The sequence below is a fragment of the Pseudomonas poae genome (genome assembly GCF_001439785.1).
GTDB classification, from domain to species: Bacteria; Pseudomonadota; Gammaproteobacteria; order Pseudomonadales; family Pseudomonadaceae; genus Aquipseudomonas; species Aquipseudomonas poae.
The window spans coordinates 1-56,473 of the sequence record NZ_JYLI01000024.1 but is presented as its reverse complement, the minus strand read 5'-3'; the positions used below and the strand labels follow the sequence as shown (position 1 = coordinate 56,473).

General features: G+C 58.9%; 53 protein-coding genes, 4 pseudogenes and 1 riboswitch. Of the genes and pseudogenes, 37 read left to right on the top strand and 20 right to left on the bottom strand.

Translation table 11 applies throughout. The features are described from left to right. The first annotated feature begins 42 nt into the window (after positions 1-42). The 4 genes from TU75_RS23075 (at position 43) to TU75_RS23060 (ending at position 9,001) form a co-directional block, all read left to right on the top strand. Positions 43-2,031, top strand: a complete 1,989-nt coding sequence (locus TU75_RS23075; protein ID WP_060550244.1) for an alpha-1,4-glucan--maltose-1-phosphate maltosyltransferase — start codon at positions 43-45, stop codon at positions 2,029-2,031. A gap of 154 nt (positions 2,032-2,185) precedes the next feature. Continuing rightward, positions 2,186-5,548 (top strand): maltose alpha-D-glucosyltransferase, encoded by a 3,363-nt coding sequence (gene treS, locus TU75_RS23070; protein ID WP_060550243.1) that lies wholly within the window; start codon positions 2,186-2,188, stop codon positions 5,546-5,548. Further along, positions 5,545-7,782 carry a 1,4-alpha-glucan branching protein GlgB gene (gene glgB / locus TU75_RS23065; protein WP_060550242.1) on the top strand — a complete coding sequence of 746 codons (2,238 nt, stop codon included), beginning with the start codon at positions 5,545-5,547 and terminating at the stop codon, positions 7,780-7,782. The genes treS and glgB overlap by 4 nt, the downstream gene beginning before the upstream one ends. Before the next feature lie 52 nt (positions 7,783-7,834). Beyond that, positions 7,835-9,001 carry a GGDEF domain-containing protein gene (locus TU75_RS23060; protein ID WP_060550241.1) on the top strand — a complete coding sequence of 389 codons (1,167 nt, stop codon included), beginning with the start codon at positions 7,835-7,837 and terminating at the stop codon, positions 8,999-9,001. 1 nt (position 9,002) lies between these two features. On the opposite strand, the gene TU75_RS23055 is transcribed toward TU75_RS23060, so the two are convergent. Both TU75_RS23055 and TU75_RS23050 read right to left on the bottom strand, forming a co-directional pair. Continuing rightward, positions 9,003-11,189, bottom strand: a complete 2,187-nt coding sequence (locus tag TU75_RS23055; protein WP_060550240.1) for an ATP-binding protein — start codon at positions 11,187-11,189, stop codon at positions 9,003-9,005. Between the two features lie 168 nt (positions 11,190-11,357). After that, complete coding sequence (locus TU75_RS23050; protein WP_060550239.1) at positions 11,358-12,209, bottom strand: CAP domain-containing protein; 852 nt, start codon at positions 12,207-12,209, stop codon at positions 11,358-11,360. Between the two features lie 172 nt (positions 12,210-12,381). On the opposite strand from TU75_RS23050, the gene TU75_RS23045 reads away from it, so the two are divergent. Next, positions 12,382-13,059, top strand: coding sequence for a GNAT family N-acetyltransferase (locus tag TU75_RS23045; RefSeq protein WP_060550238.1), 678 nt, complete (start codon positions 12,382-12,384; stop codon positions 13,057-13,059). A gap of 129 nt (positions 13,060-13,188) precedes the next feature. Here TU75_RS23045 and TU75_RS23040 read toward each other — a convergent pair whose 3' ends face one another. Then, positions 13,189-14,292 (bottom strand): DSD1 family PLP-dependent enzyme, encoded by a 1,104-nt coding sequence (locus tag TU75_RS23040; RefSeq protein WP_060550237.1) that lies wholly within the window; start codon positions 14,290-14,292, stop codon positions 13,189-13,191. A gap of 70 nt (positions 14,293-14,362) precedes the next feature. On the opposite strand from TU75_RS23040, the gene TU75_RS23035 reads away from it, so the two are divergent. Continuing rightward, entirely contained in the window at positions 14,363-14,989 is a 627-nt protein-coding gene (locus tag TU75_RS23035; RefSeq protein WP_003236618.1) for a helix-turn-helix transcriptional regulator, read from the top strand. On the opposite strand, the gene TU75_RS23030 is transcribed toward TU75_RS23035, so the two are convergent. After that, positions 14,977-15,357 carry a RidA family protein gene (locus TU75_RS23030; RefSeq protein WP_060550236.1) on the bottom strand — a complete coding sequence of 127 codons (381 nt, stop codon included), beginning with the start codon at positions 15,355-15,357 and terminating at the stop codon, positions 14,977-14,979. The genes TU75_RS23035 and TU75_RS23030 overlap by 13 nt on opposite strands. A 186-nt stretch (positions 15,358-15,543) precedes the next feature. Between TU75_RS23030 and TU75_RS23025 the strand changes: the two genes are divergently transcribed. From TU75_RS23025 to TU75_RS23015, 3 genes and pseudogenes are all read left to right on the top strand, one after another. Next, positions 15,544-16,062, top strand: a complete 519-nt coding sequence (locus TU75_RS23025; protein WP_060550235.1) for a sigma-70 family RNA polymerase sigma factor — start codon at positions 15,544-15,546, stop codon at positions 16,060-16,062. Continuing rightward, positions 16,059-16,967 carry a FecR domain-containing protein gene (locus TU75_RS23020; RefSeq protein ID WP_060550234.1) on the top strand — a complete coding sequence of 303 codons (909 nt, stop codon included), beginning with the start codon at positions 16,059-16,061 and terminating at the stop codon, positions 16,965-16,967. The genes TU75_RS23025 and TU75_RS23020 overlap by 4 nt, the downstream gene beginning before the upstream one ends. Before the next feature lie 167 nt (positions 16,968-17,134). Next, positions 17,135-17,349 (top strand): annotated as a pseudogene (locus TU75_RS23015) (TOBE domain-containing protein). Between the two features lie 247 nt (positions 17,350-17,596). Here TU75_RS23015 and TU75_RS23010 read toward each other — a convergent pair. After that, positions 17,597-18,736, bottom strand: coding sequence for a MalY/PatB family protein (locus tag TU75_RS23010; RefSeq protein ID WP_060550233.1), 1,140 nt, complete (start codon positions 18,734-18,736; stop codon positions 17,597-17,599). A 168-nt stretch (positions 18,737-18,904) separates the two neighbouring features. On the opposite strand from TU75_RS23010, the gene ggt reads away from it, so the two are divergent. Beyond that, a complete protein-coding gene (ggt, locus tag TU75_RS23005; RefSeq protein ID WP_060550232.1) occupies positions 18,905-20,629 on the top strand; it encodes a gamma-glutamyltransferase in 1,725 nt (574 codons plus the stop codon). Between the two features lie 171 nt (positions 20,630-20,800). Here the strand turns inward: ggt and TU75_RS23000 are convergent, their stop codons facing one another. The 3 genes from TU75_RS23000 to pnuC all read right to left on the bottom strand — a co-directional run bounded on the left by TU75_RS23000 (position 20,801) and on the right by pnuC (position 23,506). Continuing rightward, a complete protein-coding gene (locus TU75_RS23000) occupies positions 20,801-22,324 on the bottom strand; it encodes an FAD-dependent oxidoreductase (RefSeq protein WP_060550231.1) in 1,524 nt (507 codons plus the stop codon). Between the two features lie 85 nt (positions 22,325-22,409). Further along, positions 22,410-22,946, bottom strand: coding sequence for an AAA family ATPase (locus tag TU75_RS22995; RefSeq protein WP_015371920.1), 537 nt, complete (start codon positions 22,944-22,946; stop codon positions 22,410-22,412). Beyond that, entirely contained in the window at positions 22,943-23,506 is a 564-nt protein-coding gene (gene pnuC / locus TU75_RS22990) for a nicotinamide riboside transporter PnuC (protein WP_060550230.1), read from the bottom strand. The genes TU75_RS22995 and pnuC overlap by 4 nt, the downstream gene beginning before the upstream one ends. A 306-nt stretch (positions 23,507-23,812) precedes the next feature. On the opposite strand from pnuC, the gene TU75_RS22985 reads away from it, so the two are divergent. Together TU75_RS22985 and TU75_RS22980 are read left to right on the top strand one after the other, a co-directional pair. Then, the gene (locus TU75_RS22985) at positions 23,813-24,643 is read left to right on the top strand and encodes an undecaprenyl-diphosphate phosphatase (protein ID WP_003236636.1); all 831 of its coding nucleotides are present in this window, start codon (positions 23,813-23,815) and stop codon (positions 24,641-24,643) included. After that, positions 24,640-25,023: a DUF1294 domain-containing protein gene (locus tag TU75_RS22980; protein WP_060550229.1), complete on the top strand. Its 384-nt coding sequence runs from the start codon at positions 24,640-24,642 to the stop codon at positions 25,021-25,023. Before TU75_RS22985 ends, TU75_RS22980 begins: the two co-directional genes overlap by 4 nt. Here the strand turns inward: TU75_RS22980 and TU75_RS22975 are convergent. After that, positions 25,012-25,362, bottom strand: coding sequence for an MmcQ/YjbR family DNA-binding protein (locus TU75_RS22975; RefSeq protein ID WP_060550269.1), 351 nt, complete (start codon positions 25,360-25,362; stop codon positions 25,012-25,014). The genes TU75_RS22980 and TU75_RS22975 overlap by 12 nt on opposite strands. Positions 25,363-25,364: 2 nt before the next feature. After that, positions 25,365-26,273, bottom strand: a complete 909-nt coding sequence (locus TU75_RS22970; protein ID WP_003236643.1) for a LysR substrate-binding domain-containing protein — start codon at positions 26,271-26,273, stop codon at positions 25,365-25,367. Between the two features lie 126 nt (positions 26,274-26,399). Between TU75_RS22970 and TU75_RS22965 the strand changes: the two genes are divergently transcribed. Next, the gene (locus TU75_RS22965; protein WP_003236646.1) at positions 26,400-27,011 is read left to right on the top strand and encodes an FMN-dependent NADH-azoreductase; all 612 of its coding nucleotides are present in this window, start codon (positions 26,400-26,402) and stop codon (positions 27,009-27,011) included. Positions 27,012-27,219: 208 nt separating this feature from the next. Further along, the gene (locus tag TU75_RS22960) at positions 27,220-28,257 is read left to right on the top strand and encodes an alpha/beta hydrolase family protein (RefSeq protein ID WP_041931460.1); all 1,038 of its coding nucleotides are present in this window, start codon (positions 27,220-27,222) and stop codon (positions 28,255-28,257) included. Here TU75_RS22960 and TU75_RS22955 read toward each other — a convergent pair. The 4 genes and pseudogenes from TU75_RS22955 to TU75_RS27095 all read right to left on the bottom strand — a co-directional run bounded on the left by TU75_RS22955 (position 28,251) and on the right by TU75_RS27095 (position 32,047). Continuing rightward, positions 28,251-29,423: an MFS transporter gene (locus TU75_RS22955; protein WP_060550228.1), complete on the bottom strand. Its 1,173-nt coding sequence runs from the start codon at positions 29,421-29,423 to the stop codon at positions 28,251-28,253. The genes TU75_RS22960 and TU75_RS22955 overlap by 7 nt on opposite strands. 268 nt (positions 29,424-29,691) lie before the next feature. Beyond that, positions 29,692-31,278, bottom strand: a complete 1,587-nt coding sequence (locus tag TU75_RS22950) for an ABC-F family ATPase (protein WP_003236651.1) — start codon at positions 31,276-31,278, stop codon at positions 29,692-29,694. Positions 31,279-31,283: 5 nt separating this feature from the next. Then, a pseudogene (locus tag TU75_RS28210) lies at positions 31,284-31,642 on the bottom strand (site-specific integrase); the annotation flags it as partial. A gap of 195 nt (positions 31,643-31,837) precedes the next feature. Further along, a complete protein-coding gene (locus TU75_RS27095; protein WP_414860470.1) occupies positions 31,838-32,047 on the bottom strand; it encodes a DUF1654 domain-containing protein in 210 nt (69 codons plus the stop codon). An 869-nt stretch (positions 32,048-32,916) separates the two neighbouring features. On the opposite strand from TU75_RS27095, the gene TU75_RS22940 reads away from it, so the two are divergent. The 3 genes from TU75_RS22940 to TU75_RS22930 all read left to right on the top strand — a co-directional run bounded on the left by TU75_RS22940 (position 32,917) and on the right by TU75_RS22930 (position 34,666). Further along, on the top strand, positions 32,917-33,159 hold the full coding sequence (locus TU75_RS22940; RefSeq protein WP_015371924.1) for a hypothetical protein: 243 nt from the start codon (positions 32,917-32,919) through the stop codon (positions 33,157-33,159). Positions 33,160-33,478: 319 nt separating this feature from the next. Then, on the top strand, positions 33,479-33,676 hold the full coding sequence (locus tag TU75_RS22935; RefSeq protein ID WP_060550226.1) for a hypothetical protein: 198 nt from the start codon (positions 33,479-33,481) through the stop codon (positions 33,674-33,676). A 786-nt stretch (positions 33,677-34,462) separates the two neighbouring features. Then, complete coding sequence (locus TU75_RS22930; RefSeq protein ID WP_003236665.1) at positions 34,463-34,666, top strand: hypothetical protein; 204 nt, start codon at positions 34,463-34,465, stop codon at positions 34,664-34,666. A gap of 46 nt (positions 34,667-34,712) precedes the next feature. Here TU75_RS22930 and TU75_RS22925 read toward each other — a convergent pair whose 3' ends face one another. After that, positions 34,713-35,954: an MFS transporter gene (locus tag TU75_RS22925; protein ID WP_003236666.1), complete on the bottom strand. Its 1,242-nt coding sequence runs from the start codon at positions 35,952-35,954 to the stop codon at positions 34,713-34,715. Positions 35,955-36,176: 222 nt separating this feature from the next. Between TU75_RS22925 and TU75_RS22920 the strand changes: the two are divergent. The 9 genes and pseudogenes from TU75_RS22920 to ppa all read left to right on the top strand — a co-directional run. Beyond that, positions 36,177-36,830: pseudogene (locus TU75_RS22920) on the top strand (helix-turn-helix domain-containing protein); the annotation flags it as partial. Between the two features lie 108 nt (positions 36,831-36,938). After that, positions 36,939-37,262, top strand: a complete 324-nt coding sequence (locus TU75_RS22915) for a DUF190 domain-containing protein (protein ID WP_012723172.1) — start codon at positions 36,939-36,941, stop codon at positions 37,260-37,262. Positions 37,263-37,357: 95 nt separating this feature from the next. After that, positions 37,358-37,430: riboswitch (Fluoride riboswitch) on the top strand. A gap of 80 nt (positions 37,431-37,510) precedes the next feature. Beyond that, a complete protein-coding gene (locus TU75_RS22910) occupies positions 37,511-38,857 on the top strand; it encodes a voltage-gated chloride channel family protein (protein WP_012723171.1) in 1,347 nt (448 codons plus the stop codon). Beyond that, positions 38,854-39,219, top strand: a complete 366-nt coding sequence (locus tag TU75_RS22905) for a hypothetical protein (RefSeq protein ID WP_012723170.1) — start codon at positions 38,854-38,856, stop codon at positions 39,217-39,219. Before TU75_RS22910 ends, TU75_RS22905 begins: the two co-directional genes overlap by 4 nt. Before the next feature lie 83 nt (positions 39,220-39,302). Continuing rightward, on the top strand, positions 39,303-39,626 hold the full coding sequence (locus TU75_RS22900; RefSeq protein WP_012723169.1) for a DUF190 domain-containing protein: 324 nt from the start codon (positions 39,303-39,305) through the stop codon (positions 39,624-39,626). Between the two features lie 42 nt (positions 39,627-39,668). Further along, positions 39,669-39,935: a hypothetical protein gene (locus TU75_RS22895; protein WP_012723168.1), complete on the top strand. Its 267-nt coding sequence runs from the start codon at positions 39,669-39,671 to the stop codon at positions 39,933-39,935. Between the two features lie 103 nt (positions 39,936-40,038). Then, on the top strand, positions 40,039-40,380 hold the full coding sequence (locus TU75_RS27820; RefSeq protein ID WP_032657050.1) for a hypothetical protein: 342 nt from the start codon (positions 40,039-40,041) through the stop codon (positions 40,378-40,380). A 73-nt stretch (positions 40,381-40,453) separates the two neighbouring features. Continuing rightward, a complete protein-coding gene (gene eno / locus TU75_RS22885; protein WP_012723166.1) occupies positions 40,454-41,737 on the top strand; it encodes a phosphopyruvate hydratase in 1,284 nt (427 codons plus the stop codon). Positions 41,738-41,851: 114 nt separating this feature from the next. Continuing rightward, positions 41,852-42,403: an inorganic diphosphatase gene (ppa, locus tag TU75_RS22880; protein ID WP_012723165.1), complete on the top strand. Its 552-nt coding sequence runs from the start codon at positions 41,852-41,854 to the stop codon at positions 42,401-42,403. Positions 42,404-42,534: 131 nt separating this feature from the next. Here the strand turns inward: ppa and cydB are convergent, their stop codons facing one another. Together cydB and TU75_RS22870 are read right to left on the bottom strand one after the other, a co-directional pair. Further along, positions 42,535-43,542: a cytochrome d ubiquinol oxidase subunit II gene (gene cydB, locus TU75_RS22875; RefSeq protein ID WP_012723164.1), complete on the bottom strand. Its 1,008-nt coding sequence runs from the start codon at positions 43,540-43,542 to the stop codon at positions 42,535-42,537. A gap of 3 nt (positions 43,543-43,545) precedes the next feature. Continuing rightward, a complete protein-coding gene (locus TU75_RS22870; protein WP_012723163.1) occupies positions 43,546-44,973 on the bottom strand; it encodes a cytochrome ubiquinol oxidase subunit I in 1,428 nt (475 codons plus the stop codon). Positions 44,974-45,018: 45 nt separating this feature from the next. Here TU75_RS22870 and TU75_RS22865 point away from each other — a divergent pair, with 45 nt between their 5' ends. Continuing rightward, positions 45,019-45,627 (top strand): uracil-DNA glycosylase, encoded by a 609-nt coding sequence (locus TU75_RS22865; RefSeq protein ID WP_012723162.1) that lies wholly within the window; start codon positions 45,019-45,021, stop codon positions 45,625-45,627. 8 nt (positions 45,628-45,635) lie between these two features. Here TU75_RS22865 and TU75_RS22860 read toward each other — a convergent pair whose 3' ends face one another. Further along, on the bottom strand, positions 45,636-46,805 hold the full coding sequence (locus TU75_RS22860) for a TDT family transporter (RefSeq protein WP_012723161.1): 1,170 nt from the start codon (positions 46,803-46,805) through the stop codon (positions 45,636-45,638). A 115-nt stretch (positions 46,806-46,920) separates the two neighbouring features. Here TU75_RS22860 and TU75_RS22855 point away from each other — a divergent pair, with 115 nt between their 5' ends. The 10 genes from TU75_RS22855 (at position 46,921) to TU75_RS28700 (ending at position 54,832) form a co-directional block, all read left to right on the top strand. Then, positions 46,921-47,817, top strand: coding sequence for a LysR family transcriptional regulator (locus TU75_RS22855; RefSeq protein WP_012723160.1), 897 nt, complete (start codon positions 46,921-46,923; stop codon positions 47,815-47,817). Between the two features lie 158 nt (positions 47,818-47,975). Beyond that, entirely contained in the window at positions 47,976-48,968 is a 993-nt protein-coding gene (locus TU75_RS22850) for a YVTN family beta-propeller repeat protein (RefSeq protein WP_012723159.1), read from the top strand. Positions 48,969-49,027: 59 nt separating this feature from the next. After that, on the top strand, positions 49,028-50,263 hold the full coding sequence (locus tag TU75_RS22845) for a molybdopterin-dependent oxidoreductase (RefSeq protein WP_103388956.1): 1,236 nt from the start codon (positions 49,028-49,030) through the stop codon (positions 50,261-50,263). 1 nt (position 50,264) lies between these two features. Further along, on the top strand, positions 50,265-50,627 hold the full coding sequence (locus TU75_RS22840) for a hypothetical protein (RefSeq protein ID WP_224265906.1): 363 nt from the start codon (positions 50,265-50,267) through the stop codon (positions 50,625-50,627). Beyond that, entirely contained in the window at positions 50,624-51,130 is a 507-nt protein-coding gene (locus TU75_RS27515) for a c-type cytochrome (protein WP_012723156.1), read from the top strand. Before TU75_RS22840 ends, TU75_RS27515 begins: the two co-directional genes overlap by 4 nt. Then, positions 51,123-52,580: a cbb3-type cytochrome c oxidase subunit I gene (locus TU75_RS22835; protein WP_046722265.1), complete on the top strand. Its 1,458-nt coding sequence runs from the start codon at positions 51,123-51,125 to the stop codon at positions 52,578-52,580. Before TU75_RS27515 ends, TU75_RS22835 begins: the two co-directional genes overlap by 8 nt. 3 nt (positions 52,581-52,583) lie before the next feature. Next, positions 52,584-53,873 carry a cbb3-type cytochrome c oxidase subunit II gene (locus tag TU75_RS22830; protein ID WP_012723154.1) on the top strand — a complete coding sequence of 430 codons (1,290 nt, stop codon included), beginning with the start codon at positions 52,584-52,586 and terminating at the stop codon, positions 53,871-53,873. Between the two features lie 3 nt (positions 53,874-53,876). Then, a complete protein-coding gene (locus TU75_RS22825; RefSeq protein ID WP_032657047.1) occupies positions 53,877-54,071 on the top strand; it encodes a hypothetical protein in 195 nt (64 codons plus the stop codon). Positions 54,072-54,192: 121 nt separating this feature from the next. Then, positions 54,193-54,573 carry a COG4315 family predicted lipoprotein gene (locus TU75_RS22820; protein WP_012723153.1) on the top strand — a complete coding sequence of 127 codons (381 nt, stop codon included), beginning with the start codon at positions 54,193-54,195 and terminating at the stop codon, positions 54,571-54,573. 169 nt (positions 54,574-54,742) lie between these two features. Then, positions 54,743-54,832 (top strand): DUF4113 domain-containing protein, encoded by a 90-nt coding sequence (locus TU75_RS28700; RefSeq protein WP_311138688.1) that lies wholly within the window; start codon positions 54,743-54,745, stop codon positions 54,830-54,832. A 204-nt stretch (positions 54,833-55,036) separates the two neighbouring features. Here TU75_RS28700 and istB read toward each other — a convergent pair whose 3' ends face one another. After that, positions 55,037-55,786: an IS21-like element helper ATPase IstB gene (istB, locus tag TU75_RS22815; RefSeq protein ID WP_012723152.1), complete on the bottom strand. Its 750-nt coding sequence runs from the start codon at positions 55,784-55,786 to the stop codon at positions 55,037-55,039. Further along, positions 55,783-56,334: pseudogene (locus tag TU75_RS28695) on the bottom strand (Mu transposase domain-containing protein); the annotation flags it as partial. The gene istB and the pseudogene TU75_RS28695, both read right to left, overlap by 4 nt. Positions 56,335-56,473: the final 139 nt, after the last annotated feature.

The window sequence follows — 56,473 nt, the reverse complement described above, 5'->3', positions numbered from 1 at the left end:
CAAGCAAAAGAGCGTCCACAGGGCGTAAGGGGAAGATGCTCGATGACTGCTGAAACACTGGCTTCAGATAACTGCGCATTACCATTGTCCCAGGCACTGCTGCTGCCCAGGATCGCCATTGAAGACACCACGCCCGTGATAGACGGCGGCGAATTTGCCGTGAAAGCCGTGGTGAATCAGCGCGTGAACGTCACCAGCAAGGTATTTGCCGACGGCCACGACAAGCTGGCCGTGCTGATCCGCTGGCGTCCATTGCGCGACGAAAGCTGGCACAGCGTGGTGATGGCCGACGTTGGCAACAACGGCTGGGAAGGCGCGTTTACCGTCACCGAGCAGGGCCCTCATGAGTTCTGCATCGAGGCCTGGATCGATACCTTCGCCAGCTTCTGCTACGAACTGCGCAAAAAGCACGAAGCCGGCGTACCGGTCAGCCTCGAACTGCAGGAAGGCCGCAGCCTGGTGCTGCAGGCCGCCGAGCGCAGTGATAACGAGCTGCGCGACCGCCTGATGCTGCTGCACCACGAACTCTCCAGCCTGCTGGAAACCGAGCAGGTTGCGCAGTTTTTGCACGAAGACAGTGCACACTTGATGACCCAGGCCGATCACCGCGCCTATCTGAGCATCAGCACCGTCTACCCGCTCGATGTGGAGCGTGAACGCGCGCAGTTCGCCAGCTGGTACGAGCTGTTTCCGCGCTCGATCACCGACGACCCGGCGCGCCATGGCACCTTCAACGATGTGCACTCTCGGCTGTCGATGATCCATGACATGGGCTTCGACGTGCTGTACTTCCCGCCCATCCACCCCATTGGCCGCAGTCATCGCAAGGGGCCCAACAACTCGCTGCATGCCGGCCCCGATGATCCCGGCAGCCCGTATGCCATCGGCAGTGAGGATGGCGGTCACGAAGCCATTCACCCGCAACTGGGCAGCCGCGATGATTTCCGCCGCCTGGTGAAGGCCGCCGCCGACCATGGCCTGGAAATCGCCCTGGACTTCGCTATCCAGTGCTCCCAGGACCACCCATGGCTCAAGCAGCACCCGGGCTGGTTCAACTGGCGCCCGGACGGCACGATCAAATACGCGGAAAACCCGCCGAAAAAGTATCAGGACATCGTCAACGTCGATTTCTACGCCGCCGATGCCATTCCCGGCCTGTGGACAGAGCTGCGCGACATTGTGGTGGGCTGGGTGGAAGAGGGCGTGAAGACCTTCCGCGTCGACAACCCGCACACCAAACCGCTGCCTTTCTGGCAATGGCTGATCAGCGATGTGCGCGCCAAATACCCCGAGGTGATCTTCCTCGCCGAAGCCTTTACCACGCCGGCGATGATGGCGCGCCTGGGCAAGGTCGGGTATTCCCAGAGCTACACCTACTTCACTTGGCGCAACACCAAGGCCGAATTGAGCGAGTATTTCACCCAGCTCAACCAGTCGCCTTGGCGTGAGTGCTACCGGCCAAACTTCTTCGTCAATACGCCGGACATCAACCCCGGTTTCCTGCATGAGTCCGGCCGTCCGGGTTTCCTGATCCGCGCCGCGCTGGCCACCATGGGCTCGGGCCTGTGGGGCATGTATTCGGGCTTTGAGCTGTGCGAGGCAGCACCCGTGCCCGGCAAGGAAGAGTACCTGGACTCGGAGAAATACGAGATTCGCCCGCGCGACTTCACCGCGCCGGGGAACATCATCGCCGAGATCGCCCAGCTCAACCGCATCCGCCGGCAGAACCCGGCCCTGCAGACGCACTTGGGGCTCAAGCTGTACAACGCCTGGAACGACAACATCCTGTATTTCGGCAAGCGCAGCGAGGATGGCAGCAACTTCATCCTGATCGCGGTCAATCTCGATCCGTTCAATGCTCAGGAAGCTCACTTCGAATTGCCGCTGTGGGAAATGGGCCTGCCTGACGATGCGCAGACCCAGGGTGAAGACTTGATGAACGGCCATCGCTGGACCTGGTACGGCAAGAGCCAGTGGACCCGCCTTGATCCGCAGATGCCGTTTGGGATCTGGCGCATTACTCATTCCTGAGACGAGCGCAAATCAACGGTGGGAGCTGGCTTGCCTGCGATAGCGGTGGGTCAGCACCAGGGCTGTCGGCTGACACACTGCTATCGCAGGCAAGCCAGCTCCCACATTGATCCTGTTTCTCCAGGCCAATGTTCAAGTGTTTCAGGAGTTTCCAATGGCGAAGAAACCCAAGGCAGCCACGTTCATCAAGGATCCGCTCTGGTACAAGGACGCGGTGATCTACCAGGTTCACGTCAAATCCTATTTCGACTCCAACAATGATGGTATCGGCGACTTTCCCGGGCTGATCGCCAAGCTCGATTACATTGCCGACCTGGGCGTCAACACCATCTGGCTGTTGCCGTTCTACCCCTCACCACGCCGTGATGACGGTTATGACATTGCCGAATACCGTGGCGTGCACAGCGACTACGGGACCATGGCCGATGCCCGGCGCTTCATTGCCGAGGCACACAAGCGTGGGTTGCGGGTCATCACCGAGCTGGTGATCAACCACACCTCCGACCAGCACCCCTGGTTCCAGCGTGCGCGCAAGGCCAAGCCGGGTTCGGCCGCCCGGGAGTTCTATGTCTGGTCCGATGACGACCAGAAGTACGACGGCACACGCATCATTTTCCTCGACACCGAAAAGTCCAACTGGACCTGGGACCCGGTAGCCGGGCAGTACTTCTGGCACCGCTTCTATTCGCACCAGCCGGATCTCAACTTCGATAACCCGCAAGTGATGAAGGCCGTCCTGGGCGTGATGCGTTTCTGGCTGGACATGGGCATCGACGGCCTGCGCCTGGACGCCATTCCGTACCTGATCGAGCGCGACGGCACCAACAACGAAAACCTGCCTGAGACCCATGATGTGCTCAAGCAGATCCGCGCCGAGATCGACGCGCATTACCCCGACCGCATGCTGCTGGCCGAAGCCAATCAATGGCCAGAGGACACGCAGCTGTATTTTGGCAACACAAAGAGCGGTGACAAAAAGGGCGACGACGGCGACGAATGCCACATGGCCTTTCACTTCCCGCTGATGCCGCGCATGTACATGGCGCTGGCCCAGGAAGACCGCTTTCCGATCACCGACATCCTGCGCCAGACCCCGGAGATCCCGGCCAATTGCCAGTGGGCGATCTTCCTGCGCAACCACGATGAGCTGACCCTGGAGATGGTCACCGACAAGGAACGCGACTACCTGTGGAACTACTACGCCGCCGACCGCCGCGCGCGCATCAACCTGGGCATTCGTCGGCGTCTGGCGCCGTTGATGGAGCGCGACCGCCGTCGCGTCGAGTTGCTCAATAGCCTGCTGCTGTCGATGCCCGGCACGCCGACCCTGTATTACGGCGATGAAATCGGCATGGGCGACAACATTTACCTGGGCGACCGCGACGGTGTGCGCACGCCCATGCAGTGGTCCATCGACCGCAACGGCGGCTTCTCCCGCGCCGACCCGGCGAGTCTGGTGCTGCCGCCGATCATGGACCCGCAATACGGCTACCAGTCGGTCAACGTGGAGACCCAGGCCCAGGACCCGCACTCGCTGCTTAACTGGACCCGGCGCATGCTCGCGGTGCGCAAGCAGTCCAAGGCGTTTGGTCGCGGCAGCCTGAAAATGCTCTCGCCAAGCAACCGGCGCATTCTCGCCTACACCCGCGAGTTCACCGCGGAGGACGGGCGCACTGAAATCATATTGTGCGTGGCCAACGTGTCGCGCAGCGCGCAGGCGGCGGAGCTGGACTTGTCGGCTTTCGCCGGCATGGTCCCGGTGGAGATGCTCGGCGGCAACGCGTTCCCGCCGATTGGTCAGCTCAATTTCCTGCTGACCCTGGCGCCGTACGGCTTCTACTGGTTTGTGCTGGCCGCTGAAAACCAGATGCCCAGCTGGCATGTCGAGCCGGCGCAGAGCATTCCCGACTTCACCACTTTGGTACTGAAAAAACGCATGGAAGAATTGCTCGAAGCACCTTGCCGCAACACCCTCGAACACGACTCCCTGCCGCTCTGGCTGCCCAAGCGCCGCTGGTTTGCCGGTAAGGACGCCACCATCGACAGCGTGCACATCGCCTACGGCGTGCGCTTTGGCGACCCGGAGCACCCGGTGTTGCTCAGCGAAATCGAAGTGAGCAGCGGCGGGCAGGTGAGCCGTTACCAATTGCCCTTCGGTTTTCTGCGTGAAGACCAGTTCACCAGCGCCTTGCCCCAGCAATTGGCGCTGGCCCGCGTGCGGCGCACGCGCGAAGTGGGCCTGGTGACTGATGCATTCAGCCTTGAGCATTTTGTTCGCGCAGTGATCCAGGCCCTGCAGGCCGGCACAGTGCTCGATTGCAGCGACGGTGCCCTGCGCTTTGCCGCAACCGCCCACCTGGACGCGTTGCAACTGGCGAATGACGTGTCGGTGCGTTACCTCTCCGCCGAGCAGTCCAACAGCTCGGTGGTGGTGGGTGAACGCCTGGTGCTCAAGCTGATCCGCAAAGTCAGCGCCGGGGTACACCCCGAGCTTGAAATGAGCGCTTACCTCACCGAGGCCGGCTACCCGAATATCTCGCCGCTGATGGGTTCGATGATTCGCCGTGATGGCGAGGGTCAGGACAACCTGTTGATGATCGCCCAGGGTTACCTGAGCAACCAGGGCGACGCGTGGAGCTGGACCCAGAACAACCTGGAGCGTGCGATCCGTGACGAACTGGCCGAGGCCATTTCCGAGCAAGAGCAGCATTACAACGCCCTGGGCGAACTGGCGGACTTCGCCGGCATGCTCGGCCAGCGCCTGGGCGAGATGCACGGCGTGCTCGGCGCGCCCACTGGCAACAACGACTTCAAGCCAGAAGCCACCTCGGCCAGGGACACCCAGGCCTGGGCCAAAGACGTGGGCGCGCAGATCGAGCGCGCCCTGCAATTGCTCAAGCTCAATCAACATCAGTTGAACCCCGCCGATCAGACGCTGGTCAGTGAACTACTGGCGCAGAAAAAAGCCATCGGCAGCCAGGTCCAGGCGTTGGCGAAAGCCACGCTGGGCGGGTTGCGCATTCGCGTGCACGGTGACTTGCACCTGGGCCAGGTGCTGGTCGTGAAGGGGGATGCCTACCTGATCGACTTTGAAGGCGAGCCGGCAAGGCCGCTGCATGAGCGGCGCGGCAAGCACAGCCCTTACAAGGATGTGAGCGGTGTGCTGCGTTCGTTTGACTACGCGGCGGCCATGGCGCTTAACGTACAAGGGGTGGATCACTCGCCCGAAGCGGACCTTGCGCGCAAGCGTGTGACCGACCGCTACCTGAACGAAGCACGCCAGGCATTTATCCAGGCCTATGAGGCTGCGGCGTCTACACTGGCGCATGACTGGCAGGATGCCAAGGGCCAGGACGCCGCGCTGACACTGTTCAGCCTGGAGAAAGCTGCGTATGAAGTGGCTTACGAAGCGGAAAATCGCCCGACCTGGTTGGCGGTGCCATTACAAGGCTTGCACGCATTGTTGAGCGGGCTTGCCCCAATATCGAAAACTGCACGCGGTGGGGAGACGTCATGAGTTATATCAATAAAGAACCGCTGCAGCCCAAGTTGACAGCAATGCCGGCGTCCAGCGACGTTGAAGCGCTGGTGCGCGCCGAGCACCCGGACCCGTTTTCGATTCTGGGTCCCCATGATGATGAGCAGGGCGGGCAGTTCATTCGCGCGTTCCTGCCCGAAGCCCTGAGTGTGCAGGTATTGACACGGGACGGCGGCGAGTCGATCGGCAGCCTGGAGGCGACTCAGGTGCCGGGCCTGTTCATCGCGCACTTTGCCACGCGTCAGGATTACCTCTTGAAAATCCAATGGGCCGGCGGCGAGCAGATCACCGAAGACCCTTACAGTTTCAGCCAACTGCTGCTGGGCGAGATGGACCTGTACCTGTTCGCCGAAGGCAATCACCGCGACCTCGGCAACTGCCTGGGCGCTCAGGTAACCCACGTCGATGGCGTGCAGGGCGTACGGTTTGCCGTGTGGGCGCCGAACGCCCGACGTGTGTCGGTGGTGGGCGACTTCAATATCTGGGACGGTCGCCGTCACCCGATGCGCCTGCGGCACCCGTCGGGCGTGTGGGAAATTTTCATCCCGCGCCTGCAACCGGGGGCGGCCTACAAATACGAGATTCTCGGCGCCCATGGCATCCTGCCGCTCAAGGCCGATCCCATGGCCCTGGCCACTCAGCTGCCGCCCGACACAGCGTCCAAAGTGGCGCCCCCGTTGCAGGTGGATTGGCAGGACCATGACTGGATGCAGTCGCGTACGGACAAGCAGAAACCGTCGGCGCCGCTGTCGATCTACGAGCTGCATGTGGGCTCCTGGCAGTGCGAGCTGGACGAGGCGGGCGAGGTGTCGCGCCAGTACGGCTGGCGTGAACTGGCCGAGCGGCTGATTCCTTACGTACAGGAGCTGGGCTTTACCCATATCGAGCTGATGCCGATCATGGAACACCCGTTTGGCGGTTCGTGGGGTTACCAGGCGCTGTCACAGTTTGCGCCGAGCGCGCGCTTTGGCTCGCCGGAAGATTTTGCGTACTTCGTCAACGCCCTGCATCAGGCCGATATCGGCGTGATCCTCGATTGGGTGCCGGCGCATTTCCCGACCGACACCCACGGCCTGGCGCAATTTGACGGCACCGCGCTGTACGAATACGCCAACCCGCTGGAAGGTTTCCACCAGGACTGGGACACGCTGATCTACAACCTGGGTCGCACCGAAGTGCACGGGTTCATGCTGGCCTCGGCGTTGCACTGGCTCAAGCATTTCCACATCGACGGTCTGCGTGTGGATGCGGTGGCGTCAATGCTGTACCGAGACTACTCGCGCAAGGCCGGTGAATGGGTGCCCAACCGTCACGGCGGGCGGGAAAACCTGGAAGCCATCGAATTTTTGCGTCATTTGAACGATGTGGTGGCTCTCGAAGCGCCCGGTGCGCTGGTCATCGCCGAAGAATCCACGGCCTGGCCGGGCGTCAGCCAGCCGACCCAGCAGGGTGGCCTGGGCTTCAACTACAAGTGGAATATGGGCTGGATGCACGATTCGCTGCATTACATCCAGCAGGACCCGGTGTACCGCGCCCATCATCACAACGAGCTGAGTTTCGGCCTGGTGTACGCCTGGTCAGAGCGCTTCATCCTGCCGATCTCCCACGATGAAGTGGTGCACGGCAAGCATTCGCTGATCGACAAGATGCCCGGAGACCGCTGGCAGAAATTCGCCAACCTGCGCGCCTACCTGAGTTTCATGTGGATGCATCCCGGCAAGAAGCTGCTGTTCATGGGCTGTGAGTTTGGCCAGTGGCGCGAATGGAACCACGATCAGCAACTGGACTGGTACTTGCTCCAGTACCCCGAACACCGGGGCGTGCAGAAACTGGTGGGCGACTTGAACCGCCTGTACCGCGAGGAACCGGCGCTGCACGATCAGGACGATGCGCCGCAGGGCTTTCAGTGGTTGATTGGCGACGACGCCATCAACAGCGTTTTTGCCTGGCTGCGCTGGAGCAAGGACGGCAAGCCGGTGCTGGTGGTGGCCAACTTTACCCCGGTGCCTCGTGAGGGCTACACCGTGGGCGTGCCGTTTGCCGGGCGTTGGAGCGAGGTGATCAACAGTGATGCGGACACCTACGCAGGTTCCAACTTCGGTAATGGCGGTGGCGTGTTCACTCAGGAGGAGCCACGTCATGGGCAACCGGTGTCGCTGTCCTTGAATCTGCCACCGCTGGGCGTACTGATTTTGCGCCCTGAGTTGAGTTAAAAGGCTCTACCTTGCTGGATTCAGTTGTCCGGGTTGGTGGCAGGGTGCCACAATGGCGCCTTTGTCATGGCAGGCGGAGCGGGCAGCTTTCATGAATGGCCTAGGGCGTGGGCAGGACCAGGATGGTTTTATCGAAGAGCAGGTGCGAGCCGACCGGTTGCATCAGCTCTTTCGCCAATCCTTTTCCGCGATTTTCGGCAGCTACCTGGCTGCCGTCATGCTGTGCTGGCTGTGCTGGGACCGTTTTGATCACAGCGTCATGCTGGTATGGCTGGTGGTGCTGGGGCTGACATCGCTGCTGCGGGTCAAGATGTTCACCGACTGGTTTCGCTGCCCCAACAGCGAGCGCACCCCGCAGCGCTGGGAGCGTCGTTACTGGATCACCCTCGTTCTGTCGGCCACCGTATGGGGGGCTGGCGCCTTTGCGCTGATGCCCACCGATGACCGCCTGTCCCAAGTGCTGGTCATGCTCTTTACCGTGGGCATGTCGGTGAGTGCGGTGTCGTGTTATTCGGTTTATCGCTCGATGACGCTGGTGTCCATGAGCCTTGTGTTGTTGCCGTGCACACTGTGGCTGCTGGTGCAGCCGTCGCCCATGCAAGTGGGTGTGGCCATTGCCGTACTGGTGTTCTCTTCCTTTGTGGTCAGCGCCACCCGCAAGCTCTCGGATGCGCTGGAAAAAGCCTTTCGCCTGACCCGCCAGATGGAACGGGCCCACAGCATCTCCACGCGTGCTGCTCAGACCGACGAGCTTACCGGCCTTATGAACCGCCGCGCTTTTTTCGAACAGGGTCATCTGCTGTATGCACAGTGCCGTCATCAACAGCAGCCGTTGTGTGCGCTGATGATGGACATGGACCACTTCAAGGCGATCAACGACACCCACGGTCATCAGGCCGGGGATCAGGTGTTGCGCCAGATTGGCGGGGTGATCAGTACTTCGTTTCGCCAGGATGATGTGTATGGCCGGTTGGGCGGCGAGGAGTTTGCGGTGCTGTTGCCCAATACCTCGCTGGAAACCGCACATGCCATCGCCGAGCAACTGGTCAAGGCCATCGCCGGGCTCGCATCCGAGCCGGTGCATGGCCTAACCGCAAGCCTGGGCCTGGCCTCGACTCAAGCCGAGGACCTCGACCTGCATGGGCTTATGAACACCGCCGACAAGGCCCTGTACCGCGCCAAGGCACTGGGTCGCAATCAGGTGGCCGTGGCGCAGTAGCTCATTCCGGGCTCATGGCTCTGGTCAATATCCGCGCGACCTGATCGGCGGAGTAGGGCTTGGGCAGGAATTCAAACCCCTCGTAGCCGCTTTCCGCCAGCTCGTCGCTGTAGCCGGAGGTGAGTACCACCGGCAACGCGGGCCGCTGTTGACGCAACAGCTTGGCCATCGCCACACCGGTGATGCCCGGCATCACCACGTCCGAAAACACCGCGTCGAACGCCATGGCGTTCGCGCCCACCAGCGCCAGCGCCTGCTCGGCATCGGTGGCCCAGGTGGTCTGGTAGCCCAGGTCCTGGAGGATCTGGTTGGCGAAGCGGCCCACGTCCAGGTTGTCTTCCACGATCAGCACATGGCGCAGGGCATTGTTCTGAATCAGGGTGAGGGGTTCTTCGACAGGCGGTTGCGCCGTCACCTCGCCCTCTACCTGAGGCAGATACAGCGTAAACACCGTGCCTTGCCCCAGGGTACTGGCCACGTCGATATTGCCGCCCGACTGCTTGGCGAAGCCGAACACCTGCGACAGCCCGAGCCCAGTGCCTTTGCCCACGGCCTTGGTGGTGAAGAACGGCTCAAAGATACGCTCGCAGGCATCCCCGGGAATGCCCGCGCCGGTGTCGGTCAGGGACAGGCTGATGTGCGGCTGGCTCGAGGCGGCTTCCCCGCGGATGCACGGCAGCGGTTGATCGCAGGCGACTTTCAGGCTCAACGTGCCCTGGCCCTCCATCGCATCGCGGGCGTTGAGGGCAATGTTGATCAGCGCCGTTTCGAACTGGCTGGGGTCGATGCGCGCGTAGCAGGGCTGGTCGGGCAGTTCGACGCGCACATGAATGCGCGCGCCGGTGACGCTTTCGAGCATCTCGCCGATGCTGCGTACCCGCTGGCTCACGTCGAAGACTTCCGGGTTCAGTGGTTGGCGCCGGGCAAAGGCAAGCAATTGGCTGGTCAGCTTGCTGGCGCGCTCCACGGTGTCGGACACCGCCCCCATATAGCGTTGGCGGCGCTCCTCCGACAGCCCGGGCTGGCGCAGAAAATCCACCGATGAGCGGATGATCGTCAGCAGGTTGTTGAAGTCGTGGGCCACGCCGCCGGTCAACTGGCCGATGGCCTCGAGCTTTTGCGACTGGCGCAGCGCCGCCTCGGCCTGGGCCAGCGCCAGGGTGCGTTCTTCAACCCGTTGCTCCAGCGTAGCGTTCAGCTCGGTGTAGGCGGCCAGGCCTTCGCGCACGGCGACGTCGGCGCGCACGCGCTCAATGTGTGCCCAAGACCGTTCGGTGACTTCGCCCAGCAAAGCCAGGTCATAGGTCGACCAGAAGCGCGCCTGCCTGTCGTGTACGGCCATCAGGGCAGTGAGGCGGCCATCCTTGATCAGCGGCACGCAGATAGTGGCGGTGACGCCCAGGGCCTGGAAGTTGGCGGACTCGTGGGGCGGCAGTTCCTCCAGGTTGTTGCGGATCACCAGTGACTGGCCGGCGCGCAAGCAACTGACGGCGCGTTCGCCGAAGTCGGCCAGGCGGTAGCGGCCAAGGATGCTTGGCGTGCCCGGCGAAGACCATTCGCCGCGGATGGTGAAACCGTCTTCGTCGTCATCCATGTCGGCATAGGCGCAGATGGACACTTGCAGGTGTTCGGCCAGCAGCTGTGTGGTGGATGTCATGATCGTCTGGGCGTCGATGGCGCTGGTGACGCTGCGGCCAATGGCGTCCAGCACCGCCAGGCGGCGGGCGAGAAATACCGTGGAGGTGGTCTCGGTCACGGTGTCGAGCATGCCGACCACGCGGCCCTGGGGATCGCGGATCGGGCTGTAGCAGAAGGTGAAGTACGCCTGTTCCGGCATGTCTTGACGTTCAATCACCAGGGGGAAATTTTCGATATAGGTGGCGTGCCCTTCGAATGCCTCGGCGGCGATGGGGCTGATATCGTCCCAGACTTCATGCCAGACCTCGTTGAACGGGCGGCCCAATGCCTCGGGCTTTTTGCCGAGGATAGGTGCAAACGCATCGTTGTAGAGCGTGATCAGCTGGGGCCCCCAGATAATTGCCTGGGGGAAGCTGGAAGCAAAGCACAGCGCGACGGTGGTCTTGAGCACGTCCGGCCATTGATCAAGCGGCCCCAGCGGGGTGCCTGCCCAATCATACTGGCGTAACCGCTCAGCCATCTCGCTGCTGCCCTGCAGCCAATTCATCATCGGATCAACACCTTATCTGCCACGGTTCGAGCATTGCCTGAAATGTCAGGTCGCCAGCTACAGACCCAAATGATCCTCGCCAGTTCAGCGCAATTATCTACTAGATGGCATTTTGATTCTCTATCCAAATGGATAGATGAACGTCAAATTTTTCGGCCGCCCAATGGGTTACTGGGCGGCAAATACAGCGGTCCAGTAAATGCCCGCGTCGCTTTTCGGGTCCATCGCGTAAGCGGCGCCCAGTTCACGAAATTGCGGGTTCATCAGGTTGGCGCAATGGCCGGGGCTGGCGAGCCAGCCGTCGACCACCTTGCGCGGGGTGTCCAGGCCGGCGGCGATGTTTTCGCCGATGTTCTTCGCGATGTACCCGGCCAGTTCGGCGCGGTCGCCAGGCGTGCGGCCGTCGTGGTCCAGGTGGTCGAAGAAATTGCCGTTGGCCATGTTGCGCGTGTGGCTGTTGGCGGCGCTGGCCAAGGTGTCGTTCCACGACAGCGGGGTGGTGGCGGCGAATGCCTGGGGGCCGCACTGGCGCGGTTGTTCGCGGGCGGCGTTGATCAGGTTGAGTACTTGCCGGCCTTCGGTCTGCCAGTCGCCCAGGCCGCTGGTGAGCAGCGGGCGGGCGAGCACGATGCGCCAGTCCTGGCCGCTGTTGCTCACGCCGATATCGACAAATTGCGGGTCCAGCACCACCCGGCAGAAACTCTCACGCACCGCCTTCATCGCCGCCTGGGCATCCCTGGGGCCGGACAGGCTGATGGCCTGCACATTCACCATCGGGTAGGCCGCGCGGGCCAGGGCCTGCTGAAGATCGCCGACATTATTGGCCGGCAGCACCAGCCGGGTATCGCTGGTCAGCGGCGGCAACTCCTGGGAACCCTGGTCGCCGCAGCGCTGCACCTGGCTGCGGTACTCATTGATCTGTTGCACCAGCTGACTTTCTTCATTCGCCATCGCGCTGGCGCAGAACACCGTACTGGCGGCCAGCGTCGTGAGACCCATCATCAATGACAGAACGCGCATGGACGTTACCCTTGAACTTGAAAGTGCCCATGATGCGCGATGTAACCCGGTCTGGTGCAACGCCTTTTTTGTTTTTTTGCGTCAGCGGTTGTTTGCGTACGGCGTGCGGGCACTGACCGAGCGGCTACGGGTACAATCGCGCCAGCCTTGAAGTCAAATCCCAGGAATGTGCATGTTCAGCCTTACCCGCTACACCACGCCGTGCCCCGAGCCGGTCAATAGCCAGATTCTGCAGATGGTGGTGGACAACCTCACGGACATCAGCAGTGTTGCGCTGCCGCCGAGCAATCTGCTCTACAACCTCTATCAGTACGCCATCGGTTTTGAGGTGCACCTGTACCTGGAAGCCTTGAACGGTGAGAAGGGTATTGCGGTTGAGTTGGTCGTGGCCACGGACAATAGCGCCCCGCAAGAGGTCATCGGCTTTCTGCTGTACCTGCCGGTGAAGGATGATCCCCAGGCCTGCGGCGTGGCCTTTATGGCGGTGCAGGCCGGCTGGCGACGCCAGGGAGTGGGGCGCGCGATGATGCGTGAGGTGCTGGCGCGTTATCCCCATGCGGAGCTGGCGTGTGCGGTTGAGAAGGTTGCGGTGTTTGAAGCCATGGGGTTTCAGGTGCTGCGCGCGCAGGGCACCCAGGTGGTGATGAATACCCGCGATTACGGCACCGATGGGTTGATGGGGGTGCTGGACGTGGCGTCTATCTATAGTTCGCTGGAGGTGCGGCAGATTCATGCGTATCTGCTTCAGAAACATGGCAGGCGGGCGATGGTGGATGCGGAGAAGCAGCGGGATCGGCATTTGGATCAGTTGGAGCGCAAGGTCCGGTTGTTCTTGGGTGATGGGTCTTGATCAATGGTGGGAGCCGGCCCGCCTGCTTGAGCGATGTTTCAATGCCGTACCGGTTGATTGACCCACCGCTATCGCAGGCACGCCAGCGCCCACAAGGATCGCGTCAGCTTGGTTGATTTGATTGCCGCTCTACCAGCCTCGCAGGCGGGGCCAGTCCTGGAGCTGGCCGTTCTCCAGCAGTGCGCTGTAACTGCCGAACTGGGCGCCTGTCGCGCAGGCATGGTTGGGCAGGATGCGCAGGCGTGTGCCGAGTGGAAACCGGGTGACCACGTCGAGGTCGTGGTGCGCGAACTGCGCTACGCCATGTTCCTGGTTGGCGCTGCCCAGCAATAATCCTTCGATAGGCTCGCCGCGTTCGTCGCACACCTGGCCATAGCCGAAGTCATGCTGCTGGGACTGAGTGCCACGGTCGCGGCTCATGGCCATCCAGCCGGAATCGGTAATGATCCAGCCTTTTTCCGGCTGGTGGCCGATGACCGTGGTGAGCACGCTCAAGGCCAGTTCGTCGAGGCGGCACACGCCGATGTTGTGCATCACCAGGTCGAAAAACGCGTACACGCCGGCGCGCAGTTCGGTGACGCCGTCCAGGTTCGCGGCTGACAACGCAGTGGGCGTGGAGCCGACGCTGACCTGGGGGCAGGGCTGGCCGCTGGCGCGAATGCGCTGGGCGGCCTCAACGCAGCGCGCGCGTTCCTGTTCGGCGATGGCTTGCAAGGCGTCGGGGGTGTCCAGGCCGTAGCTTTCCCCGGCATGGGTGATGACGCCGGCGAGCCTGTCGCCGAGCACTGCGGCGATTTCCAGCAAGAGCGGGGCCTGCGGCTTGACCCCGGAGCGGTGGCCGTCGCAGTCGATTTCGATCATCACCGCAAAGGTTGCGGCGTGTTCTTCGCCGAAATCGACGATGGCGCTGGCGCCAGCCAGGCTGTCAGTGATCAGCGTCAGCGCGCAACCACGGCGCCACAATGCCAGTGCCTGGGGCAGTTTGTGCGGGGCGATGCACACGGCGTACAGAATGTCCTTGATGCCCAGTTCGAAAAAGTACTCGGCTTCCTTGAGCGTCGACACGGTGATGCCGCGAGCGCCGGCGGCGAGCTGCGCGGCCACGACTTCGGCGCATTTATGGGTTTTGACATGAGGGCGCAGGTGCACGCCCAGGCTGTCGGCGCGCTGCTGCATGCGCTGGATATTGCGCTGCAGTTTAACCGTATCGAGCAGTGCGGCAGGGGTGTCCATGGTTGCAGCTCCACCAAGGGGGACGGCGGCCAAATTGACGGCCTGTCCAGGACTGGATATGTTGTCTTGCATGAAAAACCTCTCTATCGAACATACTCACCTGATCAGCCAGCTCGAACAGATTGCCGAAGGCTTGAGCAAGACCTTCAGCCCCTTCTGTGAAGTGGTGCTGCACGACTTGCGCGACCCACAGCACGCGATCCTGGCCATCCATAACAACCTCTCCGGGCGCCAGCCCGATGACCCGGCCACCGAACTTGGGCTGGCGCGGATCGCCGACCCCGATTACCCGCAGGTCATCGCCAACTACCAGAACCAGTTTCGCGATGGACGCCAGGTCAAAAGCACCTCCATCGGCATCAAGGACACCAGCGGCCAATATGTCGCCGCCTTGTGCATGAATATCGACCTCTCGCTGTTTCGCGGCTTGCAGGGCATGCTCGAACAGTTCAGCAGCGTCGGCGATGACAAACCCGGCGAATCCCTCGACCCGTCCGGCGCGGATGTCATCCGTGCCCGCATCGATCAATTCGCCGCCCGCCTGGCCACCACGCCCCGCGCCCTCAAGGCCGCTGATCGCCGCGTGCTGATGCAAGAGCTCAAGGACTCCGGCTGCATGGACGTTCGTCGGGCCATGGAGACGGTTGCGTCGCACTTGGGCGTGTCGCGCGCGGCGGTCTACACCTACGCCAAATAGCGCGCCAGCGCCTCTATCTCGATCAGATAACCATGATGCAACTCCGGTACCGGCACCACCGCGCGGGCAGGGCGATGCTCGCCCAGCGCGGCGGCGTAGAGCCGGTCGAATGCCGCCCAGTGCGCGATGGTGGTGACGTATACCGTGACCTTGATCAAATCCGCCGGGGTGCCGCCGCTGGCGTGCAAAATGGCTAGCAAATTGTCCAGCGCCATTTGCGCCTGTTCGGCAAATGACGCCGAGACGTTATGACTGCCGTCCGGGCTCACCGGCAATTGGCCCGAGATATACAGCGTGCCGTTGTGGCCCATCGCCTGAGCATAATGACCTGCGGGCGCAGCGGCATTACGGGTATGGACAGTCTTCATGGGGCCTCGTCGATCAGGATGATTATTCAGCTTCTGGATAAAATATCCATAACAAGACAAATAGTAAAGACAACTTTTCCAGGTTGATTCCTAAACAACCTGTTTAAAAGATCGTGGTATGCCAGCACGATATTAAATAGAATGAATCTCATTTGAGACTCAGTCGCGCCGTGCAGGTGGTTTGCCATGAATGATGCCGTTGTCCCCACGCACGTCCCCGAAGCCACCTTGTCGAGCCTGTATCGCGATCATCGCAGTTGGCTGGAAGGCTGGCTGCGGCGGCGCTTGGGCAATGCCTGGGATGCAGCGGACCTGAGCCAGGACACGTTCCTGCGGGTATTGGCCAGCGCGCAGCCGATTGCGCAGATGCAGGAGCCGCGCGCTTATCTGGTGACGGTCGGCAAGCGGCTGCTGGTCAACTTTCATCAGCGGCGCAGCCTTGAACAGGCGTATCTGAATGCCCTGGCCAGCTTGCCGCCAGCCTGCGTGCCGTCGCCGGAACAGCGCTGGTTGCTGCTGGAAACCCTGCAGGCGCTGGACGAACTGCTCGACGGGCTGCCTGCGCCGGTGCGTCGCGCCTTCCTGTGGAGCCAACTCGAGGGCCTGGGCTATCGCGAGATCGCCAAGCGGCTGCAGGTGTCCGAGCGCACGGTGAAACGCTACATGGCCCAGGCCTATGAGCATTGCCTGCTGGTGGAGGAATGAGTCGCGAGATCGCGCGGGCGGCGGCGCACTGGTTGGCGCTGGTGGAGTCCGGTGCGGCCACTGAGGGGGATCATGCCGCGTTGCAGCAATGGCGCGACAGCCATCCGCAACACGAACAGACCTGGCAAAAAGCGCAGTCCCTGCGCCAGCGTTTCAGCGAGTTGCCCCAGGCCCTGGCGCTGGCCAGCCTCGATCGCCCGCAGCCAGGTCGGCGCGCCGTGCTCAAGCGTGCACTGGGAGCGGTGATGTTGGTGCCTACGGCCTGGCTGATCAGCCGACAGCTGCCCCTCGAAGCCTGGCGTGCTGATCTGCATACCGCCACCGGCGAACGCAGGACGCTGCACCTGGTCGATGGCGCCAGCCTGCAACTCAATACCGCCACGGCGGTGGATGTGGACCCGGCGCGACGGCTTGTCACCCTGGTCGAGGGCGAGCTGGCATTGAAGGTGCCGGGGCCGTCAGCCCTGCAGGTGCAGACGCGCTACGGGCAATTGATGGTTAGCCAGGCCGAGGTGTGTGTACGGCAACTGGCGAGTGGTTGCCGGGTGTCGGTGCTTCAGGGCTCGGTGCAGGTGCGTGACCTGCAGGGTCAGACGGCGACGTTGCATAAAGGTGAGCAGGCCCCGTTGAACCCCGTTGGTCTGGGGGCCACTGCGCCGTTTGATGTGTCGCAGCCGGACTGGCGCGACGGCGTGCTGACCGCGCAGAACCAGCCCTTGGGCGACTTCCTGCGTGAGCTTGAGCGTTACCGTCCAGGCGTCCTGCGTTGGGACCCGCGCCTGGACGCCTTGCGGGTCACCGGCAGTTTCCGCCTGGAGGACACCGACCGCGTCCTCAATCTACTGGCGCAAACCCTGGGGTTCCAGGTGCAGGCGCGCACGCGGTTCTGGGTGACATTGACCTGAGCGTTGAGCCGGGCCAGCACTGGCCACGGCGGTCTATGGGACGCTTTAATATACTCATATCGAATAAATAAAGAGTTATATATTCCTTTTGATTTTTTGGTCTGTAGCGCATTTTGAGGGCCTGCGCATTCGTGCGGATTGACCCAACAGCCAACAGGAAAACCGACATGACCATCAAAGCGATCAACGTGCGCAACCAGTTCAAGGGCGTTATCAAGGAGATTCTGCTGGGGGAGGTGGTGTCTGAAATCGACGTGCAAACCGCGTCTGGCATCGTTACATCAGTGATCACCACCCGCTCGGTGCGCGACCTGGAATTGAAGGTGGCAGCGAAGTGATTGCCTTCGTGAAGTCGACGGAAGTGTCCATCGCCAAATTGTGAGGGCCTGCATCCATTGACGCAGGCGTTCACATGCGCTGTGGCGAGCGGGCTTGCCCCGCGTTTGGGTGCGAAGCGTCCCCAATCCAGCAAAGCGCGGTGTACCTGATACGGCTCAGCGTCTGGTTTTGGGGCTGCTGCGCAGCCCAACGCAGGACAAGCCTGCTCGCCACAGGGAATCTGCGCTTAACTGGACGGCATTGGGGCAAGCCTGCTCGCCACAGCAGGAGGTCGCAGAGGTCCGCGGGTTTTAGCCCAAGGCACGTTCCATACGCTGCAGGCCTTCCTCGAGCATCGACCGTGGGCAGCCGAAGTTCAGGCGCACGAACTGCTGGCTGTCATCGCCGAATTCGATGCCGGCGCTCAAGCCGACTTTGGCCTGTTCCAGAAAGAACCGCTGCGGGTCTTCCAGGCCAAGGGCGCTGCAATCCAGCCAGGCCAGGTAAGTGCCTTGTGGCGCGTGCATCTTCACGCCGGGCAAGCGCATGTTCACCGCATCGAGCAGGTAGTCGCGGTTGGCTTGCAGGTACTGCTTGAGCGCGTCCAGCCACTCGCCGCATTGGCTGTAGGCGGCGCGGGTGGCTTCCAGGCCCAGAGGGCTGACGCTGTCGACCATGCCGCAACGGGCGTTGTTGAAGTGTTCACGCACCTGGGCGTTCTGCACCACGGCGAAACAGGTTTTCAAGCCGGCCACGTTATAGGCCTTGCTCGCCGACATCAGGGTAATGGTGCGCTGGGCAATCTCGGGGCTGAGGCTGGCGGTGGGAATGTGGCGGCGGCTGTCGAAGCACAGCTCGGCGTGGATTTCATCGGAGATGATCAGTGCGCCGTTTTCCAGGCAGGCATTGGCCACGGCCAGCAGTTCTTCGCGGGGGAACACCTTGCCGATCGGGTTGTGCGGGTTGCTCAGCAGCAAGGCGCCGGCACCCTTGAGCGCCTCGCGCATGGCAGGCATGGGCGTGATGTATTCCCCGTCGACCAGCGCGAAGGGTATTTCGATACGCGGCAAATTCCAGTGCCCGGGGGCCAGGCGGATCGGCCGATAATTGGGGGTTTGCAGCACGACCGGCTGGCCCGGTTGCACGAACCCGTGCAGCGCCATATTGAAGCCGGGTTCGACGCCGGGCAAAAACAGCAACTCTTCAGGTTGGACGCGCCAGGCGTACTTGGCCCACAGGTCGGCGATGATCGCCTCGCGCACGTCCGGGCCGGCCACGCTGTAGCCGAGCACCTGCTGGTCGAGCCGTGCGTGCAGGGCTTGCAGTACGGCCGGTGGCGCGGCGATGTCCATATCAGCGATCCACATCGGCAAAACGTCGTGCGGGTAGCGGTTCCACTTGGTGCTGCCGGTGCCGAGGCGGGAGTGGATCGTATCGAAATCAAAGCTCATGGGCGGGCTCGTATCAGGGGGGCGGACAAACAATGGCGGCGATTCTAGCGCAGGCGCGAGCACGCAGGTTCTATCCCCGACAGGTTCTGTACTAAAAACGCCACCGCGCTGGGGATCGGCGCCGGGAAGGGCTAATTTGATGCATCTCAATCAGCCGAGCATCCATGGATGAACTACCAACCCTTCAGCCGCACCTTGATCGCCACCGCCCTCGTCTTGACCGTCAGCGCGGTGCAAGCCGCGTCCCAGGCTCCGGTCGGCGGTGAAAACGGCATGGTGGTCACGGCCCAGCATCTGGCCACCAATGTGGGCGTGGATGTCCTCAAGGCCGGTGGCAATGCGGTGGATGCGGCCGTTGCCGTCGGCTATGCGCTGGCGGTGGTGTACCCGGCGGCAGGCAACCTCGGCGGCGGCGGCTTCATGACCGTGCAACTGGCCGACGGGCGCAGGACCTTCCTTGATTTTCGCGAAAAAGCCCCGCTGGCGGCCACCGCCAACATATACCTGGACAAGGACGGCAACGTCATTGATGGCCTGAGCGCCAAGGGCCATCTGGCCGTGGGCGTGCCTGGCACTGTGTCGGGCATGGAGCTGGCGTTGAGCAAGTACGGCACCCTCAAGCGCGCCCAGGTGATCGCTCCGGCGATAAAACTGGCGGAACACGGCTTTGCCCTGGAGCAGGGTGACATCGACCTGCTGCACACCGCCACCGGCGAGTTCGAAAAGGATAAGGACCTGCGCGGCATCTTCCTGCACAACGGTCAACCGCTGCAGGTAGGGCAGAAACTGGTGCAAAAGGACCTGGCCAGGACCCTCAAGGAGATTTCCGCCAAGGGCGCCGACGGTTTCTACAAGGGCTGGGTGGCCAAGGCCGTGGTCGATTCCAGCCAGGCCGGGAAAGGCATCATCACCCAAGCTGATCTGGACAACTACAAAACCCGCGAACTGGCGCCCATCGAGTGTGATTACCGTGGCTACCACGTGGTTTCGGCGCCGCCGCCAAGCTCCGGGGGCGTGGTGATCTGCCAGATCATGAACATCCTCGAAGGCTACCCGATGGCCGAATTGGGCTATCACTCGGCCCAAGGCCTGCACTACCAGATCGAAGCGATGCGCCACGCATACGTGGACCGCAACAGCTACCTGGGCGATCCGGATTTCGTCAAAAACCCCATCGCCCACCTGCTGGACAAGGACTACGCCGCCAGGCTGCGCGCCGCCATCGAGCCGCAAAAGGCCGGAGACTCCCAGGCGATCAAGCCAGGTGTATCGCCCCACGAAGGCAATAACACCACCCACTATTCCATCGTCGATCAGTGGGGCAATGCGGTGTCCGTCACCTACACCCTCAACGACTGGTTCGGTGCCGGCGTCATGGCCAGTACTACCGGGGTCATTCTCAACGATGAAATGGACGACTTCACTGTCAAGGTGGGCGTGCCGAACATGTATGGCCTGGTGCAGGGCGAAGCGAATGCCATTGCTCCCGGCAAGGCGCCGTTGTCGTCGATGAGCCCGACCATCGTTACCAAGGACGGCAAGGCGGTGATGGTGGTCGGTACGCCGGGGGGCAGCCGGATCATCACGGCGACCTTGCTGACGATCCTGAATGTGATCGACTACAAGATGAACATCCAGGAGGCCGTGGACGCGCCGCGTTTCCATCAGCAGTGGATGCCGCCGGCCACCAACCTTGAGACCTTCGCGGTCAGCCCGGACACGCGCAAAATCCTTGAAAGCTGGGGCCACACGTTTGCCGGTCCGCAGGACGCCAACCACCTCGCCGCGATCCTGGTGGGCGCGCCGTCCCTGGAGGGTAAACCGGTAGGTAACAACCGCTTCTATGGCGCCAATGACCCGCGCCGCAATACCGGGCTGTCGCTGGGTTACTGAAGCGCGCCCTTTGGCCCAGCGTGGCTAACCCGGCGTCCTGCCGGGTTACCCACGATTGGGGCGTGTGAACGCGATCAAATGTGGGAGCTGGCTTGCCTGCAAAGGCGTCGGCCCAGCAAACATTGAAGTTGCCTGGTCCACCGCTTTTGCGGGCAAGCCCGTTCCCACAGGTCAGTGCCGGGTCTGCCGAATCAGTCCAAGCGCTTCGGCCTTGCCCAGCGGTTGCCGCATGCGCCGGGAAAGACGCGCCATAGCCTGCTGATACTGGCAGGCGATCACGGCCTCGACCTGGTCGTCGTGGCACAGCAGGGCAATAAAGGTGTGGCGTTGCAGGTCACCTTCCAGGTACAGCCGGTTCCAGTGGTGCGCATGCCCGAGCACCTCGAAGGTCTTGCCGAAGTGGTAGGTCCAGAAGAACGGCACATCCCTGAACGACTGCGCATCGCCGAGCATGTTGCGCGCGGCCAGCACGCCCAGTTGCTGGGCCAGGCGCCAGTGTTCGATGCGCATCGGCTGCTGTTGCCAGGCGAAGGTGACGTTGTCGCCGGCGGCCCATAAACCGGGGGCCAGTTGCAGGTGAGCGTCGGCGCTCAGTGAGTGGTCATCCGCAAGACTGACGCCGTGAACGAAGGCGCTGGCCGGCTTGACGCCGACGCCCATCAGCACCAGGTCGGCGGCCAGTCGCTTGCCGTTTTTGAGCAGCACGGTGCTGACGGCGCCATGGCCGTCGAAGCGCTCGGGCTCGATGTTGCTGTGGAAGATCACGCCGTTGTCTTCGTGCAGTTGGCGCAATGCCGCGCCGATGCGCCGGCCCAACTGCGCCGCCAGGGGTATCTCGTGGCGACTGACCACTTGCACCACCAGCCCGCGTTGGCGCAGGGCCGAGGCTGCTTCGAGGCCGATGAAACTGTCGCCGATAATCACCGCGCAGGCGGCTGACTGCGCGGCGTCGGCGATTCGCGCGGCATCGTCACGACTGCGCAGCACGAACACATTGCTCAGCACCGCGCCAGGGATGTCCAGCGGTTGCGCGTCGCCGCCGCTGGCGACCAGCGCGGCGTCGTAGTCGAAGCGGCGCCCGTCTGCCAGCTCGATGCATTTGGCGGTGGCATCCAGGCGTTGGACTTCGCCATGAATGCCGATGCCGGCAAAGCTGTCGTCCTCCAGCAGCGGCGGGGTATCTACCGCCGCCATTTCGCCGCTGATCACGAATTTGCTCAAGGCTGTGCGGTCGTAGGCGGGATTCGCTTCGCGGTCGATCCACAGCAGGCGCCCGGCGAACCCTTCGCGCCTCAGGGTGGCCACGGCCGCCGTGCCCGCCGCGCCTGCGCCAATCACGGCGAAGCAGCGTGCATCAAGACGCGCAGCCGCCGGTTCAGGCGCGATGGGCTGGTCGCCGACACTGACCACCCCGGCATGCACCTGCACGGGGTATTGCCTGAGCCCGGCCAGCGCCGGCGGTTCCACGACGGCGCCGCTGTCCACGGCAAAGGCGGCTTTGTGCCAGGGGCAGATCAGGTGCCCGTTGCAGATCACGCCTTCTTCCAACGGCGCGCCGGCGTGGGGACAGTCGGCCTGGAAGGCGCGCACCTGGTCGCCAACACGCAGCAGCAACAGCGGGTGGGCCGCCGTTTGTACACGGACGGCACGGTTTTCGGGCAAATTGATCAGGCGGGCAACGATGCGCAGGTTCATGGGCCAATCTCCTTTAGAAGGTTGACTGGCGATGCGGCAGGCGGACTGCGTTGGCCCGATGGTCGGTAGGCGAAGAAGCGCGGGCCTAGGGGGGCGGCGGCTGATCCAGCAAGTGTTGGACGGCGGCAAACGCCTCGGCTCGGCGTTCTGCCCAGTGGCCGCGAATCACCAGGGCCGGCTGTCGATGCCGTTCGATCCAGTCCAGGCTGCTCTGGAAAAACGCACGACGGTCCGCCAGTGCCGGCTGGCAGCGCTGGCCGTCGGCAGTCCAGTCGACGTCTTCGGGGGACAACAGCAGGTGCAGGTCGTAGTGACGGGCCAGCAGTTCCTGGTCCAGCCAGGCGGGGCAGTCACCGAACAGGGTCAGGCTCCACAGTTGGTTGGTCAGCAGGTGGGTGTCGAGGATCAGCAGGTGCGGCTGCCGCGCGCGAGCCGAGTCTTCCCAGGCCAGTTGGCCACGGGCGATGGCCGGTATGTCCGCGAAGGTGGTGTCGCGCTGGTGGTGGTCGATGAAGTGGCGCACGTATTCGCCCACCATCAGCCCGCCAAAGTGCGTGTGCAACTCCTTGGCGAGCCAGCTTTTACCGCTGGACTCAGGGCCCGCCAACACCACCACTTTCATGGGCGCAACGCCGGGTCGGCGCGCCATTCACGCCAGCCCTGCACGGCAATCACGGTGAACAGTGCGTAGAGCGCGGCAGTGAGGTAGAGACCTTTGTAGAGAAACAGCCCGACGAAGATCACATCCACCGCTATCCACAGCGGCCAGCATTGCACGCGTTTCTGCGCCATCCACACCTGCGCCACCAGGCTGAAGCCGGTGAGGGCGGCATCCAGCCAGGGCTGCGCGGCGTCGGTCCAGTGGGCCATGGCGGCGCCAAGCATCAGGCTGCCAGCCGCGCCAACCGCAAGGCTGGCCAGGATCGCCGTGCCTTTGAGGCTGGTCACCTGGCGACCTTGCCTGACTTCGCCGGCACGGGTCCATTGCCACCAGCCGTAGACCTGCAGCGCGGCGTAGACCACTTGCAGCAGCATGTCGGAATAGAGTTTCACGTCGTAGAACACCCAGGTATAGAGCAGCACCATGACCAGCCCAATGGGCCAGCACCAGGGGTTCTGCTTGACCGTCAGCCAGACAGCAATCACCCCCAGTGCGGCGGCGAACAATTCAAGCCCGGACATGGCGGTACCTTGGGAGCGTGGAAGAGGGCGGTGATTGTACCCAGAGGACACCGATCAACAAAACACAGCGACTGTAAACGGTTCATCGGCCTGTCACTGCGGGCTTTTTATAATTGTGGCTGTTGCATCGACATTTGCGGCGGGTCTGATAGGCTTTCGGCCCGTCAGCGCAAGACCTGGGTACTGTCTGATTTTTCACGGATTTTTTGCAGCCTGGCGTTGCGTGTCAGCGCCGGGTCGTGTCGTCAATGAACCACTTAAAAATAGAAACGAGGCGTGCCATCGCGCATGACCTTTGGGGGAAGTATGGATTTTTGGACTGCCATTCAGGCATTGATTCTCGGCATTGTGGAAGGGCTGACGGAGTTCCTGCCGATCTCCAGCACCGGTCACCAGATTATCGTCGCCGATCTGCTCGATTTCGGCGGTGAGCGGGCAATGGCGTTCAACATCATCATCCAGCTCGGCGCGATCCTCGCGGTGGTGTGGGAGTTCCGGCGCAAGATCCTTGACGTGGTCACCGGCCTGCCGACCCAGCGCAATGCCCAGCGCTTTACCGTCAACCTGCTCATTGCGTTCCTGCCGGCGGTGGTGCTGGGGGTGATTTTCGCCGACCTGATCCATCACTATCTGTTCAACCCGATTACCGTGGCCACCGCGCTGGTCATCGGCGGCATCATCATGCTGTGGGCCGAACGCCGTGAACATCAGGTGCACGCCGAAACCGTCGACGACATCACTTGGAAGGATGCGCTCAAGGTGGGACTGGCCCAGTGCCTGGCGATGATTCCGGGCACTTCGCGTTCCGGCTCGACCATCATCGGCGGCCTGCTGTTCGGCCTGTCGCGCAAGACCGCCACCGAGTTCTCGTTCTTCCTGGCGATGCCGACCATGGTCGGCGCGGCAGTGTACTCGGGCTACAAATACCGCGACCTGTTCCAGCCGGCCGACCTGCCGGTGTTCGCCATCGGCTTCATCACCTCGTTCATCTTCGCGATGATTGCGGTCAAGGGCCTGCTCAAATTCATCGCCAGCCACAGCTACGCGGCGTTTGCCTGGTATCGCATCGGCTTCGGCCTGCTGATCCTCGCGACCTGGCAGTTCGGCTGGATCGACTGGGCGGCAGCCAAGGCATGAGCCTCCAGCACCCACGCCTTAAAGCGCTGATTTTCGTGCTGCTGTGCGCGGCGCCGCTGCTGGGGTCGGTGCTGGTGTGGCAGCGCGGTGAAACCCTGCTGCCGTTGGCTGCCTATGGGGGGGGCAGTGTGATGGCGTTCTTTTTGTACTGGAGCGACAAGCGCAAGGCACAGACCGAAGGCCGGCGCATCCCGGAAAACATCCTGCACGCCGTGGAACTGGCGGGCGGGTGGCCGGGAGCGCTGATTGCCCAGCAGGTGTTCCGGCACAAGACGCGCAAGGTGTCTTATCAGGTGCTGTTCTGGGTGATCGTGCTGCTGCATCAGGTGTTTTGGCTTGACCAGTTGTTCCTGGGCGGCACGCTGTTGTCAGTGCTCTAGCCATAAACCTGCTTGCGTGCGCTTGGGCAGCCTGCTCACCACCAACTGGTGGGAGCGCTGCAACAAGCCGCGCAGTTCCGGCGCGCCAAGCGGGTAGGGCACATTCATGATGATCCACTGTGCACGTGCCAGGTACGGCGCCGGGTGGATGCCGGGGCGGTCGACGTGACCGAGGAACAGGTCCTTGTCGACCTTGAATGCCAGCGAGTCACCGCGCAGGCCCTGCAGGGCGAACATCTTGTTGCCGGCAATCGAGAAGACGCGCACGCCGCCCCATTTGTAATCTTCCCGCGCGCCGGGCAGGCTCAGGCAGAACTGCGCGACTTGCGCTTCGGTCATCGTCATAGCAAGCGGTCTCCACAGCCCTTGAAGCCTTCATCCAGGTAATCGATCCACGCGCGAATCGCCGGCAGCACGCCGCGCCGGTGCGGGTACACGGCCTGCAGCCAGCCGCCCGGTAACGACCATTGCGGCAGCAGTTGCACCAGGCGCCCGCTGGCCAGTTCCTCTTCGCAATACATCATCGGCAGCACGGTAAAGCCCAGACCCATGATGGCGCTGGCCTTGCGCACGATGAAGTCGTCAATGCCCAGGCGCGCCTCCATCACCAGGTCGTGGGCGTTGCCCTGTGGGTCGAGAATGCGTTGATGGACCATGCGGTCGGCCTCCAGTGCGCCGAGTATCGGCAGCTGCTTGAGGTCTTCGAGGGAGTTGACCCGACGCTCGTGCATGAAGCCGGGGCTGGCCACCAGCACGGTCTGGGCCTGACGCAGGCGCTTGGTCACCAACAAAGGGTCTTCATCGCCCAGTTCGCGCACGCGCAGGGCCACGTCGATGCCTTCGGCCACCAGATCGACGCGGCGGTTGACCAGGGTCATGTCCAGTTGCACCAGCGGGTACGCCGCGAGGAACCCGGCCACCAGTTCCGGCATCATGTGCTGGGCCATGCCCACCGGGCAGCTCACCCGCAGGCGGCCTCGGGGTTCGCTGGACATGCTGGCCACGGCCTCGTCGGCCATTTCCGCTTCCAGCAGCATCGCCTGGCAGTGGCGCAGGTAACGCTCGCCCACGGCGGTCAGCGTCAGTTGCCGGGTGGTGCGTTGCAGCAGGCGTGCGCTCAGGCGTTCTTCCAGCTCGGCGATGCGCCGCGACAGCCGCGACTTGGGGATTCCCAGCAGCCGGCCGGCCGCTGCAAAGCCGCCGGCTTCGACGACTTTGGCGAAGTAATAGAGGTCGTTGAGGTCTTGCATAGGGGCGCCCATTGTCCTGTCAGTGGGACAAACTATCGCATTGTAGCCGGCTTATCGGCTATTGGTTTCATGCGTAGCATCACCACCATCTGATCGCCACTGTCGATCCCACTACGGAGATCCACCATGAAACTGTTGCATATCGATTCCAGCATCCTCGGTGACAACTCGGCTTCCCGTCAGCTCAGCGCCGAAGTGGTCAAGGCCTGGCAAACCGCGCAGCCGGGTGTGGACGTGACGTACCGCGACCTGGCCAGTGACGCGATCAACCACTTCTCCGGCGCCACCCTGGGCGCACTGGGAACCGCCGCAGAACTGCGCGATGCCGCACAAAAGCACGAAGCCGAGCTGAGTGCCGTGTCGCTGGCTGAATTCCTCGCTGCTGATGCCGTGGTCGTGGGTGCGCCGATGTACAACTTCACCATCCCGACCCAGTTGAAAGCCTGGATTGACCGCATCGCGGTGGCCGGCCAGACATTCCGCTACAGCGAAACCGGCCCCGAAGGCCTGTGCGGCAACAAGAAAGTCATCATTGTGTCCACCGCCGGTGGCCTGCATGCGGGCCAGGCGTCCGGCGCCGCCCATGAAGGCTACCTGAAGCTGCTGTTCGGCTTCCTGGGCATCACCGATATCGACGTGGTGCGCGCCGAAGGCCTGGCCTACGGCGATGACGTGCGCAGCAAGGCCATGAGCGAGGCCAACCTGCTGATCAATGAGCAACTATTCGCCACTGCGTAAGGCTTGTGTAAAATTCGCCGCGCGCCGGTATCAATCCGAGACCCGGCGCTTAAACTCTGTATTCTGATCGCCTGAACGCGAGCGGAGTACGGAGTTTTTTCGTTTGCGCGCGGTCCTTTCAATGTGGCCCGGGTTATGCAAACAAGGGTTTACTACCCCGGGTTTCTCATTCGATGTTGGTTCTCACGCGGCACAGGTGGACATCCCCATGATGCGTCTATGTGCAGTAATGGTTCTTTCCCTGCTCGGTGGCCTGATTTCAGTGCAGGCCGCGCCGGTGTCGCTCCCCCATTGGAGTGTGGGTTTCCATCGCATGAGTTTTCTCGACCCGGTGGATCAGCAGCCGATGAAAGCCGTTGCGTTCTACCCCTCCACGGGCATGGAGCACACCACCCAGGTGGGCGCCTATACCGTCGGCGCCACAGAAGATTCCAAGATCGCCATCGGGCGTTTCCCGATGCTGATGCTGTCCCATGGCAACACCGGCACGCCGCTGGCGCTGCACGACCTGGCCACCTCGCTGGCGCGCAAGGGCTTTGTGGTGGTGGCAGTGCTGCATCCCGGCGACAACTACAAGGACCACAGCCGGCTGGGCACGGTGAGCAACCTGTACGGGCGACCAATCCAGATTTCCGAAGCGATCACTGCCACCCTGAGCGACCCAATGCTGGCGCCGTTCGTCGACGTCGAGCAGGTGGGGGTTATCGGCTATTCGGCGGGCGGCGAGACCGCGTTGATCCTCGCCGGGGCCAAGCCGGACTTCGATCGCCTGCGCCGCTATTGCCAGGAGCGCCCCGAAGACCGCGACGCCTGCACCACCAAAGGCGAACTGGTGGTGGACCGTGACGATTTGCAGCCCCATGCCGATGCTCGCATTCATGCGCTGATGCTGATGGCGCCGCTGAGCCTGATGTTCGGTCGCCACACCTTGGCCGATGTGCATGTGCCGGTGCTGCTCTACAGCGGCGACGGCGACAAGCTGGTGGCCGTGGACAAGAACGCCGCTGCGCTCGCGCGCAAATTGCCCGAGCCGCCGGATTTCAAACTATTGGCCGGGGCCGGGCACTTTGTGTTCATGGCGCCGTGTGACAGCGATCAACTGGCGGCCATGCCGGCGGTGTGCACCGATGCCGACGGGGTTGACCGCGAGGGCATTCATCGCGACTTGATCTCCGAAGCCGGGCGCTTTTTCAGCCACACCCTGGGCCAGTCCAGCCGGGCCGGCTTGCAGACTGCGGATCAGTAAGCGCGACGTTTGAGCAGCAGGGTCACGCCCAGCGCGCTGACCGACAGCAGCGCTGCGCAGAAGAAGATCCAGCCATAACCGAGGTTCAGGGCGATGGCGCCCATCAACGGGCCGGCAATCGCCAGCGCCAGGTCAAAAAATACTGCATAAGCACTCAAGCCCGCACCCCGGCTGCTGTTGGGGACCTGCCTGATTGCCTCCACGCCCAGCGCCGGGTACACCAGCGACAGTCCAAAGCCGGTCAGCCCGGCACCGAGCAACGCCACGCCGGTCGTTGGTGCGAGCCACAGCAGGATCAGGCCCAGGGTTTCGATGAACATGCAGGCGATGGCGGCGCGAAAACCGCTAAAACGGCTGATGGCGGAAATGAACAGCAGGCGCGACAGGATAAAACACACCCCAAACACGCTGAGGCAGTACGCCGCACCGGCCCAACCGCGATTGAGGTAGTACAGCGTAATGAAGGTGGTCAGCGTGCCGTAGCCAATCGAGGCGAGGCACAGGCTGGCGCCAAACGGCGCGATGCGCCCGAATACCGCCAGGAACGGCAGCCGCTCGCCGCGCACTACCGGCACCGAAGGTTTATTGCGGATCAACACCAGCCCGAGTGCCGCCAGCACTGACAGGGCAAGGCCCAAGCTGACATAGCCATAGTGCGCAACCATCACCACTCCCAACGGTGCGCCAATGGCAATGGCGCCGTAGGAGGCAATGCCATTCCAGGAAATCGAGCGCGCGGTGTGTTCGGCACCGACGGCGCCCATGCACCAACTGATGGTGCCAACCCCGATCAGGCCTTGGGCCACGCCCAGCAGCAGGCGCGAGGCAATCAGAATGCTCAGGCTCAAGGTCGGCAGGCTCTGCGCCAGCGTGGCAAAAAACGTCAGTACACCGCTGATCAGAATGCCGGCCAAGCCCAGCACGATCGCGCGTTTGGTGCCCACGTTGTCCGATACGCGCCCGGCAAAGGGGCGGCTAAGCAGAGTGGCCAGATATTGCGCAGCAATGGTGACCCCCGCCACCATCGCGCTGAAGCCCAGTTGCTCGTGCACATAGCTCGGGATCACCGCAATCGGCAGGCCGATGCAGATAAAGGCGATGAAGGTGTAGAAGACAATGGAGACGATCTGCAGGGTGATCGACAAGGAGGAGGGGGTGGCAGACATGGCAACTCATTCGCGGGCGGGCGGTGGTTGCATCATGGCAAGGGCGTGCGGGAAATGAAAGCAGGCTAACTACTTCGACTGAAGCCTGCCTCATTGAATGAGCTTGTGTCGTGGCGAGCAGGCTCGCCCTGCGTTGGGCTGCGCAGCGGCCTCCAATCAAAAACACCGCGTTCTGCCTGGCAGAATGCGGTGTCTGGTTTTAGGGCTGCTGCGCAGCCCAAACGCAGGGCAAGCCTGCTCGCCACAGAGGGCCCGGCAGGTTCGCTGCTTAGAACACCACGCCCTGGCTGCGCAGGTAATCGTCATAGGTGCCGCTGAAGTCGATCACGCCGCTGGCGCTCAGCTCGATGATGCGGGTGGCCAGGGACGAGACGAACTCACGGTCGTGGCTGACGAAAATCAACGTGCCCGGGTAGTTCTCCAGCGCCAGGTTCAGCGCCTCGATGGATTCCATGTCCAAGTGGTTGGTCGGTTCGTCCATGATCAGCACGTTGGGTTTTTGCAGGATCAGCTTGCCGAACAGCATGCGACCCTGCTCACCACCGGAGATCACCTTGACCGACTTGAGGATCTCGTCGTTGGAGAACAGCATGCGGCCCAGAGTGCCGCGGATCACTTGCTCGCCCTGGGTCCACTGGCCCATCCAGTCGAACAGGCTCATGTCGGTTTCAAAGTCGTGGGCGTGGTCCTGGGCGTAGTAACCCAGCTCAGCGGCGTCGGTCCACTTGACGGAACCGGCATCCGGGGTCAATTCGCCCACCAGCGTGCGCAGCAGGGTGGTCTTGCCGATGCCGTTCGGGCCGATGATCGCCACGCGTTCGCCGGCTTCAACCTGGAAGTTGAAGTCCTTGAACAGCGTCTTGCCGTCGAAGCCTTTGGCCATGCGATCGACCATGACGGCCTGACGGTGCAGCTTCTTGGTCTGTTCGAAACGGATGAACGGGCTCACACGGCTCGACGGCTTGACCTCGGCCAGCTGGATCTTGTCGATCGCCTTGGCGCGGGAGGTGGCCTGCTTGGCCTTCGAGGCGTTGGCCGAGAAGCGGCTGACGAAGGATTGCAGTTCGGAGATCTGCGCTTTCTTCTTGGCGTTGTCCGACAGCAGCTGCTCGCGGGACTGGGTCGCCACGGTCATGTACTCATCGTAGTTGCCCGGGAACAGGCGCAGCTCGCCGTAGTCCAGGTCAGCCATGTGGGTGCACACGCTGTTCAGGAAGTGACGGTCGTGAGAGATGATGATCATCAGGCTGGAGCGCTGGGTCAGGATGTTTTCCAGCCAGCGGATGGTGTTGATGTCCAGGTGGTTGGTCGGTTCGTCGAGCAACAGTACTTCCGGGTCGGAGAACAGTGCCTGGGCCAGCAATACACGCAGCTTCCAGCCCGGGGACACTTCGCTCATCGGGCCGAAATGCTGTTCCAGGGGAATGCCCAGGCCCAACAGCAATTCACCGGCACGGGATTCGGCGGTGTAGCCGTCCATCTCGGCGAATTCGGTTTCCAGCTCGGCCACGGCCATGCCGTCGTCTTCGCTCATTTCCGGCAGCGAATAGATACGGTCGCGCTCGGCCTTGACCTTCCACAGCTCCTCGTGGCCCATGATCACGGTGTCGATCACGTTGAATTCTTCGTAGGCGAACTGATCCTGGCGCAGTTTACCCAGGCGCACATTCGGCTCCAGCATGACCTGTCCGCCGGACGGATCGAGGTCGCCACCGAGGATTTTCATGAAGGTCGACTTGCCGCAACCGTTGGCACCGATCAGACCATACCGGTTGCCGGCGCCGAACTTGACCGAGACATTCTCGAAGAGCGGCTTGGCGCCGAACTGCATGGTGATGTTAGCTGTGGAGATCAATTACTTTACCTATCAATAGCTTGGGGTGCGCTTATTTGAGCTGGGACCAATTTGGGACCAATCTGGAGCTTTTCCATTTCGCTCCAGTCCGAGCTTGAGTTGATCCAACGCGCATAAGTCGAGAGCAGCATCTGCACACTATGGCCGAGCTGCTGGGAGATGAAGGCGGGGTTCATGCCAGACATAATGCATATTGTCGCATAGGTGTGACGACAGTTGTATGGCGGCCGACGGCGGATGTTCAGAGCTGTCAGCGTCGGCACCCGCTGTTCGTGTAGGTCAAAGGTGTGTTTCACGTACCCGCATTCTTTGAGGGCGCACAAATGAAAGGCGTTTCCAGCACCTTGTCCTTGCCTTGAGGCCTACCCGTTTCCGGACGAGCATGAGATGTACCGCGTGCTTTCTGATGTGGCTGTACCCCTCCCGCAGATGGCTGATAGATGCCAGCCGCTAATCAGCTCTCGGAAAAGTCGGTACCACCAGGTCTACATCCCAAACCCCGCTCTCCGTCCCGCTTGAAGACCTTGGTTCCAGTCGATTCCCTTATCGGGGGCTGGGATCATTTCGCTGATCCCGTGCTACCTGGCGGCTTCACCCGTCGTGTGGTCAGGCCCTGAGGCCCTTCGCAGTATTTTCGCCCACCGATCCTGACGGTGCCGTCATGCAAATGTTCGATCCTCACGCCAGCGGTGTCGACGATGTCTTGGATCACCTGTCGCCATGCCTCTGGGCTTTCGTCGTCTCGCCTGGTTACTTCGACCAACTGAATCCTCTGTACTTGAGGAGAGGTGATCAAGCCCTGCAGGCGGCGGCCAACAAGCTCGCAGGATTTTTATGCATAAATGCATATTATGGATGGGCAAGCGTCTGGATGCATAGAAAAATAGGCACAGAACATCAAAAATCAATTCAAAAAAATATATTTTTGTTCAGCAAAGAGACAGGATTTGCCATTGCAACAAAATATTTCTTCGCTAGCTTGAAATATGGGCCACCTAGCCCCTGTCGCAATAATGCCGAATAGTGGCGTTGCGATATTAAATTATCCGGGCAGTGTTTTGGCCCGTCTAATAGGAGAGCAACAATGAAAATTGTAACCGGCGTAATTGCTATAAGCGTAGCGTTCGCAGCGTGCTCATCAGTTTATGCTTCTCAAATCAAAACCCCTATTGCCCAAGAAGCCAATACTCACGTAATCACTGGTTCACCACCGCTACTGCAACTAGCGGGGAATGGTGGATCGGGTGGTAATGGTGGCGCTGGAGGAAGTAACGGCGGCCAGGGCGGGGCGGGCGGAGCCGGTGGTGCTGGCGGTAGTGATGGTAACGGCAGCGGCAACGGTAACGGCAGCGGTAATGGCAACGGTACCGGCAACGGGAATGGAAACGGCGGGGGGGTAGGTGGAAGCGGTGGTGATGGAGGAAATGGGGGTGGAGGTGGCGATGGCGGCGGCGGTGGCGATTGAAACCTGATCTTTAATCTTTGAGGATTATCCCATGAAGAAGTTGATCATCTTTCCACTGTGTAGCTTGTGCGCTGTTCTACTGGCATATTCGAATGCCGCAGCGGCTTTTGAAGCCTCGACCATCAAAATGCCTCACTCAGCGACGACTGTTGCTGCCAGTGATACGCCCATTAATGGGAATTCAAGTTCCGCCGCCAAAGGTGGGCACGGTGGCAAAGGCGGAAATGGTGGCGCCGGTGGAGCCGGTGGTGCTGGAGGCAGTGGGTCCCAACCCGGCAAGGGAGGCTCTGGCGGCAAGGGTGGGGCGGCTGGCCCTGGCGGTACACCTGGTGCCGACGGTGCCCCGGGCGCTGATGGTGCACGGGTTCCAAGCGATCCGCCTGATAAAAAATCAAGCACCTAACTACTCGCAATAAATAGTTGGAAGGGAGGATCGACTCTCTTCCAACTTATTTGTGATTGAAAGAGGTGGTGTTATGCGCAAACTCTTTGTTGTTTCCTCTATATTTTTTGTAGGAGTGCTGAGCGCAGGTTCTGCGTCGGCAAGTTGGCTGCCGTCGAAACAAATCAGTTGTAACCAGAACATCTACAGTTGCCTTGAGGCAAGCCTGGACAGCGCCAGCGCCGGTGCAAATGGAGGGCCCGGTCAGAATGGTGGCGCGGGTGCCGCAGGCAGCCCTGGGCAAAATGGAGGACGCGGAGGTGACGGAGGTGCCGGAGTAAACGGCGGTCCAGGTGGAAACGGTGGCGCCGGCGGAGCGGGTGGCGCAGGTGCATCTGGCGGAGATGGTGGAAACGGTGGAGCTGGAAGCGGCGGTTCTTCAGGTGGTAATGGCGGCGATGGCGGAGCAGGAGGCGATGGAGGAAATGGCGGGAACGGCGGTGATGGTGGTGACGGATAAAATGCCTTCACCAGGACTCGTGGCCCGATAGCTCGTCAGAGCGGAAACAAAAAGCCCGGCGCTGGTCCGGGCTTTCAATCAAGAGCAGGTTCCGCCCTTATGGTGCGACCCTGTTCCACCTGTAGGATGAGTGCCTTTGGGGCATGCCGAGGCGGAAAAGGAAGCAATCGAAATCAGGGCTACCAGGCTAATCACAGCGAATTTCTTCATAAAGCCTCCATGCACTGCGTAATGCAGTATCAGGGCATCGGCATGTTGAGATGCTACTTGAATCAAAAAGCCCGGCACTGGGCTGGGCTCCGCAAACCGATATCGTCACGCCGATATCGGTCCTAAAACTTCTCAAGGAGTGCTGGCAAGTACTTAACAGCCGTTGCATCCCGTTCCTGAAAGTAGTCTAGGCAACGCGTTGGCATCCATACGCCATAGAAATAAGCTCGGAACTCGCCAAGAAGTTCGTTTGGAAAAGGCGCGCCTGCACGACTCGGCCATCTACAGAGGCACAAAGCTACTACGCCGGCGATCACCCCAGCTATCGGCGGTAGCGGTGGCGATGCTGGCGGGTTGTGCGACACCACCCAAGTTTCTTTGTTGAGCCTGGCCCCGTTAACCTTTGGACGGGTCCTGCGGAGTCCGATCTTTGTGCTGGGGCAGCGATCAAAACCATCAGCGCGAACCTCAAGCCCGGCGCTGAAAGTCAGTTTCGTATCAGCATCGATAATGGCCTGGTGCCACCGTTCGTCGGCTCGGTAGCAGTACCGCTGAACGATTTTCGCAGATTGGCGCTCTATGTCCGCGGACATTATCAGGTGCAAAAATGCAACGATCACTGCGGCGCTCTGCGGTAAAAACCTGGGCGCAGATCTACTCCCAAGTTGTAAACGAACAGAATATTGAGGACAAATATTTCAAATTGCTGAGGACGGCCGATGATATGGAGAGCAACGGCCTCATCGATGGGAGAGAGTGGAGGAAGCTTGTGCGCAAAGCCGGCGAATTCCTCGCAAGCACCGCAGAATAAGTCAGCGGGTGAGCGCTGCCCGGCTTTCCCCACCTTCCAGTAACGTTCAAGCGACCGTCGCAGCCCCCGCAAACGTCGGTTTTTTTGCCAACGTCTCCGGCACGGCCAGCCACACCAGCGCCAGCGCCACGGCGGCGACGCCGGCCAGGGTCAGGAAGGCGGCGTTGTAGCCCGCCTGCTGCACCACGAAACCGGCCAGGCTGCTGCTGAGCGCCGCCCCCAGACCAAACACCGTCGAGATCGCACCCAGGCTGACATTGAAGCGCCCGGTCCCCTGGGTCAGGTCCTTGACGATCACCGGGAACAGCGCGCCGAAAATGCCTGCGCCAATGCCGTCCAGCAATTGCACGGTCACCAGCCAGTACGGGTCGCCGGAGAGGGTATAGAGCACGCCGCGCAGCGGCAGAATAATGAAACCGGCCAGCAGCAACGGTTTGCGTCCCCATACATCCGCCTTGGCGCCCACCAGCCAGGCCACCGGCACCATCACCAATTGCGCAGCGACGATGCAGGCCGAAGTCAGCGGCGTAGCCATCTGCAGGTTGATCTGCGAGAGCTTCTGGCTGACCAGCGGCAGCATGGCTGCATTGGCCAGGTGGAACAGGGCGCAGCAAATGGCGAACAGCAGCAGCGGGCGGTTGGACAGCAATACCTTCACGCCGGAGGGTTGTTCGTCGTCGGTGTGATGGGCAGGGTCGAAGCCGCGTGCGACGTCGTGGTCAATAGCCGCGGCAGGAACGCAGCTGACGGCCACAAGACTGGCGACCGCCATGAAGGCCATCAGGTAAAACACCACGACCGGACCGAACAGGTAAGCCAGGCCTCCGGCCAACAGCGCGGCTACGGCATTTCCGGCATGGTTGAAGGTTTCGTTGCGCCCGGTACGCCTGGTAAAGGCCTTGGGCCCGGTAATGCCCAGGGAAATCGCTGAAATCGCCGGGGCAAATACGGACGCCGCCACGGCGCTGGCGGCCTGGGTGAGCGCCACCAGGCTGAAGTTGCTGACGAACGGCAGTATCAGGCAACTGGCTGTCACAAGGATCGCGGCAATGGCGATGACTGCGCGCTTGCTGCGGGTTCGATCGAGCAGCGCGCCCGCCGGCCCCTGTGTCATCAGCCCGGCGATGCCCGCCAGGGTCATCACCACGCCAATACTGGCCGGGTCCCATTTATGCACGGCGAGCAGGTAGATGGCCAGGTACGGCCCGAGGCCGTCACGCACATCCGCCAGGAAGAAGTTCAGGCTGTCCAGGGACAGGTTGGTGCGCAGGTCGGAGTGTCGGGCCACGGCAAGATCTTCGAAAGCGGCGTCCAGGGGGGCTGGACACTCGTTGGGTTAATGACCTGAGCCAGTGAAGATTAGTTTCGTGATCACTCGGCCTTTATAGCAGCGTTATTGCGCAGGCAAAAAAAAGGTTCTTCACGGAATCCCGGGAAACACAGAAACAAGAACGCCGATTTGATTGATGATGTTCGTGCGAGCAAACACATCTACCAAACCGGCGTTCTTATGCGCGATATTAATACTTTCCTTCCTTTTTGGGAGGGCTTTTCTGTCGTCAACATCAAGCCTGATGGTGACGGTCTCCAGATCGATCTCACACCCCACGCCACCCGCTTCCCTTCCTGTGGAGGGTGCCAAAAACCCTGTTCAACCACTCATGAGTATTGCGAACGAATGATTCGTGATTTACCCATTCTCGGTCGTGCGGTGCGCCTCAGCGTTTTGCTCAGGCGTGTTGGTTGCCGCGACTGCGGCAAACGCATGGAGGCCGTTAGTTGGCTGGATCGCTATGCCCGCATGACGCGTCGCTTGGCCGATGCGGTCATTCAAGCCTGCGAGCGACTTCCCACCCTGCACGTGGCCCAGATGTTTGGGCTGCATTGGGATACCGTTCGGTTGCTGGAGCGTCGAGCCTTACAGGCGGCGTTGGCCACGCTGCCGAAGGCGCAACCACGACGCCTGGTGATGGATGAATTCGCGCTGTTCAAAGGGCATCGCTACGCCAGTGTGGTGTTGGATGCCGATACACGACGAGTGCTATGGATCGGCGAAGGCCGCAGCCGGGCGGCGGTTCGGCCCTTTTTCGAAGAGCTGGGGCCGGATGGGCAATTGCATGAACTTGACCAGCCATTTGCATTCGACTTGACCAGTCGTTTGCATCCGACTTGACCAGTGCGCATGATGCCAGTGTGAATCCTGCCCGGGTGGCAATGACGGCTGCCGGGCTTCTGTCCTATCAAATAATCAGCACGCGCTTAGGAGAGGAACATGAAAGGTTTTCTGGTCACTTTCTTTACTCAACAGAATCGTCGCTATCAGGGAAAGATGCTCGGCGACTGGATCGTTGATTTGGCGAAAGAAATGGGACTGCGGGGTGCGACTCTGTCCACAGGTATCGAAGGCTTTGGGCATACCGGCCGGCTGCATTCCTCGCATTTTTTTGAACTAGCGGATCAGCCTACCGAAATTCGTATGGCCATTACCGAGGACGAATCTGTGCAGTTATTCAAGCGATTGGAGCTTGAAGATATCTCGTTATTTTACATAAAAACCCCAGTTGAGATGGGCTTCGCCGGAACAGAAGTCACCTAGTCTGGCCTGCTTTCATAAGCGGTGACTCGAAGACGCCTACGCTTGCCTCGTGCTCCGAAACACGATTTTACATTTTGGACAGAGCTCGCTAAGATCGGCTCATTGGAGATGGCATTCCTCCATTAACCAACCGCTGTGCCCGTAGCAGCTGATGATGCCTACAGAAACCTGATCAACCAGGTCTGTAGGCGTTCGCGCCCAGAATCCCCTTTTTGGTCAGGCCCACTTACATTTTTGTGGCTGGCCAAATGTCTAAATTTCGACGACCTGAACAACTCGACTTACTGCCCTATATTGCGAAATGGCTTGCGCTTGCTGGTCTTGTAGCTCTTTTGGCAGGCTCTGCCTCTGCGTTATTCCTCCTTTCTTTGGATCATGCCACCCAGTGGCGAGAAGCCCATCCCTGGGTGCTCTGGCTCCTGCCAGTTGCTGGCTTTGCCGTGGGACTTGCGTATCACCTGATAGGCAAACCAGTTGATGCCGGAAACAACCTGATCATCGATGAGATCCACGATCCTAAAAAGACTATTCCCTTGCGCATGGTGCCGATGGTGCTAATCGGAACCGTGGTTTCCCACCTCTTCGGTGCATCTGTGGGACGTGAGGGAACGGCGGTGCAGATGGGCGGCGCTCTTGCGGATCAATTGACGCATGTCTTTCGGCTACGCCGCGAAGATCGCCGGGTGATTCTCATGGCCGGTATCAGTGCTGGCTTTGCGTCCGTCTTCGGCACCCCTCTTGCCGGGGCTTTGTTCGGACTTGAAGTGTTGGCCATCGGACGCATGCGTTACGACGCGCTTTTCCCTTGCGTGGTTGCGGCAATCGTTGCTGACCAGGTGGGGAAAGCCTGGGGAGTGGTTCATACGCATTACGTCATTGGCGAAGTGGTTCCCGTGCAGCTCTGGAGCGTCATGGCTGTGGTCGCCGCTGGGATTATCTTCGGCCTCACTGGCCTGCTATTCGCGACGACCACCCATAAGCTAGGGGCTTTCGTTAAACGACTTATCTCCTATTCGCCATTACGACCATTCGCCGGCGGCCTTCTGATCGCAGTGGCAGTGTGGGCGCTTGGTAGCAACCATTACACCGATGTCGATAAGTACATCGGACTGGGGATTCCGAGCATCGTCCAATCCTTTCAAATGCCAATGGCTCCTTGGGACTGGCTTGGAAAGATGTTGTTCACCGTTGTCTCCCTGGGGACTGGATTCAAGGGCGGCGAAGTCACTCCGCTGTTTTACATTGGAGCCACCTTGGGGAACGCGCTAGCGCCCCTCTTACATCTTCCCTTCGGCATGCTGGCTGGTATCGGTTTTGTCGCTGTCTTCGCTGGTGCAGCTAATACGCCACTGGCAACCATTGTCATGGCCATGGAGCTCTTCGGGCCTGAAATTGCTCCGCTTGCAGCCATTGCCTGTATCGCAAGTTACCTCGTATCCGGGCATACCGGGATCTATCACGCCCAGCGCGTCGGTCACAGCAAGCATCACCGTCCTCTGCCGAAGGAAATCCGGCTCTCCGATATCAAGCAATTTCATGCTCAAAGTGAATCCGCCAGCGAGCGCAAAGTGACTTTTATTGGGGAAGAGAAATGACCGAACATCGCCAAGATCGCCTGACAGCTTTGCAGCTCTATTTCCCTGGCGCTAGTCGGGCTCGAGTTACAAATTTCTGGCATCACCTGAGTGCGCCCGCACTTGCCCAACACCTTCTTAAAGTCGCGCAGAAAGCCAAGATTGATCAGGTCATGCTCAAACCGATTTCTGCGGGCTATTTGACGGGCCATCGCATTTCCCATCATCACCCGGAGCTTGGTGATATGCGTCATCCGCAGTGTCTGGAATTGCTGGATACAGAGGTCAAGCTGCGCACCTTCCTGCGCGACCACGCTGACGAGTTGCGCAAGGTGCGAGCAGTTCTTCTCTTATGCGAGTTACCGCTCAGTGAAGCCTTGTAATTCAGTTCGAAGAAACAGTTCGCAAATGAAGAGGCATAGCCGACTAACCGTTGGTCGCTCTCGCCACATTAGAGGATGTTGCCATGAATGGCTTTCAACTGACGTTTTTCACTGAACAGAGTACCAACTACCAGCATCTTCCACTCGGGGAGTGGCTGGTTGAGTTCGCCAAACGAGAGGGCATGTTGGGAGCGACGCTGGTGAGCGGTACGGAAGGCCTGGATCATTTAGGACATTTGCATACCGCGCATTTCCTCAGCGGTGCTGATCATCCGGTCACAGTGACGATATCCACTGATGAGCCCGGGTGCGAGAAGTTGCTGGAAGCATTGGCCAAGGAGGCGTTTTCGCTGAGCTTTATCAAATTGCCCATCGAGTACGGTCGAGTGGGCCAGGCGAAAAGCTGAAAACCACGGTTTGTTGGACAACCAGTAAAAAGGATAAACGCCATGTACCGAATTTATAACCTGCGTCCACAGCCAGCCCCCGTCAACTGGGCTCGTGACAACAGGCCGCTCCTCGTAGGACTGGTTTTTTGGGCGCTTTTTTTGGCGGGCATTGCAGGCAGCCAAAAGGTATCGAGCGAGGGTTGGTACATCGTCACCTCGCTCGAAGGCGCCTTGGTCACGATGCGCATGCCCAGTGAGAAATCCTGCAAGGCAGACGTGACCATCACCTGCGTACCTGGCTACGAGCTGAGAGCACAGCAACGTTGAACGTTACGAGCGCGATGGTGGTGGGCAATCCAAAGATGAGATTGCGAAATGGAACTCACCGACGTCGGCTCATCAAAACCACTTTAGAGAAATGGGATACCACATGAGCGCAGTGATGCTGAGCATCGTATTCGGGCTTGTGATGGGCAGGCTTTTTACAGGATCCGTCTATGAATTCGTCGCGCTTTTCATCGTAAGCATTGGAGTGTCGTTGCTGACGTTTCATCTGCTAGATCAAAGGCGGGCCATGCTACAAGCCCAGACTGCGTACTGCTGTTCTGTGATGGTTGCGTCAAACCAAATGCTGGAGCTTTTCCAGATGGCAAAGGGAGGGCAATTCATGCCCTTGGTGGGAGAGATTCCTGAGCTAATTATTGGAGGCTTCTTGGTTCCCGCAATTGCGGTGTCGGCAGTGCAGCTGTTCAGAATACTCATGGAGAGCTGACTTCCGAAATCGAGGCCTCTCGACTTATTCACATGGTTAATGACGTTCCCGAATCGTCCCTTGGAGAAAATCAATGAAAACGCAAATCCAGGCTATTCATGCACGTGAAATTCTCGATTCACGCGGTAACCCTACCGTTGAAGTCGACGTCACCTTGGAGTGCGGAACACTGGGCCGGGCTTCAGTCCCGTCCGGTGCCTCTACAGGCGCTCACGAAGCTGTTGAGTTGCGTGACCATGATCCAAAGAGGTATTCCGGCAGAGGAGTGTTAAAGGCCGTTAGCAATGTGAATACCGAAATACTTGAGTCTCTGAGAGGCCAGGATGCAGTTGACCAGGAACAGATTGATCATCTGATGATTAAGCTGGATGGAACACCTGATAAGTCTAGGCTTGGAGGAAACGCCATCTTGGGCGTCAGCCTCGCCGTAGCCAGAGCGTCGGCTTCTGCGATGAAAGTGCCCTTGTTCCAATATCTGGGCGGCGAGCAAGCAGCAAGAATGCCCGTCCCAATGTTCAATATTCTCAATGGCGGTGTTCACGCAAACTGGCAAGGCCCTGACTTCCAAGAATTTATGATTGCACCTACAGGGGCTGGCAGTTTCAAGGAAGCCTTGCGTTGGGGCGCTGAGGTGTACCACGAGCTGAAAGCGGTGCTTAAGGACGCCGGCTACTCAACAGCGGTCGGAGATGAAGGCGGCTTTGCGCCGACGCTCAAGAAAAACTCAGATGCCATTGAGCTGATCATTAAGGCAATTGAAAGGGCCGGTTATACCCCTGGATCTCAGATCGAGATCGCTATCGACCCAGCATCCAGCGGTTTCTATGAGAACGGTCTTTACCATCTGCGCTCTGAAGGTCGTAAGGTCGATGCTCAAGAGCTGATTAGTCTCTATTCCTCCTGGGTCGACAAGTACCCGATTGCGGTACTGGAAGATGGCCTCGCGGAAGACGATTGGTCGGGCTGGAAGCAATTGAATGCTGCGCTGGGTAACCGGATCGAGTTGGTTGGAGATGACCTGTTTGTCACCAACGTCGAACGGATTCAACGAGGCATCAAAGAAAACGTCGCCAATGCTGTACTGATTAAACCCAATCAAATCGGAACCCTGACTGAGACCAAAGCCGCCATCGTAATGGCTTACGGGGCAAATTGGGGAGCTATGGTTTCTCATCGTAGCGGGGAGACTGTAGACAGCTTCATCGCAGATCTGACTGTTGCCATGGGTACTGGCCATCTCAAGACGGGCGCTCCATGTCGAGGGGAGCGGGTCGAGAAATACAATCAGTTTCTGAGAATAGAAGAGCATCTTGGCAGCCATGCGTTTTATGCAGGACATGATGCATTCGTGCGCTGACGGCCTATAGCCGGTAAACCTGTTGTACTGGTTACCGTAAAAAACGAACCACATATCGCTGTTGGCAAAAACGTCAGTGGCATTGGCCTTTCCTAGACGCTTGGAGATATGAGCATGAGCTACACGGATATTCCAGCTGGTAACGCGATCCCCGATGACTTCTTCACCGTTATCGAGATTCCTGCAAACCACTCGCCGATCAAGTACGAGGTGGACAAGCCGAGTGGACAAATTTTCGTAGACCGCTTCCTCAGCACGCCCATGTTCTATCCGGCCAACTACGGGTTCATTCCAAATACGTTGAGCGATGACGGAGACCCGTTGGACGTCTTGGTGATTTGCCCTTACCCGGTATCGCCTGGCGTTGTCATTCGTAGTCGCCCGGTTGGCGTGATGTACATGACGGACGAAGCTGGAGCGGATGCCAAGGTGATCGCGGTGCCTCATGAAAAACTAAGCTCTGTGTACAGCAACATAAAGGAATTCTCTGACCTCCCTGCATTACTCCTCGCACAGATCCAGCACTTCTTCGAAAGCTACAAGGCATTGGAGCCGGGTAAGTGGGTAAAGATGGGCCGTTGGGGGAGCGCAGATGAGGCCCGAGAAGAGATTCGCAAATCGGTAGCTACGTATAAACCAAAAAAGGGGGACCACTCGCCACATTAAAGGATGTGGCCACCTGTGTACCGAGCTACGCTCCAAGCACTGCAATAATGTCACTGATGGCGAAGTAACCCAAGGACTGCATTCCTGAACGGACTAGAGATTCCCGAGGCATTTAAAGGGTGTCAGTTCACTCAATGATAGCCTGCCTGATCGTTAACCTTTCCTCGGAACACGGAGTAGCTCCAAATGGTGTAGCCCAGAATGATCGGGATAATGAGCAGAGCACCTACAAGCATAAAACCTTGGCTTTGCGGGGGGGCTGCGGCATCCCAGATCGACGTCAACGGTGGGACGATGTTCGGCCACAGGCTGATGCCGAGGCCGCTGTAACCCAGAAAGATCAATACCAGGGTCAAGATAAAAGGCGCGTAGTGAGCACTGCTCGCCACGGCCCTGAACAACCCCCACATAGTCACCAACACTAGGACTGGCACCGGCAGGAACCAGAACAGGTTCGGTAGGCAGAACCAGCGTGCAGCGATATCGCCATGGGCGAGCGGCGTCCATAAGCTGACCACGGCGATCACAGCCAGCAGTGCCAACGTCAAAGGACGGGCCAGGTTATGCATGGCTTTTTGCAGCACGCCTTCAGTTTTCATGATCAGCCAGGTGCAGCCAAGCAAGGCATACGCAACTATCAGCGCAGCGCCGCAGAACAGACTGAACGGCGTCAGCCAGTCTAGGCCGCCCCCGGCGTACTGGCGATCGACCACCGGGAGGCCGTCGATGTAGGCGCCCAACGCCACGCCCTGGAAGAAGGTCGCCACCAGGGAGCCGCCGATAAAGGCCTTGTCCCAGATGTGGCGCTTCTCGTCAGTGGCCTTGAAACGGAACTCGAAGGCCACGCCGCGGAAAATCAGCCCGAACAGCATGAAAATCAGCGGCAGGTACAGGGCCGACAGGACCACCGAATAGGCCAGCGGGAAGGCGCCGAACAACGCCGCGCCGCCAAGCACGAGCCAGGTTTCGTTGCCGTCCCAGACAGGCGCGACCGTGTTCATCATTACGTCGCGATCGCCCGAGCCCTTCATGAAAGGAAAAAGAATGCCAATCCCTAGGTCAAAGCCGTCCATAATTACGTACATCATGATGCCGAAGATGATGATCACGGCCCAAATCAGCGGAAGATCAATGCCCATGAGTCAATGCCCCTTGTGATGGCTATCAGCATCGCCACCGTGGGCGGCAGATAGAGGACGGGCAGGTGTTCGCAGATGGCCAGGCCCACCGTGGCTAAGCGCGTCGCCTTCGTGATTTTGGGGTCCTTTACGTACCAGGCGCATCATGTAGCCCAAGCCGGTTCCGAAAAGCGCGAAATAAACCAGGACAAACAGCACTAAGGTAATGCTCATCTGCGCCACGCTATGGTTCGACGAAGCATCGGCAGTGCGCAGCAGTCCATACACTACCCAAGGCTGACGACCGATTTCAGTGGTAAACCAGCCGGCCAATAGGGCGATCAGCCCTGACGGCCCCATAAGCATCAGGAAGTATAAGAACGAGCGGCACCGGTAGAGCGTGCCGCGCTTTCGCAACCATAGACTCCACAGTCCAGTGAAAATCATCAGCATTCCCAAGCCAACCATGATACGGAACGACCAGAACACGATAGTCGAGTTGGGGCGATCCTCCGGCGCAAAGGATGCCAAGGCAGGAATCTGACGATCCAGGCTGTGGGTAAGGATCAAACTGCCCAAGTAGGGAATCTCGACGGAAAACCGGGTCTTCTCAGCCTTCATATCGGGCCAGCCAAACAGGATCAACGGCGTCGGCTCATTGCCCACGTTTTCCCAGTGGCCCTCTATTGCCGCAATTTTTGCCGGCTGATGCTCCAAAGTGTTCAACCCGTGAGCATCGCCCACCACGGCTTGTATCGGCGCCACAATCAACGCCATCCACATCGCCATTGATAACATTCGACGGACGGCCGGGTTATCGCGACCTCCCAACAGGTGCCAGGCTGCTGAAGCGCCGACAAAGAACGCCGTTGCCACGAAGGCAGCAATCGACATGTGCACCAGGCGGTAAGGAAAAGACGGATTGAAGATAATCTTCAGCCAGTCCATCGGAATCACTTGACCATGATCAATTTTGAAGCCCTGTGGGGTTTGCATCCAGCTATTAGAGGCGAGAATCCAGAACGAGGAAACCAAGGTGCCAACGGCCACCATCACGGTAGAAAAGAAATGTAGGCCACGGCCGACTCTACTCCAACCAAAAAGCATCACACCCAAGAATCCAGCTTCAAGAAAGAAAGCCGTCAGTACCTCGTAGGTCAGTAGGGTCCCCGTTATAGGGCCGGCGAAATACGAAAATCTGCTCCAATTGGTACCGAACTCATACGCCATGACCAATCCTGACACCACACCCATACCGAAGTTGACTGCGAAGATTTTGATCCAAAAGTGGTATAAGGTCCGATAGGTATTGTCATGCGTCCTCAACCAAAGACCTTCCAACACTGCTAGATAAGCAGCCAGCCCGACGGTAACTGCCGGGAACAGGATGTGGAATGAAACGGTGAAAGCGAACTGCATTCGCGCGAGGTCAAGAGCTTGAAGATCGAACATATCGTGGCCTCCTAATGGCAATTTCGTATCAATAGAGGAAGCGTCTTGTCAGTGTCGACTCACCAAGGCACCGCCCCCCTCGGGATTTCGCTTGAAGCGCGAGAAATTTTTCTGCTGATGCCGAACGTTGCGCAACTGACGCGCTGGGTGATTTCCCAGTCCACGGGCGACAAAACCTTGCCGTATTTCGATCCGTTGGATGGCGGCGTCTACGCCAAAATATTGATATTGCTAGAGTCACCCGCGCGAACGGTCAGTCGTGCACGGTATGTCTCACGAGACAATCCGGGGCCTGCACAACGCAACCTCAAAAGTTTCATGGAACAGGTTGGGTTGGAACGCCGAGAGACCGTTATCTGGAATCTATATCCTTGGCTGCCCGATCTTGAAAAGCCCAAGGCGTCGCTCCGCAGGGCGCAAATTGAGGAGGGAATTGAGAAGCTAATCACGCTGCTTCCGCATTTTCCTGATCTCGCGACTGTCGTATTTGCCGGACGTGTCGCTCAGCAGGCGATGCTGCGGGTTCGACACGCCTTTCCCGATATCTCATTGCTCGAGATGCCACACCCCAGCCCGCTTTCTGTTTGCACTCACCCGAGTGTTCGGCAACGCATCCTATCCACGCTGCGTGACGCCAAACAGTCGATTGAGTAGCCAAAGGTTCAGGGTTTGCTCATCTTGTTCAGCGAGGCGATGCAGGGCGAGATGAACAAGTTGCCGCGATACGCGCCTACCAAAGTTTTGGCCGCGACGATGATCCACATGATCGCAAGCAGCAATACCAGTACCACGCCCACAAAATTGAAGAACGCGAGGTGCAACATGGAGCCCAATTTAAGGGTAGTCACCGCATACACGCCTAGCGGAAAGGTGAAACCCCACCAGCCGAGGTTGAAAGGAATACCCTCCCTGAAGTAGCGACCGGTAATCAGCAGCGCCAAAACCATCCACCACAATCCAAGCCCCCAAAACAGCACACCACCGATCAAGCCAATGCCCTCGGCAACGCCTCCGATGCCGGCCATTCCATGAGCGGCGAAGATCGCCGGAGCGTCGCTGCCGAGTACCAGCATCCCCAACGCACCAGTACCAATGGGCCCTAATGAAAGCCAGCTCGATGCCGCCATGCTCTCATGAGGCAATTTATGCAATGCCATGCGCAGCAGCAGAATCACCAGAATACTCAAGGCAACGGGCACTGAGTATGCCCATAGCACGTAGCTGGTGATCAACAGGGTGAACTGTGCACTCGCATCAGCAAGGTGCGGCGCCAGTAGCCCACCACTGGCGGCGGCTACCTCGGCCGCAACCACAGGTAGCAGCCATACTGCTGTCATCTGGTCGATACTGTGCTGCTGGCGGGTAAACATCATGAACGGGATCAGAACCCCGCACGCCAACGCCATGGCGACATCGATCCACCACAGGACTTCAGCTAAAGCGACAACCCCATCCCCCCAGCGTGGCAAGCCATAAAGGAGAAATCCGTTGATGATTGTCGCCAGCCCCATGGGGATGGTTCCAAAAAACATCGACACGGTGGAGTGACCGAAGATCTGTTTGGCTTCATTAAAGAACAGGGCCCAGCGGCTTGCGTACAACACCGTAAAGAGGCAAAACAACGCGATATTGAAAAACCACAAGGCTTCACCTAACACTTTGGGCCACTGCGCGGCAAATGGCAGTTGGCCCAAAGCCAGAGCCAGAATCCCGGTGCCCATCGTGGCGGCGAACCAGTTAGGTGTGAACTGCCGGATCGCTTCTCGTGGATTGGACAATGCTGCCAGTGGATGGCTGCCGCCCATAATCGCTGCGAGTCGTGTATCACTCATTTTCGCGCTCCCGCTTCAGTGTTCATTCAATGTGACTTGCCTGAAGTATAGCTTGATGAGGTTAGCGGCTAAACGGATAGTATAGGTTTACGTTACCTGTTAAAGAGGTAGAAAATTGAAGTTAAGCCTACGTCAATTGCAAATCTTCTGCGCCATTGCGCAACAGGGCAGCACCACCAGCGCGGCCATCGCTGTGTCACTTTCGCAATCGGCCACCAGCGCCGCACTCAACGAGTTGGAAAGCGCCTTGGATACCCGGCTTTTCGATCGCGTAGGCAAACGCTTGGTGTTAAACAATAACGGCCAAGCATTACTGCCCCAGGCCAGAAGCATGCTTGAGAACGCGTTGCAGATAGAAAACAGCTTCCTTCCAGGGCATGCAGAGCTGAAGACTCGCTTGCGGGTAGGCTGTAGTACCACTATAGGCAACTATGTTTTGCCATTGATACTTGGCGAGTTACGCCAATCGGCTCCGCACCTGCGGGTCGATGTTGATATGGCCAACAGCATGGCTATCGCCCGGAAGGTCGCAGATTTCGAGATTGATATGGGACTGATTGAGGGACCGTGCCACTTGCCCGAACTGAGTGCCGAACCTTGGCTTGTAGATGAACTGCTCATTGTAGCGGGCCAACGTCACCCTTTAGCACTCAAGTCGCAGGTCACCCTTGATGACCTGCGTACTGCTGAGTGGCTTCTCCGCGAACCTGGCTCGGGCACTCGGGAGGAAGTCGAACAGTTGCTGTTGCGTCACCTGCACGACCTCGCTGAAACCCGCCAGATCGGCAGCTCAGAAGCCATCAAACACGTCCTTGCACAAGGCATCGGCATCAGTTGCCTGTCGAGCAGGGTCGTTCGGGATCTGCTGACTTCTCAAGACCTGATTGAACTGCCGCATGCGTTGCCTGGGCTGAGCCGGCGCTTTTTTCTGATCCGCCACCGGGAAAAATTCATCTCGTCCGGACTTGAACGGTTCTGGCAAAGTTGCACTCAGTTTGCGAGCCAAAGCTAACGAAATCTATTTGAAAAGTAGGTAACTACTACCACAACAACTTGTTTTCGGAATTTATCCCAAGCGCTTAAGGTCAACTCATTGTCTAGCAGCAATCAGCGAGCTGCATTTGCCAAGGCGCAATCTCACGCCTGGCTGCCCCTTGTGAGGAACCTCTGATGAATGTGATCAAGAAAACAGTGACTGCACTGGCGTTGGGTATCGCGCTCGCCGCATCAATGAGTGCGTCGGCAGCGGAAGATCGCTGGACCTTCGATGGTGATATTCATAACAACTCACTGGCTGTCAGCCCTGACGAATCGACAGCCGTAGTCTCCTACAGTCAGCGTCCTGACGTGGTGGTCTACGACTTGAAAACCGGCAAGGTTCGTCAGGTTCTCACCGGCTATATCACGCCACGCAACATTGTCTTTTCTCCAAACGGCGATGTGTTCTACCTTTCCGACAGCAGCTTAGGGGTCGTTCGTAAGATCGACACCAAAACATTAAAAGTCATCGCAGATCTTCCGTTAGGTGCAGGTGCTTTTGGTACCACGCTCAGCAAGGATGGGAGCCTGCTCTACGTCAACAACGAGGCCGCCAGCACCTTGTCGGTTATTGACCTTGATCACCAACGACCAGTAGCTGTGGTACCTGGCTTCTCCCAACCGCGCCAAGGCATCCGAGTAAGCCCTGACGGCAAAACCGTCTATGTCACCAACTTTCTTGGCGACAAAATCACCCTGGTCGACAGCAAGACCAATAAGATCGAAGGTGAGATCACTGGCTTCAACAAGTTGCGCGCCATCTCCATATCGGCCGACGGCAATACGCTGTACGCGGCTAACAGCGGCAGTAACAGCATCGCAGTTGTCGACACTCAAAAACGCGCTATCACAACCACCGTTATGGTGGGCAAAGACCCCTACGGTGCAGCCCTGACTCCAGACGGACTGCACGTCTACTCGGGTAACCTGGGTGACAACACCCTGTCAGTGATAGACACCAAAACGCTGAAAGTGACGACCACTGTGACCGGTTTGAAGGCACCCCGCCAGGCCATTGTCTTCACCAAAGACAAGTCGAAGGCTTATGTCCTCAACGAGGACCTGAGCATCTCCACCGTCGATCTCGCCAGCAACAAGGTGGTATCGACGCTCAAGGCTGACTGATCGAAACAACGCAGGCCTTCTCGAGGGCCTGCTGATACTCCACGACCTGGTGAATAATAATGAATGGAAGTGATGAGTTCTGGATGATGAATCGCCGTCGTTTACTCGGGTTGGCCACTAGCGCTGGTCTCGCTAGCCTGCTTCCGCGCCAAGCCCTTTCTGGAACGGACTTGGCGCAACTAGATAGGATCGAATCCGCAGAGTCCGAACGACGCCTTGTACGTTTTCCAGAGAAAACGGGACTGATTCTGATTACTGATCGTCCGCCGCAGTTGGAAACGCCGCTGCATTATTTTCGCCAGGACCTGACGCCTAACGAAGCCTATTTTGTTCGGTGGCATCTGTCGGGGTATCCAACTCAGGTCGATACGCGAACCTTTCGACTGCGTCTCGATGGCCAGGTTGCCAATCCTCAGTCTTTTTCTCTTGATGCCTTGGTCAACGAGTTCGAGCCCGTGACACTGGTGGCCATGAACCAATGTTCAGGCAATGCCAGAAGCTTGTTTGGTCCTAAACCTCCTGGTGGGCAATGGCAATTTGGCGCGATGGGAAATGCACAGTGGACAGGCGTTCGCCTCAAGGACCTCCTTGATCGTGCAGGTGTTAAAGCAGGAGCAGTCGAGGTGGCAATTTCTGGGCTGGATGAGTCGCCAATGCCAGGCTTGCCAAAGATCGTGAAGTCATTGAAGTTTGACCATGCCAATGATGGTGATGTGATGGTTGCATACGCAATGAATGGCGCACCACTGCCGATGCTCAATGGCTTTCCATTGCGCTTAGTGGTACCCGGTTGGTACGCGACTTACTGGATTAAATCATTGGCTCACATTGAGGTGCTAGATAAACCTTTAAGCAATATTTGGATGAACCAAGCCTACCGAATTCCTGATAATCCAGAGATCAACGAGGAGCCAGGAAACCTCTCCAAGAAAACGGTACCCATCAACCGCTTTGTCACTCACTCCGTATTCGTACGTCCAGAACCCGAAGAACTATTGCTTGTAAATCATCCATACATGCTAGAGGGCTTAGCCAATGATGGCGGCGATGGTATCGCTCGGGTTGAGGTTTCAGTTGACGGCGGGCGTACTTGGGCAGATGCGACGCTCGACCCCGAGATCGGCCGGTTCTCTTGGCGTCGGTGGCGCTTCGTATGGACCCCCCTTGACAAAGGCCGATACACGTTCAAGGTCCGCGCCACCAACCGCGCCGGGCAAGGTCAACTGACCACCCAGTGGAATCGGGGAGGCTATGCGCGCCGGGTTATCGAACAAACCACTGGAATGGTGGTGTGAGATGACGACATTTCTCCAGCCTAGAATGCTCTTTTTTGCCTTGATGTGTAGCCTACCTATTTGGATACCAAGCGCCTTTGCGGCCGAGGAACCGAAGGTCGATTTTGGTGCTCCCGTGCACTCAATCACTGTTCCCCACGACGAGCCCTACTTGCCGGACGGTCCGGGGCGCAGCGAATTTCTGGCACAATGCGTGATCTGCCATTCTCCTCGTTACGTTACCAACCAACCTGCATTTCCGCGTAAAACCTGGGCGGCTGAGGTCGCCAAAATGCGCGACGAATATGGAGCGCCCATCCCCGACGAAGCCGTACAACCAATCATCGATTATCTGATGTTCTTCAATGGCAAGGAGACACCATGAGTGATCCTGTTCGCGACACATCGGCCCATGGGATTTCCCGAACTGCATTGGCTATGTTGATTGGTGTATTGGCGCTCGGCACGTTGATATCTTGGAAGGTCATCGGCACCCACGGCGCCTCGGATATCACCCGACGAGGAGATGCTCTCCCGTCGCGAGTGGACTCAACAGATAAGGTCGAGTTGACCACTGCATTGGTCGGCGCAGGCGCAATTGTGGTCCAACAGCGTTGCGCAGGGTGTCATGACGCGACTCAACGTTCGGTAGGTCCTAGCTGGAATGCAGTCCTTGCACGATATAAATCTGTAATTGGGACGAAGCCGCTTAATCACGAAGCATTGGCTGTCATGGTCGCTGCCATTTCCCATCCCCAACCAGGATGGGATGGTTATTCTGCAGGGCCTACGGACATAACACTGACGCCGGAGGAGCGATCAGGAACGGCAGCATGGATTCTAAGCCGCTCCAAAACCGTTTCGTTGAAGGAGCTAAGCCATGAGTAGACTGATAGCTGGAACAGAGCATGCTCTAGACGCGAATCAACCCTCGGATATTTTGCCGCGCATTGATTACGATCTTATCAAAGCCCACGGTTATGCAGCAGTGATCACACTGTTTCTATCAGCTCTTGCGGGCCTGCTTGTTGCTCTGAAGCTGACAATGCCCGATCTGCTGAGTAGCCACGCAGCGCTGACCTGGGGTCGCCTGAGGTTCGATCACACACAAGGTATTTTTTTTGGTTGGCTTGCCAATGCTTTCTTTGCGTTCTGTTACCACATGGTCCCGCGCCTGGCTGATCGCCCGGTGTTCAGTCGCAGATTGGGCTGGGTCATTTTCTATATTTGGAATCTTGGTGTCCTTTTGCCCGGATGGTTACTTATTTCCCTCGGGCTCGATAGCCCATGGTTCGCAATACAGTCTTTAGAATGGGCGGAGTTCCCAATGATCGTGGACCTAGTGGTAGTACTCGGTCTGATTTTGGTATGTGCCCAATTCGCGGGGCCTTTCTTGCTTAAGCGGCAACGAGGAGGCTTGTATATTTCGGCTTGGTACCTGATCGGCGGAGCCGTATTTACGCTGCTTGCATATCCAGTAGGAAATTTCGCGCCTGCATTTATCCCCGGCGCGCAAGGTGCTGCATTCAGCGGGCTTTGGATTCACGACGCAGTGGGTTTGTTCGTTACGCCATTTGTACTTGCGATCTCTTACTACATTATTCCGGCCGCCACCAATCGACCTATCTATAGCCACTTTTTGTCAATGATCGGTTTCTGGTTTCTATTCTTTTTTTATCCGCTCAATGGCACTCACCATTACGTCTATTCGGCTATCCCCATGGACGCGCAGAAGGCGGCCATTATCGCCTCCGTGTATTTGGGCATGGACGTGATACTAGTTGTATTCAACCAACTGATGTCACTGCGAGGCCAAGCTTCGACAGTCGCAAGCGATGTCCCTCTGAGGTTTGTCTGGACGGGCACGGTGTTCTATTTAATCGTCAGTTTGCAGGGCGCGTTCCAGGCTCTGATGCCGGTCAACCGATTGACTCACTTTTCCGATTGGGTAATTGGCCATTCGCATCTCGCGATGCTGGGTTTTGCAACCTTCGTTGCCGCTGGCGGGATTGCCCATGCCTGGCAGCGTATACCAAACAACCGCTACAGCGCAGCGGCGATGAATTGGGCTTACTGGCTGATAACTATCGGCCTACTGGCCATGTTCACCACACTAACGGCCGGCGGTTTGGTACAGGCACAAATATGGGAAACCACCGCGCCGTGGATGGACTCTGTACGCGCATCTCTGGCGTACTGGTGGATCAGAGACCTAAGCGGATTGCCGATTCTGGCAGGCTTCATCGCGTTTTTCCTGGGCCTAACTACAGGAGCCCGAAACAACGGTGCTGCCGTAAGTACCTCTCCCGTCATTCACCCTACGTTAGCGGGAGTTTAAGGTATGCAAACGGTTACCAAGCATCGCCTGTTCAATAGCGCCTATCTGATCATATTTGTAGCCGGTATCGGCTTCTTTATCTTGTCGTTTATGCTGCTCGGGATATTGCCTGGGAAGCAACTGCAAAAGGAAATCGAGGCCCGTGCACCTGCCAACATGCAACAGTATTCCGCGAAAGAAGAACGAGGGCGCATTGTATATGCCCGCGAAGGGTGCGGTTATTGTCATACTCAACAAGTACGATTCGTAGCTCAGGACGTCAGTCGCTGGGGGGCGCCCACTGAAGCATGGGAAACGAAATACGACTACCCACAACTCTGGGGGACTCGCCGCATTGGTCCTGATTTAGCTCGGGAAACCGAGGTACGAAGTAATGATTGGCATCTGACCCACCTATTCAATCCTCGATATGTCGTTCGTGACTCTGTAATGCCTGGCTATCCCTGGTTGTTTAAAGGTGATGCCAACAAACCGACATCGGATGGAATTGACCTCGTTGCCTACTTACAGACGCTTGGTAGAGCTAGAAAAGTTTCGGGTTATGACGATCCGCTTCAGGCGCAGGTTGACGCTCAACAATCAACCCAGAAGAGCAGTAACGCGATGTCGCACGACAGCATGGCAGATGAAGAAATGTCGGCGTCACTCAATGTAAGCCAAGATGCAATCGCCGCGCGACCTCGCTTGGATGGGCCAGTGCCTGGCTTTGTGATACCTACTAACGCAAATGACCGCTCGATCGCATTACGTCTGGGACAAGCGGCTTTCGCGGAGAACTGCGCCGGGTGCCATGGTCCGAGTGGAACAGGTGATGGCTTAGCGGCGCCGACGTTGCTGCCACGTCCGGCTAACCTGCGCGATGCACAATTTACAACCCGGCATTTAGCCGATGTTTTGTGGAACGGCAGGCCCGGGACAGCAATGCCCGCTTGGAGAGACCTTGATAACTCAACGCTGGTGGCACTCACGCTTTATGTGCAAAGCCTGCATACAGCGGACGAGCGCGCCTTGCCGTCTAGCGACGTAGCGCTTGGGCAGTCTCTATTTTCCACCAATTGTGCTAGCTGCCACGGTGCCAGTGGCCAGGGCAATGGGCCTGCATCTCGCGGGCTCTCCCCACGCCCCGCGAACTTCTGGGAGAAGAAAGGCAACACGGCGTATCTGGAGAACGTCTTGCGTGAAGGCATACCAGGTACGGCAATGCCTCCCTGGAAAGCAGTGCTCTCGGACGAACAACGAACTGCTGTAGTTACCTATTTGCGTACGCTATACCAACCTACCGAGCAGGAGTGAATCATGTTTGCTTCAATGGTAATTGTGATGACCCTGATCGTTTCTGCATTCGTTGTAGCTTGGTGGGTCAGCCCTGAACTTCGGCTGTGGAGTGAGGCGCCCAAGCTCGTGATGCTTGAGCGTGAACGTCGTTTTGCTCAAATAAGAACGCCATTGGATCAACAGGGGGGGAAAGATCAGGGTTCCGGTAAAACATAATATTGGGAAGTTTTTTACGGAACTGGAATAGAACTGTCTGGCGTTCGTCTACTGTCTGGTCGCGTACTATTTCAAATAGCAGGCGAGCCTACAAAAATTCACAAAAACCAAAGGAATACGTATGTTCAAAAAAATGATCCTCACCGCTGCTGTTGCCGTCTGCTGCATATCTGGTTTTGCGTTCGCCGACGCGCCAGTCAAGGTTGCTGAAACAGACAAGGGAAAAGTACTCGTAGACGCGAAAGGAATGACTCTGTACACGTTCGGTAAGGACACCTCGGGCAAGTCGGTCTGCACTGGGCCATGCGCTGCAAACTGGCCACCTCTGGCAGTGTCGGCAAACGCCAAAGCGGATCATGATTATTCTGTCGTCACTCGAGACGATGGCACAAAACAATGGGCTTACAAAGGCATGCCACTTTACAGCTGGGTCAAAGATACCAAGCCAGGGGATACAACCGGCGACGGTGTCAACCAAGTCTGGCACGTTGCTAAACCGTAACCTCATTAATTAACAGGCTAGCATGCGCCCTGGCTTTGTCAGTGGCGCAAACTAGAAGTTTAACTACCTGATAGTTCCGCCAACGTGCGGCCGCTGCGCCTCACAAAGCATGATGGATCAGATCAACGTAAAATGGGGCCGAGGCACCGTACGCTCTTGAGATGTTCCCATAACGCCATACTGGGGTATGAAGCGCCAGATGCTAAGCCCCATTTGCACAACCCAGCTGGATCACCTCTGGACTGTTAAATTTAAATAGGGCTAGCACTGGGGCTGGGACTTACTAAAGGTTTCAACCCTCAGATCTGATTAAGGTAGGATGATTCAAAGAGCATAGCAAAAATCTTAATCCCGCCAATTATACATTATTGAAAAAACAGGTGATTGCGTTGCATTTGACCAACTGCTTGCATTCAATTTGACCAATTGCATTCGTATTGCCCACCTGGATAAACACCGGATCCTATTGCAACCGTTTGCGACTTTTGATCCTTCGCATTGATTCGCCTTTCAGTTCTATAACGTGGGACTTGTGAACGATACGGTCAAGAATTGCATCGGCAATCGTGGGGTCGGAGAACAGGTCATACCATTTTTCTTTAGGGTACTGACTTGTAATCAACAATGAGCCGTTCTGTGACTGCTCGTCGATAACGTCCAGGAGGAACGGGCCCAACTGGGCGTCAATGCCACCGATGCCCAAATCATCTATGACTAATAATTCTGCGCGGATCAAATGCCGACGTAGTTTAGGCGTGGTGTGGTCAGCGTAAGAAAGTGAGATTTCTTCAAAAAGCTTCGTGGCAGTGCGATACAGCGTCGCTCGCCCAAGGCGGCAGGCTTGGTTTCCGAGTGCGCAAGCGAGCCAGGTTTTGCCAGTGCCCGTAGCGCCCGTGATGATCACATTCTGACGTCGCGCTAACCACTCGCACTCACCAAGGGACATGACCGTATTGCGGTCTATGCCTCGAGACGCCTTGAATTCAATGCTGTCTATTGTGGCTTCATTCTCACGAAGCCTTGCGTTCTTTAGCAAACGTCCAACCTTTCTGCTCTCACGCTCGCTATTTTCGGCATCCATCATTAAACCAAGCCTTGTTTCGAATGGTTCTTTCAGCAGCGCCGGTGTTTCAAGCTGACGCTCGTAGGCTGCTGCCATCCCGTGCAGACCAAGAGACATAAGGTTTTGGGCAGTATCGAGGATTGACTTCATAGCGGCTCATCTCCCTGTGAGGCGTAGTATTCAGCACCACGTATGTTGGCGTGTTCGACCAAGGGGGCGGATCTTCGGTAGTTGGGGCGCAGGTCAGATTCGTTCCGAAGGATCGAACGCAGCCGCTCAGAACTTAGGATGTTCAAGCTATTCGCATAGCCGCACGCGGACTCAAGGCGTGACGGTGTGATTGCCCCTTTGCGAACGTCACGTTTCAGGCCAACAACGACCTTCAAACCGGTCGAGAAATCTTTCCGCAGGTTGAGGTTGTCCTTCACGAAACGGAGCGTTTCCGGCCCAATAGTCTCAGCCCAGACAATCAGAGCTTCCGGCTGGGAGTCCTGGAAATATCTGTGATTCGGGGCCAAGTGCTCTTTGAGAGTGCTAGTGCCCCGCTGACGATTGAGCTTGTGCGAGCCGATGAGACGGCGCTGATGAATGATTTCGAGCCAATCGTCTCGCACGCGCAAATCGACAAGAAGATTCGCGAAGTGGTAAGGAACCGAGTAGCTGTGCTCTTCAAATTGTACGTGGTAGTCGCTGCCTACCCTAACCTGATACTGTAGTGGTCAACTAATCCCGGACACGACGTTAAGTTTTTCCTCGGCCCGCGCTGGGGCCAACCCATCGTTGAATTGATGAGGCCTAATCCAGTTATAGCGATGCATCAAAAAATGGCTGATATCG

What these genes read in the sequence shown, in the direction of transcription:
- TU75_RS23075 (WP_060550244.1), top strand. Translation starts at nt 43, where the DNA reads ATGACTGCTGAAACACTGGCTTCAGATAACTGCGCATTACCATTGTCC.
- treS (WP_060550243.1), top strand. Translation starts at nt 2,186, where the DNA reads ATGGCGAAGAAACCCAAGGCAGCCACGTTCATCAAGGATCCGCTCTGG.
- glgB (WP_060550242.1), top strand. Translation starts at nt 5,545, where the DNA reads ATGAGTTATATCAATAAAGAACCGCTGCAGCCCAAGTTGACAGCAATG.
- TU75_RS23060 (WP_060550241.1), top strand. Translation starts at nt 7,835, where the DNA reads ATGGCGCCTTTGTCATGGCAGGCGGAGCGGGCAGCTTTCATGAATGGC.
- TU75_RS23055 (WP_060550240.1), bottom strand. Translation starts at nt 11,189, where the DNA reads ATGATGAATTGGCTGCAGGGCAGCAGCGAGATGGCTGAGCGGTTACGC.
- TU75_RS23050 (WP_060550239.1), bottom strand. Translation starts at nt 12,209, where the DNA reads ATGCGCGTTCTGTCATTGATGATGGGTCTCACGACGCTGGCCGCCAGT.
- TU75_RS23045 (WP_060550238.1), top strand. Translation starts at nt 12,382, where the DNA reads ATGTTCAGCCTTACCCGCTACACCACGCCGTGCCCCGAGCCGGTCAAT.
- TU75_RS23040 (WP_060550237.1), bottom strand. Translation starts at nt 14,292, where the DNA reads ATGGACACCCCTGCCGCACTGCTCGATACGGTTAAACTGCAGCGCAAT.
- TU75_RS23035 (WP_003236618.1), top strand. Translation starts at nt 14,363, where the DNA reads ATGAAAAACCTCTCTATCGAACATACTCACCTGATCAGCCAGCTCGAA.
- TU75_RS23030 (WP_060550236.1), bottom strand. Translation starts at nt 15,357, where the DNA reads ATGAAGACTGTCCATACCCGTAATGCCGCTGCGCCCGCAGGTCATTAT.
- TU75_RS23025 (WP_060550235.1), top strand. Translation starts at nt 15,544, where the DNA reads ATGAATGATGCCGTTGTCCCCACGCACGTCCCCGAAGCCACCTTGTCG.
- TU75_RS23020 (WP_060550234.1), top strand. Translation starts at nt 16,059, where the DNA reads ATGAGTCGCGAGATCGCGCGGGCGGCGGCGCACTGGTTGGCGCTGGTG.
- TU75_RS23010 (WP_060550233.1), bottom strand. Translation starts at nt 18,736, where the DNA reads ATGAGCTTTGATTTCGATACGATCCACTCCCGCCTCGGCACCGGCAGC.
- ggt (WP_060550232.1), top strand. Translation starts at nt 18,905, where the DNA reads ATGAACTACCAACCCTTCAGCCGCACCTTGATCGCCACCGCCCTCGTC.
- TU75_RS23000 (WP_060550231.1), bottom strand. Translation starts at nt 22,324, where the DNA reads ATGAACCTGCGCATCGTTGCCCGCCTGATCAATTTGCCCGAAAACCGT.
- TU75_RS22995 (WP_015371920.1), bottom strand. Translation starts at nt 22,946, where the DNA reads ATGAAAGTGGTGGTGTTGGCGGGCCCTGAGTCCAGCGGTAAAAGCTGG.
- pnuC (WP_060550230.1), bottom strand. Translation starts at nt 23,506, where the DNA reads ATGTCCGGGCTTGAATTGTTCGCCGCCGCACTGGGGGTGATTGCTGTC.
- TU75_RS22985 (WP_003236636.1), top strand. Translation starts at nt 23,813, where the DNA reads ATGGATTTTTGGACTGCCATTCAGGCATTGATTCTCGGCATTGTGGAA.
- TU75_RS22980 (WP_060550229.1), top strand. Translation starts at nt 24,640, where the DNA reads ATGAGCCTCCAGCACCCACGCCTTAAAGCGCTGATTTTCGTGCTGCTG.
- TU75_RS22975 (WP_060550269.1), bottom strand. Translation starts at nt 25,362, where the DNA reads ATGACCGAAGCGCAAGTCGCGCAGTTCTGCCTGAGCCTGCCCGGCGCG.
- TU75_RS22970 (WP_003236643.1), bottom strand. Translation starts at nt 26,273, where the DNA reads ATGCAAGACCTCAACGACCTCTATTACTTCGCCAAAGTCGTCGAAGCC.
- TU75_RS22965 (WP_003236646.1), top strand. Translation starts at nt 26,400, where the DNA reads ATGAAACTGTTGCATATCGATTCCAGCATCCTCGGTGACAACTCGGCT.
- TU75_RS22960 (WP_041931460.1), top strand. Translation starts at nt 27,220, where the DNA reads ATGATGCGTCTATGTGCAGTAATGGTTCTTTCCCTGCTCGGTGGCCTG.
- TU75_RS22955 (WP_060550228.1), bottom strand. Translation starts at nt 29,423, where the DNA reads ATGTCTGCCACCCCCTCCTCCTTGTCGATCACCCTGCAGATCGTCTCC.
- TU75_RS22940 (WP_015371924.1), top strand. Translation starts at nt 32,917, where the DNA reads ATGGGAATTCAAGTTCCGCCGCCAAAGGTGGGCACGGTGGCAAAGGCG.
- TU75_RS22930 (WP_003236665.1), top strand. Translation starts at nt 34,463, where the DNA reads ATGCAACGATCACTGCGGCGCTCTGCGGTAAAAACCTGGGCGCAGATC.
- TU75_RS22915 (WP_012723172.1), top strand. Translation starts at nt 36,939, where the DNA reads ATGAAAGGTTTTCTGGTCACTTTCTTTACTCAACAGAATCGTCGCTAT.
- TU75_RS22910 (WP_012723171.1), top strand. Translation starts at nt 37,511, where the DNA reads ATGTCTAAATTTCGACGACCTGAACAACTCGACTTACTGCCCTATATT.
- TU75_RS22905 (WP_012723170.1), top strand. Translation starts at nt 38,854, where the DNA reads ATGACCGAACATCGCCAAGATCGCCTGACAGCTTTGCAGCTCTATTTC.
- TU75_RS22900 (WP_012723169.1), top strand. Translation starts at nt 39,303, where the DNA reads ATGAATGGCTTTCAACTGACGTTTTTCACTGAACAGAGTACCAACTAC.
- TU75_RS22895 (WP_012723168.1), top strand. Translation starts at nt 39,669, where the DNA reads ATGTACCGAATTTATAACCTGCGTCCACAGCCAGCCCCCGTCAACTGG.
- TU75_RS27820 (WP_032657050.1), top strand. Translation starts at nt 40,039, where the DNA reads ATGAGCGCAGTGATGCTGAGCATCGTATTCGGGCTTGTGATGGGCAGG.
- eno (WP_012723166.1), top strand. Translation starts at nt 40,454, where the DNA reads ATGAAAACGCAAATCCAGGCTATTCATGCACGTGAAATTCTCGATTCA.
- ppa (WP_012723165.1), top strand. Translation starts at nt 41,852, where the DNA reads ATGAGCTACACGGATATTCCAGCTGGTAACGCGATCCCCGATGACTTC.
- cydB (WP_012723164.1), bottom strand. Translation starts at nt 43,542, where the DNA reads ATGGGCATTGATCTTCCGCTGATTTGGGCCGTGATCATCATCTTCGGC.
- TU75_RS22870 (WP_012723163.1), bottom strand. Translation starts at nt 44,973, where the DNA reads ATGTTCGATCTTCAAGCTCTTGACCTCGCGCGAATGCAGTTCGCTTTC.
- TU75_RS22860 (WP_012723161.1), bottom strand. Translation starts at nt 46,805, where the DNA reads ATGAGTGATACACGACTCGCAGCGATTATGGGCGGCAGCCATCCACTG.
- TU75_RS22850 (WP_012723159.1), top strand. Translation starts at nt 47,976, where the DNA reads ATGAATGTGATCAAGAAAACAGTGACTGCACTGGCGTTGGGTATCGCG.
- TU75_RS22845 (WP_103388956.1), top strand. Translation starts at nt 49,028, where the DNA reads ATGAATGGAAGTGATGAGTTCTGGATGATGAATCGCCGTCGTTTACTC.
- TU75_RS22840 (WP_224265906.1), top strand. Translation starts at nt 50,265, where the DNA reads ATGACGACATTTCTCCAGCCTAGAATGCTCTTTTTTGCCTTGATGTGT.
- TU75_RS27515 (WP_012723156.1), top strand. Translation starts at nt 50,624, where the DNA reads ATGAGTGATCCTGTTCGCGACACATCGGCCCATGGGATTTCCCGAACT.
- TU75_RS22835 (WP_046722265.1), top strand. Translation starts at nt 51,123, where the DNA reads ATGAGTAGACTGATAGCTGGAACAGAGCATGCTCTAGACGCGAATCAA.
- TU75_RS22830 (WP_012723154.1), top strand. Translation starts at nt 52,584, where the DNA reads ATGCAAACGGTTACCAAGCATCGCCTGTTCAATAGCGCCTATCTGATC.
- TU75_RS22825 (WP_032657047.1), top strand. Translation starts at nt 53,877, where the DNA reads ATGTTTGCTTCAATGGTAATTGTGATGACCCTGATCGTTTCTGCATTC.
- TU75_RS22820 (WP_012723153.1), top strand. Translation starts at nt 54,193, where the DNA reads ATGTTCAAAAAAATGATCCTCACCGCTGCTGTTGCCGTCTGCTGCATA.
- istB (WP_012723152.1), bottom strand. Translation starts at nt 55,786, where the DNA reads ATGAAGTCAATCCTCGATACTGCCCAAAACCTTATGTCTCTTGGTCTG.